We start from the raw sequence: 53243 nt of genomic DNA on the forward strand, positions 1-53243 counted from the left end.
GGGTGCAGGCGGCGGCGGAGCAGGCACGGGTGCCGGCGGCTCCGGCACCGACAGGCGCGGGGCGGCCTGCATCACCGTGGTGGACCACAGCTCGGCATCGACCGCGCCGTCGTCGGCTTCGCTGCGCCAGCGCACGCCCCAGGTGAGGGCGGCGATCAGCAACGCGTGGGCAATGAGGGCGAGCGCAACCGCGCGGGGCGTGCCGCGCTGCGGCGGCGGCGCGAACTCGGGGCGATCCAGGGCGAGCGACATGCCTTATTTGCCGCCCGTGGTCGTGACCGACAGCCCCACGCGCTCGATGCCGCTGCGCTTGAGCTGGTTCATCGCCTTCACGACGGTTTCGTACTTCACCGACTTGTCGGCGCTGATGACCACGGGGCGCTGGGCGTCGCCGCCTTGCGCGGCCTTGGCCGCCGAGCCGATCTGCGTCATGGGGATCGACGCGCCGCCGGTGCCGGTGGACGGGTCTTTCTTGATCTGCACTTCGTCGTCGCTCTTGATGACGATCTCGATGGGCTTGTCCGGCTGCTTGTTGGCCCGGTCGACCGTCGGCAGGTTGATCACGCTCGGCGTGATGAGCGGGGCCGTGACCATGAAGATGATCAGCAGCACCAGCATCACGTCGATGAACGGGACCATGTTGATCTCGTTGATCGTGCGGCGGCCGCGGCCCCGGGATGAAACGGCGGGCATGTCGTCGCGTCCTTTGTCTCTTGTGCGCGCCGCTCTTCAGCGGTTCGCGGCGGTGACCGAGGCGGCGGGCGTCACGGCGCCGGGGTTGGCCGAGAGGTTGCGCTGCAGGATGTTGGAGAACTCTTCGATGTAGGTCTCCAGGGCGATGGCGATCTTGTCGATCTCGCGCGCGAAGCGGTTGTAGCCGACCACCGCAGGGATGGCGGCGAACAGGCCGATGGCCGTGGCCACCAGCGCTTCGGCGATGCCGGGCGCTACGGTGGCCAGCGTCACCTGCGTGAGGGCGGCCAGGCCGGTGAAGGCATGCATGATCCCCCAGACCGTGCCGAAGAGGCCCACATAAGGCGACACCGAGCCGACGGTGGCCAGGAACGACAGGTTCTGCTCGGCCGCATCGAGTTCGCGCTGGAAGCTCGCGCGCATGGCGCGGCGGGCACCGTCGAGCAGCGTGGCCGCGTCGGTCACGTGGCGCTCACGCAGCTTCTGGTACTCGCGCATGCCGGAGGCAAAGATGCGCTCCATGGGGCCGGCGAACTTGGCGTTCTGCGCCGCCGAGGCGAACAGCTCGTTCAGGCTGGTGCCCGACCAGAACTCGCGCTCGAAGTCGTCGTTGAGCACGCGGATGCGCTTGAGGGCAAAGTACTTGCGGATGATGGCGGCCCAGCTGGCGACCGACACGATCACCAGCAGCAGCACGACCAGTTGCACCACGAAGCTGGCGTGGAGCAGGAGATTGATGATGGAGAGATCTTGGTTCATGGCTTGAAAGGTTGAGTCATGGAGCCGCTGGAGTGCTCGAGGGTTCCCGAAACTTGGGCCGGAATGCGCGCAGGGCGCAAGGTGGCGGCGTCCACCCAGCCGATGCGGATCGTGCCTTCGCACAGCAAGACCGGTGCCGCGGCCCCGGTGCGTTCTTGCTCTGTTTTTGATAGCACGCGCTGACCGATTATCAACGACGCGGTGCCCAGTTGCCGCAGCTCGGCTGTAACCAGCAGTTCTTCGTCCAGCCGCGAGGGCCGGTGGTATTTGAGCTGCGTTTCGCTCACCACGAACTGGCCGCCGGTGGCTTCCTTGAGCTTGCGCTGCTCGACGCCCAGAGAGCGCAGCCACTCGGTGCGACCGCGCTCCATGAACTTCAGGTAGTTGGCGTAGAACACGATGCCGCCGGCATCGGTGTCTTCCCAGTAGACGCGGATCGGAAACTCGAAAGTCACTTGCATGCCTCCGTGCTTCGCACTGCGGCGCGAGCTTGCTTGGGGCGGCCCGGCGCTACGCTCATTGGGCGATCATGGCCCGCAGGCGCTCGACCGATTCCTGCAGGTGCGCCATCGAACTGGCGGTGGAGAAGCGCACGAACTTCGCGGTTTCGGCCGTGCCGAAGTCGCGGCCCGGCGTCACGGCGAGGTGGGCGCGCTTCATGGTCTCGAAGGCGAAGTCCCAGCTGCCCGAGATGCCGAGCTTGTCGGCGACGCTCGTGCAGTCGGCCCAGGCGTAGAAGGCGCCGTCGGGCATCACGGGCACGTTCAGGCCCAGGGCGTTCAGTTGCGGAATGAACCAGTCGCGGCGCGCCTTGAACTCGGCGCGGCGGCGTTCGTACTCGGCGATGCTCTCGGCCTCGAAGCAGGCCAGTGCGGCGTACTGCGACACGGTGCTCGCGCAGATGAAGAGGTTCTGCGCCAGGCGCTCGACCACCGGCACCAGCACTTCGGGCACCACCAGCCAGCCCAGGCGCCAGCCGGTCATGTTGAAGTACTTGCTGAAGCTGTTGATGCTGATGACGTTGTCGTCGATGGCCAGTGCCGTCTGCCCGAACGCATCGTCGTACGACAGGCCCAGGTAGATCTCGTCGATCAGCGTGATGCCGCCGCGCTGCGACACCACCTCGTGGATGCGACGCAGTTCGTCGGGCGCGATCGAGGTGCCGGTCGGGTTCGAGGGCGAGGCCAGCAGCACGCCGCGGGTCTTGTCGGTCCAGGCGGCCTCGACCTTGGCGGCGGTGAGCTGGAAGCGCTCCTCGGCCGTGGTCGGTACCAGCACGGCCTTGCCGTCTGCCGCGCTCACGAAGTGGCGGTTGCAGGGGTAGCTCGGGTCGGGCATCAGGATCTCGTCGCCCGATTCGATCAGCGCGAGGCAGGCCAGCTGCAGCGCGGCCGAGGCACCGGCCGTGACGACGATGCGGCGGGCCGGCACGTCGACGTTGAAGCGCTGCTTGTACCAGCCGCTGATGCGTTCGCGCAGGTGGTCCAGGCCGGTGGCCTGCGTGTACTGCGTGGCGCCAGCGCGCACGGCGCGGGCGGCGGCTTCCTGCACCAGGGGCGGGGCGGTGAAGTCAGGCTCGCCGATGTTCAGGAAGATCATCGGACGGTCGGTGTGGGCCACTTCGCGGGCCAACACGCCGGCGGCTTTCGCCACCTCCATCACGTAAAACGGTTCGATGCGCTGCGCGCGCGTCGAGATCCTCATGGGCGCGCCTTGCCGGTGGCCCGGTCGGCTTCCACTTCGAGCGGACGCAGCTGCGGTGCCAGGCCGTTGAGCACGGCGTTCACGTACTTGTGGCCGTCGGTGCCGCCGAATTCCTTGGCGAGTTCGATGCACTCGTTGAGCACCACGCGCCACGGCACGTCGGGGCAGTTCTGGAACTCGTACACGCCGATCCACATCACGGCGTGCTCGATGGGCGAGATTTCGGCGAACTTGCGGTCCAGCAGCGGCAGGATCAGCGCGTCGAGCTGTTCGGCACCGTTGATCGAGCCGTGCAGCAGCGCGTCGTAGTGCGCCGCGTCGGCCTTGTGGAAGCCCGCGAGGTCGCGCGTGAAGTGGTCGATGTCGGTCGGGTCGTTGCGGCCCACCAGGTGCTGGTAGAGCGCCTGCAGCGCGAACTCGCGTGCGCGGCTGCGGTTCGACTTGGCCGCGGCCTTGCGTGCGCCCGTGCTGGTGAGGCCGGTGCGCGACTGGCGGGGCTTGGCGGACTTGGAGGTGTCTTCGGTCATGAAAGGGTGGCCAGCAGTTGTGCCATCTCGACCGCCACCTGGGCTGCGTCGCGGCCCTTGTCGGTCTGACGGGCGACGGCCTGTTCGAGGTTTTCGGTCGTGAGGATCGCGTTGGCGATGGGCAGGCGGTAGTCGAGCGCGACGCGGCTCACGCTCGCGCCCGATTCGTTGGCCACCAGTTCGAAGTGGTAGGTCTCGCCGCGGATGATGCAGCCCAGCGCCACGAGCGCGTGGTAGCCGCCGCGCTCGGCGAGCGCCTGCAGTGCCACGGGCACTTCGAGCGCGCCGGGCACCTGCACATGATGGATGTCGGACGCGGCCACGCCGAGCGCCTCGAGCTCCGACAGGCAGGCCGCGGCCAGCGCGTCGGTGATGTCGGCGTTGAAGCGCGCCTGCACGATGCCGATGCGCAGGCCTTTGCCGTTGAGCGTGATCTCGCCCTTGTTGGAACCTTGCATGGTCGTTCAGTCTTTCGTGAGGTAACCGGCGATTTCGAGGCCGAAGCCGGCGGCCATGCTCGGCATGCGACGCGGCGCGCCGAGCAGGTTCATCTTGTGCACGCCGCATTCGCGCAGGATCTGCGCGCCGATGCCGTAGTTGCGCAGGTCCATGCGACCGCGCTCGGGCGCTTGCGCGGGGCGCGCGGTGCCGTCGAACTGCGCGAGCAGCTCGGCCGCGGTTTCGCCGCAGTTCAGCAGCACAGCCACGCCCTTGCCTTCGTTCGCGATGTGCGAGAGGCTGGCGTCCAAGCTCCAGGAGTGCATCGGGCGGTTGACTTCGAGCGCGTCGAGCACCGACAGCGGCTCGTGCACGCGCACCGACACCGTCTCTTCAGGCGCCCACTGGCCGCGCACCAGCGCCAGGTGCACGCCGCGGCTGGGCTTGTCGACGAAGGCGTGGGCGGTGAAGGTGCCCCAGTTGGTCTGGATCTCGCGGCAGCCGACTTTTTCGACCAGCGATTCGACGCGGCTGCGGTGCTCGATGAGCGCGGCGATGGTGCCGATCTTGATACCGTGTTCGGCCGCGAAGATCTGCAGGTCGGGCAGGCGGGCCATCGTGCCGTCTTCGTTCATCACTTCGCAGATCACCGAGGCGGGCGAGCAGCCGGCCATGGCGGCCAGGTCGCAGCCGGCTTCGGTGTGGCCGGCGCGCATGAGCACGCCGCCGTCCACCGCCTGCAGCGGGAAGATGTGGCCGGGCTGCACCAGGTCGGCGGCCACGGCGTTGCGTGCCACGGCGGCCTGCACGGTGCGGGCGCGGTCGGCGGCCGAGATGCCGGTGGTTACGCCTTCGGCCGCCTCGATGGAGACGGTGAAGGCGGTGGAATGCTTGGCGCCGTTGCGCTGGACCATCGGCGGCAGCTGCAGCCGCTCGCACATCTCGCGCGAGAGCGTCAGGCAGATCAGGCCGCGCGCGTGGCGGGCCATGAAGTTGATGGATTCGGCGGTGATGTGGTCGGCGGCGATGACGATGTCGCCTTCGTTCTCGCGGTCTTCCTCGTCCACGAGGATGACCATGCGGCCGGCGGCCAGCTCGGCCACGATGTCTTCGACCGGGGAGATCGGTGCGGGTGCACGGTCGGCGCGCGGGGCGCCGATCGGCGTGACGGAGGCGTTCATTTCGAAGTGTCCTTGGGAGACGTGGAAGACGTCAGAGAGGGGGTGAGCATGCCGGCCTGAAGCATGCGCTCCACGTAGCGCGCCACGGTGTCGATTTCGAGGTTGACCTTCGAGCCGGCCTTCAGGCCGCCGAGGGAGGTGTTTTCCACGGTGTGCGGGATCAGGTTGATGCTGACCTCGGCGCCATCGGCGATATCGCTCACGCTGTTGACCGTGAGGCTCACGCCGTTGATGGTGATCGAGCCCTTGTAGGCCAGGAAGCGCGCCAGCGCAGGCGGTGCGACCACGCGCAGCTCCCAGCTTTCGCCGACCGGCGCGAAGAAGCTCACGTGGCCGATGCCGTCCACGTGGCCCGAGACGATGTGGCCGCCGAGGCGGTCGCTCGCGCGCAGGGCCTTCTCGAGGTTGATGCTGCTGCCTTCGTCGGTCAGGCCGGCCGTCTTGTCGAGGGACTCCGCGGAAATGTCGATGGTGAATTGGCCGCGTTCAGGTGCGAGCGTGGTGACCGTCATGCAGGCGCCGTTGAGCGCGATGCTGTCGCCGAGCCCGACGTCGTCGAGATAGCCGTCGGGCACCTCGATGCTGAGTCGCTTGCCGTAGGAGGAGGAGGTGCCGAGGTCGTGGATGGCGGCGATGCGCCCCACGCCGGTGATGATTCCGGTGAACATTTCCACATTTTCGCAGACATCGAGGGGTCTTCGGCCCGAAGGGCCGGTTTGCGGCTGCGAATGTGCCGCGCCGCGTGGGCGGCGGCTCAGAAGCGGTCGCGGCCGGCGACGCGCGCGACGATGCGCAGGTCGGGCCCCAGCATGTCTACCGACTTGAATTCGAGCGGCAGCGCGCCTGCGAGCGAGGTGAGTGGGCCTTCGGCATGCAGGTGGCTGGCGATGTCGAGTCCGCTGCCGATCAGCTTGGGCGCCAGGTACACCAGCAGCTCGTCCACGCAGCCTTCGCGCAGCAGCGAACCATTGAGCTTGTGGCCCGATTCGACGTGCAGCTCGTTGACGCCGCGCGCCGCGAGGTCCTGGAGCATCGCGGGCAGGTCGACCTTGCCGTGCAGGTTGGGCAGGCAGGTGATGGTGGCGCCGCGGGCTTCGAGCGCGGCCGCCTTTTCTTCGTTGTGCCGGCTGGCGGCGTAGATCCAGACGGCGCGGCCAGCTATGAAAATGTGAGCGTCGGGCGAGGTCTGGAGATGGCTGTCGACCACCACGAGGTGGGGCTGGCGCGGCGTGTCGACCAGGCGCACGTCCAGGCGCGGGTTGTCTTCGAGCAGCGTGCCGACGCCGGTCAGCACGGCGCCGGTGCGGGCCCGCCAGGCGTGGCCGTCGGCGCGCGCGGCCTCGCCGGTGATCCACTGGCTCACGCCGTTGTGCAGGCCGGTGCGGCCGTCGATCGAGGCGGCGATCTTCATTCGAACCCAAGGCTGCTTGCGGATCATGCGGCTGAAGAAGCCGATGTTGAGTTCTCGGGATTCGTCGGCGCCCGGGCCGACTTCGACCTCGAGGCCCGCCGCACGCAGGCGCTCGAAGCCCTGTCCGGCCACGAGCGGGTTCGGGTCGGCGAGCGAGGCCACGACGCGGCGCACGCCGGCGGCGATGAGGGCGTCACAGCAGGGGCCGGTGCGGCCGTGGTGCGAGCAGGGTTCGAGCGTGACGTAGGCGGTGGCGCCCGCGGTCGAATGGCCCTGGGCCTGCGCGTCGCGCAGCGCCATCACCTCGGCATGCGGGCCGCCGGCTTGTTGGGTGTGGCCCTGGCCGATCACGCGGCCGTCGGCGTCGCACAGCACGCAGCCGACGCGCGGGTTCGGGTCGGTCAGGCGGATCGCGGAGGCGGCGAGCCGCAGAGCGGTCGCGATGTGGGAGGCGTCGTGTCGGGAAGAGGACATGCCGGGTTCGTTCACGCCTTCTCGGGGGTCAGATGTCGCGCAGCAGCTGGCGGAACTCGTCCACGTCCTCGAAGCTGCGGTACACCGAGGCAAAGCGCACGTAGGCGACCTTGTCGAGCTTCTTGAGTTCGCGCATCACGAGTTCGCCGACTTTCGTCGAATCGATTTCGCGCAGGCCGCTGGCCAGCAGCTTCTGTTCGATGCGCAGCAGGGCGTTGTCGATCTGCTCGATGCTCACGGGGCGCTTGCGCAGCGCCAGCATCATCGAGGCGCGCACCTTGGTCGAGTCGAAGTCGGCGCGGCTGCCGTCCTTCTTGACCACGACGGGGAAGTTGACGTCGGGGCGCTCATACGTGGTGAAGCGCTTGTCGCAGGCGCTGCACTGGCGGCGCCTGCGGACGAAGTCGGCGTCTTCCGAAACGCGGGTCTCGACGACCTGCGTTTCGAGATGACCGCAAAAAGGGCATTTCATGCGGCCAGTGCTTCTCTTCTTCTGATTACGAAATCAACGGTAGACAGGGAAGCGGCTCGTCAAGGCGTGGACCTTGGCGCGCACCGCGTCGATGTTCGCCGCGTCGCGCGGGTTCTCGAGCACGTCGGCCACCAGGTTTGCCGTGATGCGGGCCTCTTCGTCCTTGAAGCCGCGCGTGGTCATGGCGGGGGTGCCGATGCGCACGCCGCTGGTGACCATCGGCTTTTCCGGGTCGTTGGGGATCGCGTTCTTGTTGATCGTCATGTGGGCGGCGCCCAGCACGGCTTCGGCTTCCTTGCCGGTGATGCCCTTGGAACGCAGGTCGACCAGCATCACGTGGCTTTCGGTGCGTCCGCTCACGATGCGCAGGCCGCGCGCGGTGAGGGTGTCGGCCACGATCTGGGCGTTCTTGACCACCTGCTGCTGGTAGGCCTTGAACTCGGGCGTCAGGGCTTCCTTGAACGCGACGGCCTTGGCGGCGATCACGTGCATCAGCGGGCCGCCTTGCAGGCCGGGGAAGATGGCGCTGTTGATCGCCTTCTCGTGCTGCGACTTCATCAGGATGATGCCGCCGCGCGGGCCGCGCAGGCTCTTGTGCGTGGTCGAGGTGACGATGTCGGCATGCGGCACCGGGTTGGGGTACACGCCCGCGGCCACGAGGCCGGCGTAGTGGGCGATGTCGACCATGAAGATCGCGCCGACGTCCTTGGCGACCTTGGCGAAACGCTCGAAGTCGATGTGCAGCGAGTAGGCCGAGGCGCCCGCGATGATCAGCTTGGGCATGTGCTCATGCGCCTTGCGTTCCATCGCGTCGTAGTCGATGGCTTCGTTGGCGTCCAGGCCGTAGCTCACGACGTTGAACCACTTGCCGCTCATGTTCAGCGGCATGCCGTGGGTCAGGTGGCCGCCTTCGGCCAGGCTCATGCCCATGATGGTGTCGCCGGGCTTCAGGAAGGCGAGCATCACGGCTTCGTTGGCCGAGGCGCCGCAGTGCGGCTGCACGTTGGCGGCGTCGGCGCCGAAGATCTGCTTGACGCGGTCGATGGCCAGTTGCTCGGCCACGTCGACGTGCTCGCAGCCGCCGTAGTAGCGCTTGCCCGGGTAGCCTTCGGCGTATTTATTAGTGAGCTGCGAGCCTTGGGCGGCCATGACGGCCGGCGAGGCGTAGTTCTCGCTGGCGATCAGCTCGATGTGATGTTCCTGGCGCGCGTTTTCGGCTTGAATGGCGGCCCAGATTTCGGGATCGGTCTGTTCGACCAGGATATTGCGTTGGTACATGGCAGTCCTTTGAAGACGAGGTCCTTGTTCAACCAAACAAGGGCTGCCCAGGCGAACGGCTGAACGCCTGTTATGGCCAGGCGGCACGCTTCCCAGTGGTATTCCACGTCAGCGCGTGGCACCTTTTTCAGGGTGCTGCGCCTATCGCCAGTCGCGTACAGGCCGAGTGTAGCGCAGGCCCGCACGCATCCGGGCCGGGAGGGCCGGCAAGGCCTCAGGAAACTGCGGAGAGCAGGGCGACCTTGGCCGGCTCGCTGCCGGTGGCGGGCTCTTCACCCGCGGGCTTGGCCGGTGCCACGACCGGAATCGGCTGTGCGCGCGCCGTGGTCGGCGGCGGCACGACCATCGTCGACGGCGCACGGCCGGCGGCAACCTGGCGCAGGCGCTCGTGTTCGGCCAGCACCTTGGCGGCATAGCCGCCGTCGTCGTCGAGGTTGGCGGCGCCCACGTAGTAGCGCAGGCCGCCTTCGAGCGAGCCGGCGCGGGCGATGCATTCCTGCAGCACCTTCACGCCGACGCGCATGTTGGTCACGGGGTCGAAGGCGGTGAGCGTGCCGCCCGCGCTTTCGTACTTGTCGCCGTGCACGCGCGTCATGACCTGCATCAGGCCTTGGGCGCCGACGTGGCTTTGCGCGAACGGGTTGAAGCTGGACTCGATGGCCATGATGGCCAGGATCAGCGTCGGGTCGAGCTTGGTGCGCTTGCCGATCTGGTAGGCCTCGGAGACCAGCACGCTCAGCGGCTCGGCCGCGACGCGGTACTTCTTGCTGAGCCAGTAGGCCACCGCCGCCTGCTGCTTGGGCAGCTCGTCAGGGCTTGCGGCCGTGGTGCGCTCGATGGCGGTCGGCTCGAGGTCGGTGGGTTCGGGCGCGGGCTTGCGCGACTGCAGCCAGCCCATCAGTTGTTCCTCGCCGGTCTTGCGCAGGTCGGGACGCGCCACGAGGGCGAGGGCCGCGAACACGATGGCCAGGCCGACCAGCGCAAACCCGTTGTGGGTGATTTCAAAAAAGCCGTCTGCCACATCGGACACGAAGGTCCGTAGCCCGCGGGCTGTGGCATCAAACGCCTTGCTCATCGCTTTTTTCCTTTCTGTGCGGCACCTGGCATGCAGCGCCTGAAAGGGCGGTGAATGAAGGCAGCGGCGCTTGGATTGGTATGTACGAATCAGGCTCCGCGCATGGAGGGGGTGTGGGGTAGGGAGCGCGGCGGCCTGATCACGCCGGTGGAATTCGGCAGCGGATTCAGGGAGGCCCTGCTGCGTCCGGCAGCAAGGGCAGGCGGGATTCTATCGTGGCTAAATACACGGTCAAGCATAAGGATTTGGTTTCATATGTTAATAAGTGCTTGAAGAATCCCCTCGTTCGAGGGGGCTCCAGGGGGCGCGGGCCTACGGGAAATCCCTTGGAAAAAGGGATTTGCAAAGGAAGGGTGAGACGCCTAATCTGGACGGGCCTGAGGTTTCAGGCGTTTTTCCGAAGTCAGGCAGTCCGAGGTGCAAGTCAAGGACTCGAACGATGGAGGACTCCACGGCGGCAATCTCTTGCTGCCAGCACGGCGGGAACCATTACTTCCGGTCGCGCGAATCGATGGCATGGGTTTTGAGCCCGCCATCAAGCCCGGTGACAAGACACTTCGTCGACTCACCGGGCTTTCTTGTTTGTGGGGCTCACACTTTCGGCCTACCGATCCTGTCGAGGGGCGCGCGGGCATCGCAATGCCTCGCCAAAAGGGAACGCATTCACGTTTCGGCAGACTTTGTTGGCATCTGTTTGCGGCACACTTCTGCGGATGGATGCTGCTTCGATCAAACAGAACAAATGGGTGCGGCGTGGGGTTGTCGCGTTGCTGGTGGTGTTGGCCCTGTGGGTCATCGCGTGGCTGGCGGTGCCGCCGATTGCCAAGAGCCAGCTCCAGAAGATCGCGAGCGAAAAGCTGGGCCGGCAGGTCACCGTCGGCAAGATCGACTTCAAGCCTTGGACGCTCGAGCTTGCACTGAATGACCTGCGCATCGCCACCGCCGACGGCAAGCAGCCGCAGGTGGCCATCAAGCGCATCTATGCCGACGCCGAGCTGCAATCGCTGTTCCGCCTGGCGCCCGTGATCGACGCGGTGACGGTCGAGGCGCCCGCGGTGCTGCTCACGCACCTGGCCGACGGCAAGTACGACATCGACGACATCCTGGCAAAGCTGGCTTCGGGCCCGCCGCCCGACCCGAAGGCCGAGCCTGCGCGCTTCGCGATCTACAACATCTCGATCAAGGACGGCGCGGTCGACTTCGACGACCAGACCGTCAAACGCCGGCACGAGCTGCGCGGCTTCATGCTGAACGTGCCGTTCCTGAGCAACCTCGCCTCCAAGCGCGAGATCACGACCGAGCCCAAGCTGGCCTTCGCGCTCAATGGCAGCCAGTTCGACTCCGCCGCCTTCACGACCCCGTTCGCGCAAAGCCGCAAGACCGACGCCCACGTGCAGTTCAAGGGGCTGGACCTCGTGCCCTACCTGGGCTACATCCCCGGCGGCCTGCCGGTGAAGCTGCAGGCCGGCAGCCTCGATGCCGACCTGAAGATCGATTTCCAGCAGACCAACACCATTGGCCTGAAGATCACCGGCACGGTCGAGGCCCATGGCGCCAAGCTGGGCGACGCGCGCGGTCGCGACCTGCTGGGCTTCGACTCGCTCAAGCTGGCACTGGCCGACGTGCGACCGCTGGAGTCGGTGTTTCACCTGAGCGAGGTCGCGCTGGCCAAGCCGCAGCTGGTGGTGGCGCGCGACGCCGCCGGCCAGCTCAACCTGATGGCCACCGACCCGGCGACCGGCGCGGCCGAAAAGGCGGCGCCGCTGCCCGCGCCCGCCGCCAGCGCCCCGGGCGGCAAGCCGGCCGTCGAGAAGCCCAAGCTCAAGGTGCAGGTCGACAAGATCGCGCTCGACGGCGGCCGTGTCGGCTGGCGCGACGAAACCGTCAAGCCCGCTGCAGCCATCGACCTCACCGACCTCGGCATCAACCTCACGGCCGTCACCTGGCCCATGGAAAAGCCTGCGCAGTTCGACGGCAGCACCGCCGTCGCGGGCGCCACGCTGAAGTTCAAGGGCAACGCCACCGACAAGGTCGCCGACGTGCAGACCGAGGTCGAGGCACTGCCGCTCTCGCTGGCCGCGCCGTACCTGGCGCAGAGCCTGGAGCCCACGCTCGACGGCAAGCTCAGCGGCCAGATCGACGTCTCCTGGGCCCAGCCCGACCTGAAGTTCAAGGCGCGCCGCCTGGCCGCCGACGGCCTGGCGCTGACCCAGGCCAAGACCGCGCTGGCCAGCGTCGGGCGCTTCGAGCTGCTCGATGCCGAGGTCGACATGACCAGGCACACCTTGAACATCGCGTCGTTCACCGCGACCAACCCCAAGGTGAGCGTCGAGCGCGACAACGAGAAGCGCTGGATGTTCGAGCGCTGGCTGAAGACCCCGGCCGGCGGCGCCAAGGTGGCGGCGCCCAAGCCGGCCGACGCCGGCGCAGCGCGTCCCAACAGCGCCAACACCAAGCCCTGGGCGCTGACGCTGGGCACGCTGGCGGTCGACAACGGCAGCCTGTCTTATGCGGACAAGGCCGGCTCGGCGCCGGTGGCGATCGAGGTCACGGCCTTCAAGCTGCTGGCCCAGAAGATCGCACCCGACACCAACACGGTCTCGCCGCTGCAGGTGTCGGGCCGCATCGGCGCCGGCCGCCGCGCGGACCCGGGGCGCTTCGACTACAAGGGCAACATCGTGCTCAAGCCGCTGGCGGCCGAGGGGCGGCTCGAGGTGGCGTCATTCCCGGCGCATGCCTTCAAGGCTTACTACGCCGACGCGCTCAATGTGGACATCCGCCGCGCCTTCGCGAACTACCGCGGCACGGTGCGCTACGCGAGCGCGCCGGCCGGCATGAGCCTGAAGCTGGCCGGCGACACCGCGCTGGACGACTTCCGTGCCAACAGCGTCTCGCTGACCCAGTCGCCGGGCTTCGACCGCAACAACAGCCAGCTGTTGAGCTGGAAGACCCTGAGCTTGCGCGGCCTGCAGGTCAGCCTCGCACCCAACGCGGCCCCGACGGTGGACGTGCGCGAAACCACGCTGACCGACTTCTTCGCCCGCGTGATCGTCGACCCCACCGGCCGCCTGAACCTGCTGAGCCTGACCAAGAAGGGCGAAGAAGCCTCGAAGGCCGCCGCGGCCGCCGCCACCGAAGCCAGCACCAGGAAGGGCCCGGGCGGCACGACCACCACGACCCGCGCGCCGACCGCCTCGGCGCCGCAGCGGGCTTCGGGCGGTGCACCGGTGTCGGCCGAAGCCATGGTCGGCGGCGCGCCCGAGCCTGCGCAGGCTGCGTCCGCACCCGTCGTGGCTGCCGCGCCTGCGGCCGACAGCGGCCCGGCGCCCGTCATCAACTTCGGTCCGATGAGCCTGGTCAACGGCAAGATCGACTTCACCGACCTGTTCGTCAAGCCCAACTACTCGGCCGACCTGAGCGAGCTGACCGGCAAGCTCAGTTCCTTCTCGTCGAACCCGCCGAACGGGCAGGGCGGTCGCCCGGCGCTGGCCGACCTCGAGCTGCGCGGCAAGGCGCAGCAGACCGCGGCGCTGGAAATCACCGGCAAGCTCAACCCGCTGGCCAAGCCGCTCGAACTCGACATCACGGCCAAGATGCGCGACCTCGACCTCGCGCCGCTGTCGCCGTACTCGGTGCGCTACGCGGGCCACGGCATCGAGCGCGGCAAGATGAGCATGGACGTCAACTACAAGATCGCGCCCGACGGCCAGCTCACCGCCACCAACAAGCTGGTGCTCAACCAGCTGAAGTTCGGCGACGAGGTGGCCGGTGCGCCCAACAGCCTGCCGGTGCGCCTGGCCGTGACCCTGCTGGCCGACCGCAACGGCGTGATCGACGTCGACCTGCCGCTGCGCGGCTCGCTCAACGACCCGCAGTTCAGCATCGGCCCGCTGATCTTCAAGGCGGTGGTCAACCTGATCGTCAAGGCCGTGACCGCGCCGTTCAGCCTGCTGACCGGTGGGCTCGGCGGTGGCGGCAGCGGCGATTCGAGCGCCATCACCTTCGAGCCTGGCAGTTCCACGCTCAGCAGCGGCGCCAAGGAAAGCCTGGACAAGGTCGTGAAGGCCCTGACCGAGCGGCCGACGCTGCAGATGACGGTGGTGGGTACTTCCAGCCTCGAGAAGGAGCGCGACGCCTACCAGCGCCAGCGCCTGCGCCAGCTGACCCAGGCCGAGAAGCGTCGTGTCGCGGTGCGCGGCGGCCAGACCGGCACCGAGGTGGCGCCGGTGACCGATGCCGAATACCCGGAGCTGCTCACCGCCGTCTACAAGCGCTCCGACATCACCAAGCCGCGCAACATGGTCGGCCTGGCCAAGGACCTGCCGGTGAAAGAAATGGAAAACCTGTTGCTGGCCAGCGTGCCGGTCGACGAGGAATCGATGCGCCAGCTCGCCGTCGAGCGCGGCGCCGTGGTGCGCGACTACCTGCTGGCGCAGAAGCTGCCGAGCGAGCGCCTGTTCCTGGGGGCCGTGCGCACCACGGCCAGCGGCAGCGACTGGAAGCCCGGCGCCGAGCTGAGCCTGACCATGAAATAGCCGGCGGGGCCTGGCTTTTCGCCTCGCCTTGCCATATATCTTGCGGGCCCTTTTCAGCCCGCTGAACGGTGCGCGCCGCAGTTCCGACACGGAATTCGGCGGGCTGTTCGCCAACTGGGTGAAAATGTCGATGTGCGCCGGCCTTTGCCGGCGCCTTCGCTTTCTCTACCAAGACAACGATTTCGCGCAGTGACCTCTACTTCTTCCAAGCCACACGACCTCCAGGCCCTCGACACGCTCACCGGCGGCGCCTTCACCGCGCCGACCTCGGGCGAGCGCGCCGCGCGCATCCGCGACTGGCTCGCGGGCAACCCTTCGTCCGAGCAGATGCAAGAGGTCTTCAAGGAGTTGAGCGGCCGCGACAAGGGCGCCGCGCGCCTGCTGCGCGAAAAGCTCGACGAAATCAAACGCGCCAAGGGCCAGGAAGCCATCGCCGCCGAATGGGCGCAGAAGGCCGAAACGCTGCTGGCGCAGTCCAAGCTCAACATCGCCGACGCACTGGCCTGGCAGCGTGACGCTGCCAAGGCCGGCGCGCCGCTGTCGCGCGAACCGCTGGCCGGGCTGAAGGCCCAGCTGGCCGAGCGCGTCAAGGGCATCGAAGACCTGCAGCACCGTGCGCAGGTCCACCGCGAAGCCGCCGTCCTGCTGGCGCAGCGCTTTGAAGTGCTGTCCACCAAGGGCTGGAAGGACGCCCAGGCCGCCGAGGAGTCGCTGCGTGCCGACGTGACCCACTGGCAGCAGCAGGCCGCCGACATCGTGGCCGATGCCAACTGGAACAGCCTCGACGCCAAGTTCGCCCCCCAGCTCGAAGCTTCCAAGTCGCAGCTGCTCGTGGTGTCCGACTCGTTCCACGGCGCGCTGGCGCAGGCCGTGGCCGCAGCCGCCGATGCCGCCGCGCCTTTGCCCCCGGTGCCCGTCTGGGCCGATGAACTGCGCGCCGCGCGCGGCGAAGTGGTGGCCCCCAAGCCCGCCGCGCCCGCCCGTCCCGCCGCACCCAAGGTCGACCCGGCCGTGCGCGCCGCGGCGCAAGACGCCGTGCAGGCCGCCCTCGCCAAGCTCGAACAGGAAACCGCCGAAGGCCACGGCAAGGCCAGCGCCGGCGCCGCCGCTGCGCTGCGCGCCGTGCTCAAGGAACACGGCAAGCTGGTCGACGCCCCGCTCGAAGCCCGCGTGCATGCCGCACTGGTCGCCGCCGGCGAACTCGAAGGCTGGCAGCGCTGGAGCGCCGACAAGGTGCGCGAAGACCTCGTCGCCAAGGCCGAAGGCCTGCTCAAGCGCCCCGAAGGCCAGGCCCTCGGCGGCCGCAAGATGCAGGAAACCCTGCGCGCCCTGCGCGATCAGTGGAAGCAGGCCGACCAGGGCGGCGTGCCGAACCACGCGCTGTGGAAGCGTTTCGACGAAGCCTGCAACGAAGCCCACAAGGTCGTCGAGGCCTGGCTCGAGAAGGTGCGCGCCGATGCCGCCGAACACCGCGCCCTGCGCGTCGCGCTGATCGAAGAGGTCAAGGCCTGGGCTGCCGCCCATGCCGGCGCCACCGACCTGAAGGCGCACAACCGCGCGCTGCACCAGTTCGCCGACCGCTGGCGCGATGCCGGCCACGTGGGCGAGAAGGTGTTCGCCGAGCTGCAACCGCTGTGGAATGAAGCCTTCGGCGCTGCCCGCGCCCCGTTCGAAACGGCGCAGAAGGCCAGCGTCGAACGCCGCCAGGCCATGATTGCCGAGGCCACCGAGCTGGGCGCCCAGCCGATGCTGCGCATCGACGCCGTCAAGGCGCTGCAGCAGCGCTGGCAGCACGAGGCGCAGAGCGTGCCGCTCGACCGCCGCCACGAACAGAAGCTGTGGGACGCGTTCCGCGCACCCATCGACGAAGCCTTCAACCGCAAGACGGTCGAGCGCGAAAAGGCATCGGCCGCCATGAGCGAGCACGACCGCCATGTGCTCGAAGCCTCCAAGGCGCTCGACGCGGCCAATGCCGGCGGCGACGCACAGAAGATCCGCGCCGCCATCGCCGGCCTCGAAGCCGCCCTGCGCGGTGAAGTGCCCGCACCGGCACCCGCCACCACGAGCGACGGCCCCTCGGTCGGCGCGACCGGTGTCGAAGCCCCCGGCCAGGCCGCTGCCGAGTTCGGCGAAAGCGCCGAGCAGACGCCAGGTTCGAGCGATGCCGAAGCCACGCCGTCCGCACCCGCGGCAGCAGTGGCCGACGCGCCCGACCTGGTCGCTCCCGCAGACGGCGCCGATGCTTCGGCCCGCAGCGACAGCGCCGCGCACGAAGCAGGTGAAGCCGCAAGCGTCGCACCGGCCGCGCCGCCGAAGCCTGCGCCCAAGCCCGTGGTCGCCATGCGTGGCGACGACCGGCCCAGCAGCAAGAAGGCCGAAGCAGCACCGGCCGCTCGCGGCACGGGCCGCTTCGGTGATCGCCGCGACGGCGGTCGCCCCGGAGCCGGCGGCCCCGGCCGTCCGAACGACCGTGGCGGCCCGCGTCCCGATGCCCGTGGTGGGGATCGCGGCGCGCCGGGCGGTGGCCGTTTCGGCGACCGTCCGCCGCGCGAAGACCGCGGTCCTCGCCTGGGCGATGCCGCCTTCCGCGCGCAGCGCGAGGCGCTGGAGCGTGCCGACATGGCGCTGCGCAAGCTGGCCGCGCAGGCCCACGGCGAAGCGCTCACGCAGGTGCTTGGCGCCTGGGAGCAGCGCGATGCCGCCCGCCTGCCGAGCGTGCAGGAACTGGGCCGTGCCGTGACGCCGGCCGTGCGCACCCAATGGTCGCAGGCCGTGGGCGCCGCACCGACGGCCGCCGCGAGCGATGCTGCCGAAGCGCTGTTGCGCCTGGAGATGGCCGCCGAAGTGCCGACGCCCGCCGAGCAACTCGATGCACGCCGCGCGCTGCAGCTCAAGCTGCTGACGAAGCGCGGCGATCCGACGCCGGCCCAGACCTGGGGTCAGGACGCCGGCAAGGTGCTGGCTGCTGCGCACGACGCCGCCACCGCGCGCCGTCTGCAGAACGCGCTGAAGGCCTTGCTGCGCAAGTAAGGCGCCCGCGCGCGTTCACGAGAAAGAAGCCCGCCGCGTGCGGGCTTTTTCATGCGTGTCGATCCGTCCCGGCTCAAGGCAGCCTGGCCAGGATCTTGTCCATTTCCCCGGCGGTATAGGCGCGCAGGGACCGCGTGCGCACATTGCCCTGCATGGCGATGGCCAGACTGAATGCACAAAGCGCCTGCTCGTCCTCGGACTCCAGCACGCAGACCACATCGCAGTCGCCCATGGTCCAGAAGATCTCGCGCATGTTGACGCCGAGTTTCTGGGCGGTTTCCTTGGCGGCGGCGGCGCGTTTCGTGGTTTCCTTGACGCTCTGGATGCCCTTGTCCGTGAAGCTCAGCATGCCGATATAGGTCACCATTTTCTGCTCCTGTGTTGTTATCCGCGGGGGCGAATCACATGAAGCAACGCCGCCCCCGATGGCGACGCTCCAGGTCATCGGGCGCGCAGCGACGCTGTGGAGGGCGATGGCCGCAGCGATGCTACGCCTGGGGCCTGCAAAGGCAAGGCGCCCCCGATCAGCGCCTACTCAGGACGAGGTATGCGGAACGCGATCGCGCGCGCAAGCAAGGAAACCAGATGTGAGGGGCGGTCAGGCCTGCGCAGGCCGAAAGAACGCATCGAAGAGAACCAGCACCGCCGGGAAGTCCCGCGCGAAGTTCGGGCGGTTCACGAAGTAGGCCTCGCAGGCCACCGCGAAGAACTCGCTGATCGAGGTCGCGCCGTAGTCGTCGAGCCAGGGCGGCTCGGCGCCGAAGCGCTCGGCGAGGATGGTCTTCTCGCGGAAGTCGTCGTAGGCCGGCTGCAGCACGGCCATCCAGGCCGCACGCGCCTCGCGTGCGCTGCGCCGGCCCATGAAGCCGGCCGGCAGCGGCGGGCAGCCGTCGGCGATGCCGTTGCGCATGTCGATCTTGTGGGCGAACTCGTGGATCACGACGTTGTAGCCGCCCTCGCTGCTGACGCTGCTCGCGAGCACATCCTGCCAGCTGAGCATCACGGGGCCCTGGTCCATCGCCTCGCCGGCGACGACCTCTTCGTACTCGTGCACGACCAGCGCGTCATCGACGACCTTGCGCGGCGCCACCACCTCGGACGGGTGCACCACGATGCCGACGAAATCGTCGTACCAGTCGAGCCCGTCCTTCAGGTGCAGCACCGGCAGCACGGCCTGCGCCGCGATGGCCAGCGCCACCTCGTCGGTGATGACGAAACCCTGCGTGCCGTGGAATTCCTTGTCCCGCAGGAACTCGGCCGCCAGCGTGCGCAGCTGTTGCTGCTGTGCGGACGGCAACGCGCCCAGGAAGGCGTAGCGCGTGAGCGTGGCGCGCCAGGCGGCGTCGGGAATCGGGGGCAGGGCGCGCAGCCGGCGCAGCCACTTGAACATCGGCGGGCGGTGCGCCTAGCGCAGGTCGACGCGCTGCGCGCCGGCGGCCGACAGGCACAGCAGTTGCGCGCGCGCCGGCTGGGCGGCGGCGTCCCAGTCGCTCAGCACGATGCGGCGCAGGCCGTGGCCCAGGTCGTGGACGGCGGGGCGGTGGGTGTGGCCGTGGATCAGCGCGCTGGCGCCCGCATGCTGCAGCCATTGGCGGGCAGCGTCGGCGTCCACGTCGGCCCAGAGGGTCGAGGGGTCGCGCTTGCGGTCTTCGCTCTGTGCGCGGATGGCGCGGGCAAGCGCGCGGCGCTCTTCCAGCGGGCGCGCGAGGAACGCGGCCTGCCATTCGGGCGTACGCACCTGGGCGCGAAACTGGAGGTAGTCGGTGTCTTCGAGGCAGAGCGCGTCGCCATGGCTCAGCAGCCAGCGTTCGCCGTGCAGCACCAGCACCGTGGGGTCGTCGAGCAAGGTCAGGCCGCATTGCGCGGCAAAGGCCTTGCCGACGAGGAAGTCGCGGTTGCCGTGCATGAAGAACACCGGCATGCGCTGCGCAGTGCGCTGCAGCAACTCGGCGCATTGCGCCTCGAAGCCGGGCTGGGCGGCGGCATCGTCGCCCACCCACACCTCGAACAGGTCGCCGAGGATGACCAGCGCATCGGCCGGTGTGGTCTGCAGGTAGCCCTGCCAGGCCTCGAAGGTGGCCAGCTCGCTGGCCTGCAGGTGCAGGTCGGAGATCAGGTCGACGGTGCGCCACGCGGGCGGCGCCACCAGCTCGGAGAAAGCCGGGTTCGCCACCGGGGTCATGCCGCTGCGCCGTGCCTGAGGTGCATCACTCGACAGTGACGACTGCCTTTTCGATCACGACGTCCTCGAGGGGCACGTCGTCATGGAAGCCCTTGCGGCCCGTCTTCACGGCCTTGATCTTGTCGACGACATCGGTGCCGCCCGTGACCTTGCCGAACACCGCGTAGCCCCAGCCCTGGGCCGAGGGGGCGGTGTGGTTCAGGAAGCCGTTGTCGGCCACGTTGATGAAGAACTGGGCGGTGGCCGAGTGCGGTGCGCTCGTGCGGGCCATGGCCACGGTGTAGTTGGCGTTCTTGAGGCCGTTGTTGGCTTCGTTCTCGATCTCGGCGCCGGTGGGCTTTTGCTTCATGCCGGGCTCGAAACCGCCGCCTTGCACCATGAAGCCGGGGATCACGCGGTGGAACACCGTGTTGTCGTAGTGGCCCTTCTTCACGTACTCGATGAAGTTGGCGGTCGACTTCGGTGCCTTCACGCCGTCGAGTTCGAGCGTGATGACGCCGTAGTTCTTGATGTGCAGTTCGACTTGGGGGTTGCTCATGAGTTAGCTCCTTCTTCGGAAACGGGATTACTTCGCCAGCGTGGCGGACTTGATGGTGAGGGTTTCGACGGGCACGTTCTGCATGCCGCCCTTGTTGCCGGTCTGCACGGCGCGGATCTTGTCGACCACGTCGGTGCCGGCGACAACCTTGCCGAACACGGTGTAGCCGTAGCCGTCGGGGTTGGGTGCGTTGAGCGAGTCGTTGTTCTTCACGTTGATGAAGAACTGCGAGGTGGCCGAATTGGGGTTGCCGGTGCGGGCCATCGCGATCGTGTACTTGTCGTTCTTCAGGCCGTTGTTGGCCTCGAGCGGGATCGGCGGGCGCGTGGGCTTTTGCTGCAGGTCGGCCGTGAAGCCGCCGCCCTGGATCATGAAGCCGTCGATGACGCGGTGGAACACCGTGCCGTCGTAGTGCTTGTCCTTGACGTACTGCAGGAAGTTTTCGACCGTCTTGGGGGCCTTGGCCGCATCGAGCTCGACCACGATGTCGCCCGCCGAGGTGGCGAGCTTGACGCGCGGCGCGGCCTGCTGGGCGTGCGCGCCGGCGGCGGCGCCGAAGGCCAGGGCCGCGGCCAGTGCGAGGGCGCCGCGGCGGCTGAAACGGGAAAGTGCAGAGGTCGTCAAATGAGGCTCCGTGTGCGGGTGGAGGGGAGGGCGGTGGGCCTGCGATGGCGCAGGTTGGGAGGCAACTGTGTGCGCACCGCCGGATTGCAAGAGGCTGTTACTTGGTCGTGCGGCCCACGGGCTTGCGCACTTCGGGCGGCGCGGCCGGCAGCACGGCCGCATCGGCCGCGGCCTTGGGCGTGAAGATCTGGCGGATCAGCGCGAGCTTGGGCGCGACGCTTGCGTTGGTGGTGGCGAACTGCTGGGCGCGCTGGTATTCCTGGGCCGCCAGGCGTGCGTACACGTCGCCGAGGTTCTCGTGCGCGGTGGCGTAGTTGGGGCTGAGCTTGAGCGCGGTTTCGAGCGCGGCGCGGGCCTGGTCGAACTTGCTCTGCGACGCGTACAGCGCCGCGAGGTTGTTGTAGGGCTCGGGCAGTTCCGGGAAGTCCTGCGTGAGCTGCGTGAACGCGGTGATCGCGTCGGCGGTCTTGTTCTGCTCGGTGAGGATCACGCCGCGCAGGAAGCGCATCTGCGGGTCGCGCGGCTTGCCGGCGATGTAGGTGTCGGCCTTGGCCAGCGCCTCGGCAGACTTGCCCTGGCGCAGCAGGAGGTTGACGTCGTCGTAGTCGTTGGCGTGCGCGGCGAAGCCCCACAGACCGAACAGCAGTGCAAAGGCGATGGGGAGTCTGGAGAACGCGGCGTGCTTCATGAAGCCTCGGCAGGATTGGGGGAGAGCGGGGGCCTGGAGAACACCCGGATGCTGCGCGGCGGCAGCCGTTTATACTGCGTCGCATTGTAGCCGAGGGGCCACGTCGAACCCCTCGTAGCCACACCCCCCGTCACCCCTGAAATACACCGTTGCTCGCCCGTACCGCACGTGCGCGAATCAACGCTTTCCGAGTCCCATGAGTCTGCGCATCTACAACACGCTGTCGCGTGAATTGGAGGATTTCTCCCCCCTGCAACCTGGACAGGTTCGCATGTACGTGTGCGGCATGACCGTCTATGACCTGTGCCACATCGGCCACGCCCGCATGATGATGGCGTTCGACGTGGTGCAGCGCTGGCTGCGTGCCAGCGGCTATGCCGTGACCTACGTGCGCAACATCACCGACATCGACGACAAGATCATCGCCCGCGCGGTCCAGCGCGGCATCACCATCCGCGCGCTGACCGACGAGGTGATCGCGGCCATGCACGAGGACATCGGTGCGCTGCGCATCGAGCCGCCCACCATCGAGCCGCGCGCCACCGAATACGTGCCGCAGATGCTCGGCATCATCGAGACGCTGGAGCGCAAGGGCCTGGCCTACCGCTCGGACAACGGCGACGTGAACTATGCCGTGCGCAAGTTCCCGGGCTACGGCAAGCTCTCGGGCAAGTCGCTCGACGAACTGCATGCCGGCGAACGCGTCGCGGTGCTCGACGGCAAGCAGGACCCGCTCGACTTCGTGCTCTGGAAATCCGCCAAGCCGACCGAGCCCGACGACGCCAAGTGGGACAGCCCCTTCGGCACCGGCCGTCCGGGCTGGCACATCGAGTGCTCGGCCATGAGCTGCGCCACGCTCGGCGAGACTTTCGACATCCATGGCGGCGGCGCCGACCTGCAGTTCCCGCACCACGAAAACGAGATCGCGCAAAGCGAAGGCGCCAACGGAAAGCCGCTGTCGCGCTTCTGGGTGCACAACGGCTTCGTGCGGGTGGACAACGAAAAGATGTCCAAGAGCCTGGGCAACTTCTTCACCATCCGCGAAGTGCTGCAGAAGTACGACGCCGAGAGCCTGCGTTTCTTCCTCGTGCGCACGCATTACCGCAGCGCGCTGAACTACAGCGACGCGCACCTCGACGACGCGCGCAACTCGCTCAAGCGCCTGTACACCGCACTCGACCTGGTGGCGCCCGCGCCCGTGGCCATCGACTGGACGCAGCCCCACGCGGCGCGTTTCAAGGCGGCGATGGACGAAGACTTCGGCACGCCCGAAGCCATCGCCGTGCTGTTCGAGCTGGCCGGCGAAGTCAATCGCACCAAGTCCGCGGACACCGCGGGCCTGCTCAAGGCGCTGGCCGGCACGCTGGGGTTGCTGCAGGGCGATCCGAAGGCGTTCCTGCAGGCGGGCACCACGCTCGACGAAGCCACCATCCAGGCGAAGATCGACGCACGCGCGGCGGCCAAGGCGGCGAAGAATTTCGCCGAGGCCGATCGCATTCGCCAGGAACTCCTCGAGCAGGGCATCGTGCTCAAGGATTCGCCCACGGGAACGACCTGGGCGGCTGCACAGTGAACGGAACGACGAACCCCGTACCCGCCACCCAGCAGACCAGCGTGCGCATCTACACGCCGGACTATTGGGAGGAGGCCTGCAAGCACCTGGCCAAGAAAGACCGCGTGATGAAGCGGCTCATTCCGAAGTTCGGCGAGGCCTGCCTCGAATCGCGCGGCGACGCCTTCACCACGCTGGCGCGCAGCATCGTGGGCCAGCAGATCTCGGTGAAGGCCGCGCAGTCGACCTGGGACAAGTTCGCGGCGCTGCCGCGCAAGCTGACGCCGGCCAACGTGCTCAAGCTCAAGGTCGACGACATGCGCGGCGCCGGGCTGTCGGCGCGCAAGATCGAATATCTGGTCGACCTGGCCCTGAATTTCGATTCGGGCACCGTGCACGTCGACCGCTGGAAAGACATGTCGGACGAGCTCATCATCGAGGAGCTCGTGGCCATCCGCGGCATCAGCCGCTGGACTGCCGAGATGTTCCTCATCTTCCACCTGATGCGCCCGAACGTGCTGCCGGTCGACGACCAGGGCCTGCTCAATGGCATCAGCGTGAACTATTTTTCGGGCGACCCGGTCAGCCGCAGCGATGCCCGCGATGTCGCCGTGGCCTGGGCGCCGTATTGCAGCGTGGCGACTTGGTATATTTGGCGATCGCTGGACCCCGTGCCGGTCGTTTACTAAGGATCACCCCCAGGCTTCGCGCACTTCGTGTCGCTTCGCCAACCCCCTTCGAGGGGGCAACACCGCAGGCCCGGCAAAGCCGGTTCCTCGGTGTTTCTGGAATAAATGCAAAAGAGCCGGATGGCCGGTCAATTGATGAAATAAACAGGAGAAGACGTTGGCGAAACGAACCTTCCTCGACTTCGAGCAGCCCATTGCTGAACTCGAAACAAAGATCGAAGAACTGCGTTATGTACAGACCGAATCGGCGGTCGACATCTCGGAAGAAATCGATCAGCTCGGCAAGAAAAGCCAGCAACTCACCAAAGACATCTACAGCGACCTGACGCCCTGGCAGATCACCAAGATCGCACGGCATCCGGAGCGCCCGTACACGCTCGACTACGTCAACGAAATCTTCACGGACTTCGTCGAGCTGCATGGCGACCGCCATTTCTCGGACGACCTGTCGATCGTCGGTGGTCTCGCGCGCTTCAATGGCGTGCCCTGCATGGTGCTCGGTCACCAGAAAGGCCGCGACACGAAGGAGCGCACCGCGCGCAACTTCGGCATGAGCAAGCCCGAGGGTTACCGCAAGGCGCTGCGTCTCATGAAGACGGCCGAGAAATTCAAGCTGCCGGTGTTCACCTTCGTCGATACGCCCGGCGCCTACCCCGGCATCGACGCCGAAGAGCGCGGCCAGTCGGAAGCTATCGGCCGCAACATCTTCGAGATGGCCCAGCTCGAGGTACCCATCATCGTCACCATCATCGGCGAAGGCGGTTCGGGCGGCGCGCTGGCCATTTCGGTCGGCGACCAGCTCGTGATGCTGCAGTACTCGATCTACTCGGTGATCAGCCCCGAAGGCTGCGCGTCCATTCTCTGGAAGACCAGCGACAAGGCGCAGGAAGCTGCAGATGCACTGGGCATCACGGCGCACCGCCTGAAGGCGCTGGGCCTGGTCGACAAGATCGTCAACGAACCCGTCGGCGGTGCGCACCGCGACCATCGCCAGATGGCTGCGTTTCTCAAGCGCGCGCTCAACGACGCCTTCCGTCAGGTCAGCGACCTGAAGACGAAGGAACTGCTGGACCGCCGCTACGAGCGCCTGCAGAGCTACGGCCGGTTCAACGACACCAAGGCCGACAACAGCCGCTGAGCGGCTTTCCCTTTTCCAGCATGAGCGAAGCCTTCGAACGCGCCATGGCCGCGTTCGAACCGGCGAGCCTGCCGCTGGCCGTCGGCTTCAGCGGCGGTGCGGATTCGACCGCCTTGCTCGCGGCCTGCGCGGCGCGATGGCCGGGGCAGGTGATCGCCTTCCATGTGCATCACGGGCTGCAGGCCGCGGCCGACGACTTCGAGCGGCAGTGCGCGCAGGTCTGCGAGCGGCTCGGTGTGCCGTTGGTGACGCACCGGGTCGATGCGCGGCATGCGTTGGGCGACAGTCCCGAGGATGCGGCGCGCCGTGCGCGCTACCAGGGGTATGCCGCCATGGCGCAGGCCGATGGCGCGCGGCCCGCGGTGTCGTCCATCGCACTGGGGCACCATGCCGATGACCAGGTAGAGACGCTGCTGCTGGCGCTGTCCCGCGGCGCCGGCCTGCCGGGCCTGGCCGCCATGCCCGCGCATGCCGTACGCGACGGATTGAACATCCACCGGCCGCTGCTCGCGGTGCCGGCGGCCGACATCCGCAGCTGGCTGGCGCAGCAGCAGTTGCCGTGGATCGAAGACCCGAGCAACGCCGACGCGCGCTACACCCGCAACCGCATCCGCGCCGTGCTGCTGCCGGCGCTGGCGGACACCTTCCCGCAGTTTCGTGCGACCTTCGCCCGCAGCATCGGCCACGCGGCGCAGGCCCAGCAGCTGCTGGGCGAACTGGCGGCGCAGGACCTGGCCGTGGTCGGTGAACCGCCGCAGCTGCGGCCGCTGCAGGCGCTGTCCCGCGCGCGCCAGGCCAACGTGCTGCGCCACTGGCTCATGCAGTCGCACGGCTGCGCACCGAGCGCGGCGCAGCTCGACCAGCTGCTGGACCAGGTCCGCGCCTGCGCCACACGCGGCCACCGCATCCACCTCAAGGTGGGCGCGGGCTTCGCCGAGCGCAGGGGAGAGCGGCTGCATTGGTACAATGCCCCGCCCTCGCTGAAGACTTCGCTCTGACGGCTTGCAGGGCGCCGCTTTCCAGGCGGCCCTTTATCTTTCTCTGATTTCATCCATGGCATTGATCGTTCACAAATACGGCGGCACGTCGATGGGCTCGACCGAGCGCATCCGCAATGTCGCCAAGCGCGTCGCCAAATGGGCGCGTGCGGGTCACCAGATGATCGTGGTGCCCAGCGCCATGAGCGGCGAAACCAACCGCCTGCTCGGTCTTGCCAAGGAGCTCTCCCCGGGCAAACCCGGCGTGGCCTATCACCGCGAACTCGACATGCTCGCCTCGACCGGCGAACAGGCGTCGTCGGCACTGCTGGCGATGGCGCTGCAGGCCGAGGGCGTGGAGTCGGTGAGCTACGCGGGCTGGCAGGTGTCGGTGCGCACCGACAACTCGTACACCAAGGCCCGCATCGAGAGCATCGACGACGCCAAGGTGCGCGCCGACCTCGCAGCCGGCCGCGTGGTGGTCATCACCGGCTTCCAGGGTGTGGACGACGAGGGCAACATCACCACGCTGGGCCGTGGCGGCAGCGACACCTCGGCCGTGGCCATCGCAGCGGCCATGAAGGCCAGCGAGTGCCTGATCTACACCGACGTCGACGGCGTCTACACCACCGACCCGCGCGTCGAGCCCGATGCGCGCCGCCTGACCACGGTGAGCTTCGAAGAGATGCTCGAAATGGCCAGCCTCGGCTCCAAGGTGCTGCAAATCCGCTCGGTGGAATTCGCCGGCAAGTACAAGGTGCCGCTGCGTGTACTCTCGAGCTTCACCGCATGGGACATCGACATCAATGAAGAGGCCAAGTCCGGCACGCTGATCACTTTCGAGGAAGACGAAAACATGGAACAAGCCGTCGTATCCGGCATCGCATTCAATCGCGACGAAGCCAAGATCTCGGTGCTCGGCGTGCCCGACAAGCCGGGCATCGCGTATCACATCCTCGGTGCCGTGGCAGACGCCAACATCGAAGTCGACGTGATCATCCAGAACCTCAGCAAGGACGGCAAGACCGACTTCAGCTTCACCGTGCATCGCAACGAGTTCGCGCGCACGGTCGAACTGCTGGAGTCGAAGGTGATGCCTTCGCTGGGCGCGACCGAAATCGTGGGTGACACCAAGATCTGCAAGGTCAGCATCGTGGGTATCGGCATGCGCAGCCACGTGGGTGTGGCGAGCAAGATGTTCCGTGTGTTGAGCGAAGAGGGCATCAACATCCAGATGATCTCGACCAGCGAAATCAAGACCTCGGTCGTGATCGACGAAAAATATATGGAATTGGCAGTGCGCGCACTGCATAAAGCGTTCGATCTGGACCAACCGAGCGCTTAAGTAATGGCATAATTGCGGTTGCTTTCAGGAACTGTGACCGAGTGGCCGAAGGTGCTCCCCTGCTAAGGGAGTATGGGGTGTAGAGCCTCATCGAGGGTTCGAATCCCTCCGGTTCCGCCAATTTGATTGGGCCCCGTTGATCTCACGATCGACGGGGCTTTTTTCATGCTCTTCTGGAAACGCTGCCAGCATGGCTCTGAAGCCATCGGCGGCTTTTTTTTCGTCTGTGTTGTCGGACTGTTCTAGGTCCTCGGCCATCGCAGCGATGAATGCCCTGGTCGGGTCTTCTCCCAGCACGGCGCGAAGCTTTCCGCGGACCCGCCAGTTACACGGGCGCTTTCCCTGTTTCATCTGTATCAGCGTTGGTGCGGTCGTGTCTAGCAGGGCGGCAAGCTTCACTTGGCTGCCTGCGACCTTGGCTGCGGCTTCAATGAGTTCGGCGACGGTAAGGGGTGTTGCAAGTTGCGACATGGTGGTGTAGGCTCGGGGTGTTGCAGTTTGCGATAGGTTGCAGATTGCTCATTTTAGGAGCCGCGCCCGAAAGGGCTACTGCCAGAAGCAGCGGCTCTCAACCGAGGCCCCTCCATGCGCGACCAAACAGACAGCCGCACCCTCCCGCTCCCCGAAGTGGCGAGCCTTCCCCTGACCATCGACAAGGGCCGCCTAGGCGACGTTTGGTTGCCGTCGTTTCGCCGTGAGGCCGCCTCGTTGGCGGTCATGGAAGCGGAATGCATGAAGCAGGCGCGTAAGCGGCCTATCGCGAAGGATGTTGTGCGTTGCGCTGCGCGGCACGACGCGCTGGCGGTTGCTTTTTTCGCCGTCGAACGGGAGCTTGGCCGGACGGTTGAGGCCGTTCGTGAGCGCGGCGGCCTGCTGCTGTGTGTGGTGCATGCCTAACTGGCTGAGTCGCCCGCTCGTTGCTCGCTTCGAACGCGAGCATCCGGCAGTCGATTTGGCTGTGTCTTCTCAAGGGCAATACACCATGCAATCCATCCTTCAAATCCTCGTCGTCAACACGAAAGAGGGCACCTCGAAGAAGTCCGGCCAGCCGTACAAGATTCCCGAGGCGCAGTGCGTGTTAATCAACGACGACGGCACCGTGGCGGCGGTCGGCGTGCTCGTCATTCCGAAGCAACTCGAAGAGTCCGCGAAGCCCGGCACCTACACCGGCTCGTTCGCCCTCGAGGCCGCGTCCTTCGGCGAGAACCAAGGCCGCATCGTCGCGAAGCTCGTGGGCCTCACGCCTCTGCCCCCGAAGCGTGGCGCGCAATCTGCCGCTGCGGGCACCTGATGTTCGCCACTGAGCACGTCATGGCTGCTGCGCTGCTGGGCTTGCTGATCGGGCTGGGCTTCTGCGCCTTCGCGTGGTGGTCATCCGAGCACGCTGAGCGCCGCATGCGCGTTGAACGCGCCCGCCGTCGTGATCACTCGCGGGTGCCGTGCATTCGTGGCTTGAGCCACTGACCAAGGGGACCGCCATGGCTGCAATCGATGTTTCCGCGCTGGGCAATGCCGTGCTTGAGCATGCGCAAGCGGTGTCGCTGGTGGGCGTTGCTTGCCTCGGAATTTGGGGAGCGATCAGTGCTTTCCGGGTGCTGCGCGACCTGCTCGAAGTTGGCCCGTCTGCGTCGGGCGGGGGTGCTGGTTCGTCGTCGGATCGGCTGGCAGATGCACGTGAGCGCGCGATGCAGATGCAGCTGACAGGTGAGGGCCAGTCTGATGCCTACGCGGCGCACGAGAACAAGTGATGCGCTGGCTCGTTCGCACCTTCGGTCGCAGCTTCGTATGGAAGCTCGGCGCGCTCGCTGCGGTTGCCTTGGTCGGCTCGCTCAAGGCCTGCTATGGCTGACCCCACCGTCATCGATTGCGCATCCGCGTGCACCGTCACCGTGGTGCACGAACTCTCTCTGCCTCCCTTGCAGCTAACGCTGGAAGAAGGCGCACAAATCGCGCTCGCCATCAGCGCGGTATGGGTGGTTGGTTGGGCCGTGCGAATGGTCCTGCGAACCCTCAACACTTCCGATGGAAATCAACCTGAGTAGGAAAACTGAAATGAACGCAAACGTGATTCGCGGCCTCGCTGCCGCTGGTGTCCTGACCCTCGCTGGTGGTGCGAACGCTGCTGCCGTGGACGTTGGCGCAGTCGTGACCGACATTGGCGCGCAGGCCGCGCCGGTGGGCCTGATCGGCGTGGCCGTGCTGCTGATCTACGGCGCTGTGAAGGCTTTCAAGTGGGTGCGTTCGGCCCTGAGCTGATCCCCCGCTGAGCGCACCCGGTGGACGCATCGGGTGCCTTGTTCAAAGCAGCCTGTTACTTCGACCTGGCTGCTTCGCACAAGGCAGGACCTCATGGGAATCTTCTCCATCATCGCGATCTGTGGGGCGCTATGGCTCATCTTTACCGCCTGATCGTTGCCTTCGCATTGCTCGGCCTGTCGCTGTCGGCAAGCGCTCTTATCCCGCAGGCCAGTGGGTATATGCCGGGGACCGCTTCTGATGGTGGTTTCATCGGTAGCACTGCTTATCCAACGGTCGATGGTGCCTGTTCAGCTTTTCAGAGTTTTTACAACACGCAGAGTGGTCCTTATTCAGCTGCGTATGTGAGTAATGCTCCGTTCGGCAGCAGCGGTAATTCTTGGCAGTGCTACGCAAACCTGACGAACAAGTCCACTGGTGCCGTTTTCACGAACAACGCCAATGGTTACGCGATCAAGGGTGGTTTGACTTGCCCGGCCAATAGCACGCAGGTTGCTGGTGGATGTCAGTGTGCAGCGTCTTATGTGGAGAACGCGGCACACACGGCGTGCGAGGCGCCTCCGGACCCATGCGCTGCTTTGAAGGGTGCCATCGTCGGGATGATCGAGTGGGCGTCAGTCACAAAGGGCAATAACTATTCGTGCTTCGGTCAGCCTGGTGCGCTCGAAACGTGTCAAACGGTTGCGGTATGCGACTTCACAGAGCAGGCTGCGGGGCAGGCGGGGTATACGTGCAAAGGCAATTCTTACTTCACTGGTGGTCGTGCGTCTTCGTGCGTAGGCACGGGAGAGAGTGGGGATAGTCCGGCGCCTCGTCCCATTCAGGACCCATTGAACCCGGACAAGCCACCGTCACCCGGTCAACCGGTGCCCGCGCGTTGCCCGGAGGGTCAGGCTCCTGGGGAGTTCAACGGCACGCGTATTTGCGCACCTACGGGTAGCGGGACACAGACCAGCACGCCCGCGCCGGGTAATGGCTCGACCACGGTGAACAACTCGGATGGCTCGTCTACCACTTCGACGCAGACAGGCAGGACCACATGCCAGCAAGGGCAGTGCACGACGACGACGAACACCACGAACGTGACAACAAATGCGCCGGGCAACAACACGTGCCCGAGTGGTCAAACCTCTGGCACCACGACAGTCGGCGGTCAGTCTCGGACGACGTGCACTGGCACTGGTAGCGGTTCGTCCACGCAGGCGCAGTCCGGCTTCTGTGAAAAGAACCCGAAGGACAAGCAGTGCGACGGTGATGGGGCTGATTCAAGCTTTGGTGGTTCGTGCGCTGGCGGTTTCAAGGCGGTGAGTGACGACCCCGTGTTGAACGCAATGGCGGAAGAACAGCACAAGCGCAATTGCGAGGTGTTGCGTACTGATGGCGAACCGTCCACGTGGCTCACTGCTGAGGGCCAGAAAGCTGACAACGTGATGGCCAATAGCCCCCACAACGCTGAGTTCACTATCGGCGCGGGTAGCTTCGATACGTCCGACGCGCTCGGTGGTGGCGGGTGTAGCTTGAACAAGACCGTCACCGTGCGCGGCTACAGCGTGGCCCTGCCATTCAACGTGCTCTGTGACCCGCTAGCGGTCTTCGGGCAAATCCTCGTGGCCGTCGCCTTCCTGTTGGCGGCCCGAATCGTCACTCGGGGGTAGTCATGCCGGCAATCGTTGCGTTGGTTCTTCGTGGTCTGCTGTGGGTGGCGGGGAGCGTTGCCGGGCAAGTGCTTCTGCGCCTCGGCATCGGTGTTGCCACGTACACCGGGATGAACGCGAGCCTTGGCTACCTCAAGGGGCAAGCGGTTGCTGCGTTGCAGGGGATGGGAGGCGATGTGGTCAGCCTGCTCTCGTATATGAAAGTCGGTGTGGCCATCAGCATCGTCACCAGCGCGATCATTGCGCGTGCGGTCGTGACTGGTGTCACGGGTGACAAGGTCAAGCGCTGGGTGATGAAGTAATGCTGTACCTGCGCACTGGGGCGAACGGCTCCTGCAAATCGCTCTTCACACTCAAGGACGTTCGCGAGAAGCAGCTCGCGGAGTTGCGCCCGGTGTGCGTCATCGTTGGCGACGCTGATGACCCCACGCGGCAATACGTGCGGATCAAGCCTGAGAAAGTGCGCGAGTTCGGTTGGACCACGTGCCAGTTCAAGGACTGGTGGGCGCAGCCTGATGGCACGATCTTTCTCGGTGATGAGTGTCACAACTATCTGCCGAAGCGGCCTAACGGATCTGTCGTGCCGCAGCCTGTCAGCCGACTCGCGGAGCATCGTGCGCGCGGCATGGACTTCTACTTGCTGACTCAACACCCCAGCAACATCGATAGCTTCGTCACCAAGCTCGTCGGCTCGCCGGGCTGGCACCAGCACTTGAAGCGTGCGTTCGGCGCGTCGAATCAGACCAGCGTGTTGCAGTGGTCGGCGGTCAACAACCAGTGCGAGAAAGACGGTTCGGGAAAGACCGCGCAAGTCACGATGCGTGGTCAGCCGAAGGAGGTCTATGACTGGTACGACAGTGCGGAGCTGCACACCGGTAAGCGCAAGATTCCGCGCCAGTTCTGGATGGTCGTGGTCGGTGTGCCCGTCGCGCTGTCGATGATGTTTTTCGCTGGCAAGCTGATGTGGGATCGCACTCACAAGAACCCTACGGCGGCTCTCACGGCCACGGGGCAGGTGCAGAGTGGGCCCGTCACGGGTGCGGGCGGCCAGCGCGATCACGTGATGACCGCTGCGGAGTACGCCTCGGCTTATCGCCCGCGCATTGCCGGCTTCATGCACACGGCGCCGGCCTACGATAAGCTGACCGAGCCGAAGCGTGTCCCCGTGGCTGCGGCTTGTGTTTCGATGCCTTCGAAGGGGTGCAAGTGCTTTACCCAGGACGCGACCCCGTACCCCATCGACAAGGCGATGTGCGAGGCACTCGTGAACCATGGCGCGTTCTACGCGTTTGCGGCTGAGGGTGAGCGCAAGGCCTTCGATCAGCCGCAGACCCCCCGCCATGCCCCGGAAACGGCCCTTCCTGCGCCTCCCGCTGTTGTCTTGATCGACAACGGGGGCAAGTCGTTGGGGACGGCTACGTCGCTCGCAGCCGCACCGGCCTCCGAGCCGCAGCCGCGCGTGCAACCGGGCTCGAAGTGGTCGTTCCAAACGGGTGGGCAGTGATGCAGTTACTCGAAGCTGGGGTGGCTGCGTTGTTCGTTCGTTCGGACTCTTGTTACTTCGACCTGGCTGGCGTCGATTGCTGGGATGCGAAGCGCGATGCCCGCAGTTACACCGAGCGATCGCCAGTTGTTGCGCACCCGCCGTGTCGTGGATGGGGTCGCTTGTCGCATCTCGCGAAGCCACGTCCTGATGAGAAGGCGTTGGCGCTGTTTGCAGTGGACACGGTGCGTCGTTGCGGTGGCGTGCTGGAGCATCCTGTGGGCTCGAAGCTCTGGGCTGCGAAGCAGTTACCCCGAGCTGCGCAAGGCTGCGATGGGTTCGGCGGCTTCACGCTCGTGGTTGATCAAGGCTGGTGGGGTCATCCCGCGCCGAAGCCGACCTATCTCTACATCGTCGGATGCACTCGTGCAGATGTTGGCGAGTTGCCTGTGCAGTTACACCGAGCGGCCGGGCGGACCATGCTTCTGTCGCCTGCGGATCGTGAGCGTACGCCGCCCCGATTTGCTGAGTTCCTCGTGAGCATCGCTCGCAAGTGCGCCGGCTCCGTGTTACTCCGACCTGGCTGCGCAGTTACGTCGAGCCAGGACCGCGACAGTTACGTCGACCTGGTTGCGGGTGCTGCTGCGAAACGTGCGGCTTTCAAGCGATGGGCGGCGTTGTGACGTGCCCCTGCGCCAGCTCTTGCGCTACTGCAAAGCAAAACCGCCGAAGCCCTTGTGGCGTAGGCGTCTCGTCTCTGGTGCTGTCTGCATCACGTGCCCCTGCCTTCTCTCTGGCCGGCCAAGCAAACGCCCGCGGCTGCGGGCTCCTGTCGTTGGTGTGTGGCTGTGGGTGCGATGAGGCACGCGCGGAGGAGGCCGCAGGGCCAGCACGGAGTGCGGACCAAGGCCGCGCGCAGCGCGGCCTTAATTTATTAAAAGAACACATTACGACCGGCACATGCAAACAGCAGGCGGTCGAGGTGCAAACGGTAGGTTGAGAGTCAGGCCCGAAGGGCCAAAAGAAAGTCCCGGCGTAGCTGGCAGGCCACCCGGGACAGATACCGCAACGATTCAAGGACTGCGATATGAACGCGATGGTAAAGCACAAGGGCTATTGGTGCGAGAAAGTTCGGGATGGCGTCAAGGTGCGCACCCAGCATTTCGCCAATGGCCAGCGCGAGACGCTGATTCAGCCTCGCTACCTCTACATCCCCACGGTCGACGTAGACGACCCTGATTGCTGGGTCGAGGAGGTCGACCAGTCGGGCACGCTCCTGGAACAGGAACGGCTCAAGGAACGGGCTGAGCGTGCGCGATGGAAGTCCGGCCAGCGGGCCAAACGCAATTGCCGCTGGAAGATCAAAGAAGCTGGGTTCAATGAAATGCTGACCCTCACGTACAGGGCGAACCAAGGTGACCTTGCCCTATGCCGGAAACACTTCGCGGCGTGGCTGCGCAAGATGCGCAAGGCCCTTCCGGGCTTCCGTGGGGTGTGGGGCTTCGAACGGCAGGAACGCGGCGCGTATCACGTCCACGTGGCCTGTGATCGCCTTCCCCGGCTCATGCAGTTTCGGGGCGCGAAGGTGCTGAGCTGGAAGGTGGGGACCGCGATGTGGCGTGACGTGGTGGGCGCGAACAACGGCATGTGCTATGTGGGCGGCAAGGGTGGCCGCTTCAACCGCTATCGCAGCCCTGCCAAGATCGCGGGCTATATCTCGAAGTACCTCACCAAGGACCACGAGAACGGCGAGTTCGGCTCGCGCATGTGGGACAGCACGCGGGGCCTGACACCTCCGCCTGCGATGACGATGGAGTTTCCCGGTGTCGGTCTAGCAGACGCAATCGCGATGGCGTGGGATCTACCAGAGGGGCATGTGGTAGTGCAACACACGTGCAATAAGCTCAACACGGTGTGGCTGCTTTACAGCGAACCTGACCCGGTGGTGAGGTGCTGATTGCTAGTTCGCTGGCGGGTAGTCGCATTCCGGATGGGGTGTTGCTCGTCGGGGAGCGCCCGGCTGAGGTGTTCCGCGGAGTTTTCGGTCAGCGGCCATCGCTCGCCACATGCACTCTGCTCGTTTCACGTGTTCTGTGAAATTTCGTGCTTCGCGCCCTCTGAAGGAGCCGGTGAGCTTGTCGTCCGGTGCGCATTCGTTCGGTGTCCAGTAGGCGAAGGTGTTGTCCGTTTGGCACCTATTGAGTTCGACGGGTTGGGCAAATGCGGCCGAAGAAGCGAAGGCGAGGGCTGTGAGTAGCTTCGTCATGTGTCGAAATGTACAGCGCCTAGGCGCGTGGGGGTTGGGCGTCTCTAATTTCGGAGGTCGCGCCCTTGATCCCGCCTCATGGGGCGATTTATGACGATGTACGGGTATGCGCGCGTGTCCACGCGCGAACAAGAAAACGACCTTCAGCTTGACGCGTTGAATAGGGCTAAGTGCGACGTCATCCTTCAGGAAAAGGCCAGTGGCGCGTCGCAAAAGGGCCGCCCTGAGCTGGCGCGCTGCTTGTCGTTGCTGTCTCGGGGGGATGTGCTGGTGGTCTACAAGATCGACCGCATCGCTCGAAGTCTCTTTGACCTGCTGGACATATTGCGGCGCCTGGAGCGGGTGGGGGCCACGATCAAGAGTGTGACTGAGCCGCTTGATACGACGAGCAGCATGGGGCTCTTTGTCGTTCAGATGCTGGGCGCTGTAGCGCAGCTGGAGCGGTCGATGATTCGGGAGCGATCTATTGCTGGGCAGATCGCGGCACGGGAGCGGGGCAGGGAGCCAGGGCGCGTGCGAAGTTTGGAGACGGGGGCTGAGGCTCGGGTGGTTGCTGAGTACCGGGCGGGTGGGGTGACCTACCGCGAATTAGCCAAACGCAACGGTGTTTCCGAGTCGGTTGTGAAGCGTGCTGTGTACCGCGTGACGAAGGGAGCGGATCACCTCAAGCGTGGCAAGGTGTAGGGGCGTAAACATCCGGTTCCGCCAGGATTGGCTTCCTGATCACCTTGCAGTGATCAAACAGCCCAAAAGAGCCCCGCCAGTCGGGGCTTTTTTGCGTCCGCGCGCGACGCGTGCGCGTGGCTGCCCCGCCGAAACGGCGAGGCGATGTCTTCAGGACGGCTGCGGTTCGAGCGCGGACAGCGTCGCGATCGGCGCTGTGCCCACATGCAGTTCGCAAGGATCGCAAGGCACCGCAATCTGCCGTCCGTCGAAGCGCACCCGCACATGCGGATAGGTCGCTCCGGTGATGGTGCCGAGCCGGCCTTCGCAGACGACGCGATCGCCGCGACGGAACGACCGGCCGAACCGGAGCTTGATTTTTTCAAAACTCATTTCAGTGTCTCCTGGGTGTGCATCCGATGCTCAGCGCACCGGGTCGGGTTCGAGCGGTGGCCGCACGAGGGTCGCGGCCGTGTCCTGGAGGATCAGCGCGTGATCCGGGTCGTGGCTGAGGTAGGGGCTGGTCAGCAGCTGGCCGATCAGCCGGTCGAAGTGGTATCGGACCTTGGCCGGCTCGGGGTGCGCGGCGTACAGCGCGCGCAGCATCGAGACGACGGCGCTGGTCTGCGTGGTCAGGACCTCCATGGAACCCAGGCGGCCCGCCGCTTCGAAAACTGCTTGTTGATCTGAGGGGGGCATCCGGGCCTCCTTTTTGGGGCGTTGGCATGTCCAACGCAAAAAGAGGCTGAAAGGCTTACTTCTAGGGGTGTGCTCCCCAAAATTGGTGATACCCCGCCTTTGATTTGTGACTTATTTCACGAATTTTGACTCACTGCCGCTGCGCAGGCGCAGACCCCAACACCTCGGCCAGTACCCGCAAGGCGTCGGTCGCCAAGTCAGAAAAGCACACCGAACAGGCGAGCATGAGGTTCAGCGGCAGCCCGAAATCCTCGATCAGCGTGCCCTCGGGGTCGCGCAAGCTGCCGTCCGGGTCGCGGCCAACGACGCCCGCCGTGGCGGCGCGCTGCGCATAGGTGCCTGGCGGAACGCCGTAGGCGGCCACCGGAAGGCCCAGGGCAATGGCCACGCCGACCTCGAACACCGTGCCCGAGTCGGGCTCCAGCCCGCGAAACGGCGCGAGGTTGGCAATGACGCCGTCCGCCGACCGCAGCAGCTTCATGTTTTCCTCGTAGATCCGGCGCGCGGGGTCGGGGCCGGCCGCCTTGCCGTCGAACGGCGGCACGGCCGTCATGCCGAGCGCGTCGCAGGCCAGGGCCAGCGCGGCAAAGTATTGCGCGGCGTCGGGCCGGAACACGTCGGGGCCGGCAAGGTAGACCCGTGGACGCGTGGAAGAGGAGGGCATCTGTCGAGTATGCGACCGCCCCCGGCCAACGCCAACGGGAAGGGCTGCGGCCCGGCTGGTTACTTCTTCATCGCCTTGACTTCGGCCATGCCCTTGCTTTCGTCGGCCTTGGCCTGCTTCACGCAGGTCGACTTGGCTTCGCCCTTCTGGTCGTCGCATTTTTCCTTGGCGATGCTGTAGGCCACTTCCACCTTGGCTTCGGCCACCTTGCGGGCGTTGCCGTCGCTGGGCTTCATCTTCTGGTCGAGCTCGGCCTTGGCGATCTTTTCCTTGCCCTTGGCTTCCTCGACGCAGACGTCCTTGGCGTTGTCCTTCATGGCATCGCAAGCGGCGCGGTCGGCCTTGTAGTCGGCCGAGATCTTGTCGCGGGCCGCCTTGTATTCGGCGACCGCCGGATCGACCGTGGCCGCGGGCGGCGGGTTCACCTGCGCTTGCGCCGAGACGGCCGTGAGACAGGACACGGCAACGGCGCACATCCACATGAGCTTTCTTTGCATGGTCATCTCCTTGAAGGCGCCGGCGGTTGCTTCACTGCGACAAGCGCAAGAGAACCGGCGCCCGAAAACCATCCTAGGAAGCGACGGCGCGAGAGCGGTAGGACGCCTCGCGAAGCCGCCGTCAGCGCATGCTGACGCTCAGTGGCCTTCCGTTGTAGTGCCGTGCGCGCGCATCTCGCTGCGCAGGGCGCGCTGTCCCGAGGCCAGGGCGAGCTCGTAGCTCTCGACCGGGTCGAAGGCGCAGCGAAGGACGGTGGGATGCGCACCGTCGGTGTCGGTTTCAAGCAGCCGCCAGACAAAGGATCCGGGAGCCGGCTCGTCGATGATGAGTTCGATCGGATGAGTCATGACCCCACCATGTCCGCTCGCATGGTGCCTGTCTGTAGGCGAAGGCCGACCGATGCCGCGCCACGCCGTCAGAACCCCCAGATCTGGTGATGGCCGCAGAGCCGCCGCAAGGGGACACTGCACCTTCGCGCGCGGAGCCTGGGTGATGATTCGGGCATGCTTGCCCCCTTGTCCGAACCGTCCTGATGCCCGCTTTCTCTCCCCACCCCGACGGCCCGGCGATGACGCCGCCGCCCAGCCCCGACCTGCCGGCGCCCGTGCTCATCGTCGAGGACGACGCGCTGATGCAGCGGCGCATCGTCGGCATCCTGAACCAGCTGGGCTACGGCAACGACGTGCTGGTGCTCGCGGCCACGCTGGCCGATGCGCGCATCGAACTCGCGCGCCAGCCCTTCGCGCTGGCGCTGGTCGACCTGGGCCTGCCCGACGGCAACGGCGTGGAGCTGATCGCGCAGATGAGCGCGCCGACCGGTGCGGCCATGAGCGCGGACGACGGCCCCGGCATCCTCGTGATCTCCGCCTGGAGCACCGACGACCTCATCCTCAACGCGCTGCGCGCCGGCGCCACCGGCTACGTGCTCAAGGAGCGCGACGACCTGGAGCTGCTGTTGTCGATCCGCAGCGTGCTGCGCGGCGGGGCACCGATTGATCCCTTCATCGCGCGGCGCATCCTCGATCTCACGCAGGCGCCGCCGGCCACGCCGGGGCGCGTCGGCGAAGATGTGCTGACCGCGCGCGAACTGCAGATCCTCCAGCTGGTTGCCGAAGGCCTGACCAACCGCGAGATAGCCGAGCAGATCTTCCTGTCGCGGCACACCGTCGAATGCCACATCAAGAACATCTACCGCAAGCTCACCGTTTCCTCGCGCACGCGCGCCGTTTTCGCAGCGCGTTCGCGTGGCTTGCTGGCCTGAGCCTGTGGTGGTTGTTCGCGCACGCGGCTGCGGCGGCCGGGGCGGCCGAGGCGTGCGCACCGCACATCGACAGCGTGCGGGCCGTGCGCGCCACCGCCGGCGCGGGGCCTGAAGCACCGCCGCCCATCGACGGCTGGCAGCCGGTGACGCTGCCCGACCACTGGGCCTCGCGCTGGCCCGGCTTCGAAGGCATCGTGTGGTACCGCATCGACTGGCAGCGCCCCTGCGCGGGCCGCGACGACGCGCCGCAGCTGGGCGTGGCCTTCGACTACCTGAGCATGGCCGGCGCGATCTCGCTGAACGACAACCTGCTCTGGCGCGACGCCAGCCTGGTCGAGCCACTGAGCCGCAGCTGGAACACGCCGCGCGTCTTCTTCCTGCCGGCTGCCGCGTTGAACCCCGGCACCAACACGCTGTGGGTGCAGGTGGTGGGCGGCAGCATGTACGGCTCGGGGCTGGGCCGTGTGGTGCTCGGCACGGCGGACGCGGCGGTGGCGTACCACGACGAGCGCCGCCTGTTCGCGCGCGTGCTGCCCGCGGTCAACCTCGTCATCTCGATCACGCTGGGTTGTTTCTTCCTCGTGCTGTGGCTCATGCGCCGGCAGGAGGTCGCCTACGGCTGGTACGCGCTCAGCGCCATCGCCTGGCTGGTGTTCGCGAGCAACACCGTGGTCAGTACCTTGCCGTGGCCGTTCGCCTCCACCGACGCCTGGTCGCGCTGGATCACGGCCTGGATGGTTCTGTACGTGAGCTGCTTCTGCATGTTCATGTGGCACTTTGGCGGCCAGCGCTTTCCGCGCCTGAGCCGCGCGCTGTGGTCGGTGGCGGCGCTGGCCGTGGCGGCGATCGCGCTGCTGCCGCAGCCTGCGCTGTCGGTCGCGACGCTGGCGGTGTTCATCGTGTATTCGCTGCTCTTCATGGCCGTGTGCGTGCAGTTCATCCTGCGCGCGCTCGACACGAAGAAAACCGAGCACCTGCTGCTGGCCCTGTGCGCCTTCGGCTTCCTGGTGGCCGCGGTGCACGACGCGCTGATGATCCTGCGCGTCATCGACGACCGCTTCGGCTACACCGTGGTCACGGCGCCGCTGATCATGATCGGCATGTCGCTGATCCTGGCGGGCGGCTTCACGCGCAGCCTGCGCCGCGTCGAGAGTTTCAACGACGAGCTGGCGCGCGAAGTGCGTGGGGCGCGCACCGAGCTGGCCGACACGCTCAGCCGCGAACACCGCCTGGAGCTCGACAACGTGCGGCTGCACGAGCGCCTGAGCGTGGCGCACGACCTGCACGACGGCCTGGGCAGTTCGCTGGTGCGCTCGATCGCGCTGGTGGAGCAGTCGGGCGAGGCGCTGCAGCGGCCGCAGTACCTGTCGATGTTCAAGTCGCTGCGCGACGACCTGCGCCAGATCATCGACACCCACAGCGGCGGCGCGGCCCCGGTGGCCGCCACGCCCACGCAATGGCTGGCGCCCATGCGCCACCGCTTCGGTCGCCTGTTCGAGGAGATGGGCGTGCGCAGCCACTGGCAGACCCCCGCGGCCTGGCCCTGTGCGCTGTCTGCGCGCCAGGTGCTGGGCCTCACGCGCCTGCTCGAGGAGGCGCTGGCCAACGTGGTGAAGCACAGCCGCGCGCGGACCCTGCGCGTGCAGCTGCTGGCCGACGGCGAAGCGGGCGTGCTGCTGAGCGTCGAGGACGACGGCGTGGGCTTCGACGCGGTGACAGTCGCCTCATCGATCGGCGGACTGGGCCTGCGCAGCATGCAGGCGCGCATGGCACGCATCGGCGGCACGCTGCAGATCGATGCGGACGATGGCGGCACGCGGCTGGCGGCGAGGGTGCAGGCGCCCGCGATGGGCGCTGGCAGCAGCTGAGTCCCGCTGCGCGCGTGATCAGCGCGCCTTGCGGAACGCGCGCACCTCGGGTGCCGGGTGGTCTTCGATGTGCTGCAGCAGGAAGTCGAGAAACTCCTGCGCCGACGGCGAGAGCCCCCGGTCCTTGTTGAGCCACACCTGGAACTTGCGGCTGAGCACGGGCGTGACGAGCGGGCGGAATTCGAGCTTCTGACGCTGGAGCAGCTCGCCCGCATAGGGCAGGCAGGTGGTCACGCCCAGGCCGTGCTCGACCATGCTCAGCGCCGTCGTCAGGAAGGCGACTTCATGCGTCGGGCTGAACTCCAGCCGGCCCGGCGATGCATACAGCTCGGCACTGAGCAGCTGCGTGTACTCGCCCTGCAGCGAGATCACGGGGTAGCGGACCAGGTCGCTCCAGGCGACCCTTTGCTTTTTGGTGAGCGGATGCCCCGGGGGCAGCACCGCGAGGAAGGGCAGGGTGAACAGCGTGCGCGCCACCACGTTGGCGGGCGCGTCGCGCTCGGGGCCGATGGCCAGGTCCACGTCGCCGTTGATGAGCCGGCCCAGCACGCTTTCGACCATCGAGTCCTGCAGGCGCACGCGGATGCCGGGGTACTTCCGGGCGAAGGCGGCCATGATTTCCGGCATGACGGTGCACGCCATCACCTGCGGCACTGCGATGCGCACGGTGCCGGTGCGCAGCTCGCGCAGGTCGGACACCGCATCGAGCGCCATGCCCAGGTCCTGCAGGATGCGCTCGGCCATCGGCAGGAACACCTCGCCCGCGCTGGAGAGCTGCAGCTTGCGCGTCGTGCGATGAAGCATCTGCACGCCCAGGTTCGATTCCAGGTCCTTGATGAGGCCGCTCAGCGCCGACTGCGTGATGTGCAGCCGCAGGGCGGCCTCGGTCACGCTGCCGGCGCGGGCCACCGCGATGAAGGCGCGCAGTTGGCGCAACGTGACATTCATCGGTTTGTCCGATAAGTGGGAAAGAAATATCTGATTGAACCATGAATGAAGCTCGCATCCAATCGCAGCGCCATCACAACAACCACTGCCAGGAGACATCGTTCATGCCCGTTTCTCATCGCCTTGCGCGCCGCGGTTTCCTTTCGCTCGCGGCCGCCGCGCTTGCTTTCGCGGGGGCTCCCGCGCAAGCGCAGGCGCAGGCCTTTCCGTCCAAGCCGATCAAGTGGATCGTCGGCTACCCCGCCGGTGGCGGCAGTGACTTCCTGGCCCGCACCATCGGCGCGCAGATGTCGGTCCAGGCCGGCCAGCCGGTGATCGTCGACAACCGCGCCGGTGCCGGCGCCATCATCGGCGCCGAGGTCACGGCCCGGTCGCCGGGCGACGGCTACACCGTGTTCACGGCCGACAACGGCGTGCTCGTGTACAACCCCGCGCTCTACAAGAAGCTGCCCTATGCCGTCGACCGCGACTTCGCGATGCTCGGCCTGATGGCGCGCACGCCGCTGGTCCTGGTGGCGGCGCCCTCGACGAACCTCAAGACCATCGGCGCCCTGATGGAGCAGCTCAAGAGCAAGCCGGGCACGCTGTCGTACGCCTCGCCGGGCAACGGCAGCCCGCACCACCTGGCGATGGAGCTGTTCCTGAGCCGCAGCGGCCTGTCGACGATGCATGTGCCGTACCGCGGCGCCGCGCCCGCGCTGCAGGACGTGATGGGCGGGCAGGTGCCGCTGATGGTGGTGGACACCTCGTCGGGGCTCAGCGCCATCCAGTCGGGCAAGGTCATTCCGCTGATGGCGTTCAGCGCCAAGCGCCTGCCGATCCTGCCCGCCGTGCCCACGGTGGGCGAGCAGGGCTTCAAGGATTCGGAGGCCTACGCATGGCAGGGGCTGGTGGTGCCGGCCAGCACGCCCGCCGCCATCCAGGAGCGTCTTTCCAAGGAGATGCAGGCCGCGCTGGCCAACGAGGGCGTGCGCAAGCGGCTGCAGGAAGGTGGCTGGGAGCCGGTGCCGAGCGACAGCGTGCTGATGAAGACCTATGCCTTCGCGGAGACCAAGAAGTGGCACGCACTGATCCGTGAGCGCGGCATCTCGCTGGACTGAAGACGCCGCCTCGTGAGGGGGCGGGCCGCGGCGCACCGGCGGTGTTGTAGCCTGTCGCCCCATGGATTCCCTCATCGCCGCCTCCGCGCGCGCGCTCGCTGCCGGCGACGCGCTGGGTGCTCTCAAGCGCGTGGCCCTGCGCGACGATCCGCCGGCGCTCGCGCTGCGCGGTATCGCGATGGCCCAACTCGGCGAGCACCCGCGCGCACGCGAGCTGCTGCGGCGTGCCGCGAGCGGCTTCGGGGCGCACGAAGAACTGGCGCGGGCACGTTGCGTCGTCGCCGAGGCCGAGGTGGCACTGGCGATGCGCGACCTGGGCGGCTCGCCGCGCGCGCTGACCGCGGCGGCGGCCACGCTCGAAGCACGCGACGACCTGGCCAATGCGCTGCAGGCGCGGCTCATCGCGGCACGCCGGTTGCTGTTGCTCGGCCGGCTCGACGAGGCCGCCGCCGCGCTGTCGCTGCTCGACGGACACAGCCTGCCGCCGTTGCTGTCGGCGGTGGCCGAGCTGGCGTCGGCGGAGCTGGCCTTGCGTTCGCTGCGCACCGCTGCGGCACGCGCGGCACTCGACCGCGCGCACGACGCGGCCTGGCGTGCGCGCGTGCCGGCGCTGCTGGCCGAGGTGGCGGAAGCGCGCGCCGCGCTCGAACGTCCCGCCGCACGGCGCATTGCGGCTGGCGGTGAACAGGCCTTGCGCCTCGATGAGGTCGAGGCGCTGCTCGCGTCCGATGCGCTCGTCGTCGATGCCTGCCGCCGCGGTGTGGGAGGTGGCGACACCTGGCGCTCGCTCGCACGCCGGCCGGTGCTGTTCTCGCTGGCGCGTGCGCTGGCCGCGGCCTGGCCCGGCGATGTCGACCGAGACACGCTGATCGCCGACGCCTTCCGCACCCGCGACCCCGACGAGACGCACCGCGCGCGGCTGCGTGTCGAGATCGGCCGGCTGCGCGCGCTCGTCAAGCCGATGGCGCGCATCGAGGCCACGCCGCAGGGCTTCATCCTCCAACCTCTGGATGCGCGTCCGGTGGTGGTGCTGGCACCGCCCATCGACGGCGAACAGGCTTCGCTGGTGGCGCTGCTGTCCGACGGCGCAGCCTGGTCGACCTCGGCGCTCGCACTGGCGCTGGGCGCGAGCCAGCGTACCGTGCAGCGCGCGCTGGCCGAGCTCGAGGCCGAACGGCGCGTGCGCGCCATCGGGCAGGCCAGGGCGCGCCGCTGGCTGGCCCCGCCGCTGGCGGGATTCACGACGATCTTGTTACTCCCCGCTGCGCTGCCGATTGAATAGAGTCGGGCTCATGCGCTACCCCCTGTGGCGCGCCTACAGGAGCCCACCATGAGCAGTAGCAGCAACAGCAGTCAGAGCAAGAAGGCAGGCAAGGACCGATTCGAAGGCGCCGTGCAGGCCGCGCAGATCGTGCGCGAGTACGGCCCGTTCGAAGGCGTGGAGCGCATCCACGGCGTGACGCACGACGGCCACCAGGTGTGGGCCGCCACCGGCGGGCAACTGGTCGCCTTCGACCCCGCGAGCGGCGAAGCCACGCGCCGCATCGACGTCGCCTGCGACGCCGGCACCGCCTTCGACGGCACCTGCTTCTATCAGATCGTCGAGGCGCGCATCGACAAGATCGACGCCGCCACCGGCAAGGTGCTGGCCTCGATTCCCGCGCCCGGCAACGGCTCCGACTCGGGCCTCACCTGGGCCGAAGGCAGCCTCTGGGTGGGCGAGTACCGCGACCGCAAGATCCACCAGATCGACCCGGCGACCGGTGCGATCCGCCGCACCATCGAATCGAACCGCTTCGTCACCGGCGTGACCTGGGTCGACGGCGAACTCTGGCACGGCACCTGGGAAGGCGACCAGAGCGACATCCGCCGCATCGACCCCGCCAGCGGCGACGTGATCGCGCGGCTGGAAATGCCCAGCGGCGTCGGCGTGAGCGGCCTGGAGTCCGACGGCGCAGGGCTCTTCTACGCCGGCGATGGCCGGGCCAGCAAGGTCCGCGCGGTGCGGCGCCCGAAGACCGCCACGGCGTGAACGACACGCAAGCCAAGGAGCACACCATGAACACCCCAGTGAATCACCCCGTCGTGACCCCCGAGCGCTGGATCGATGCGCGTAAATCATTGCTGGCGCGCGAGAAGGAACTGACCCAGCTGCGTGATCGGATCGCCGAGGAGCGCCGCGCGCTGCCGTGGACGCGCGTCGAGAAGGCCTATGTCTTCGACACGCCCCAGGGCCGCCGCCCGCTGGTCGACCTGTTCGAAGGCCGCCGCCAGCTGCTGGTGCAGCACTTCATGTTCGGCCCCGACTGGGAGCAGGGCTGCCAGAGCTGCTCGTTCATGGCCGACCATTCCGACGGCATGCGCGTGCACCTCGCGCACCGCGACGTCACGCTGGTGGCCGTCTCGCGCGCGCCGCTGGCCCGCATCGAGGCTTTCCGCCGTCGCATGGGCTGGCAGTTCGCCTGGGTCTCGTCGCACGACAACGACTTCAACCACGACTTCGGCGTGAGCTTCACGCCCGACGAAATGGCCAGCGGCGCCGTTGCCTACAACTACGTGAAGCAGCCGTTCCCGAGCGAGGAGGCGCCCGGCGTCAGCGTGTTCTTCAAGGACAACGCCGGCGATGTGTTCCACACCTACTCGACCTACGGTCGCGGCGTGGAAGTGATGATGGGCACCTACAACATGCTCGACCTCGTGCCCAAGGGCCGCGACGAGCACAACCCGTCCTACGCGATGGACTGGATCCGTCACCATGACCGCTACGAGCCCGCGCCCGTTGCGACGGCGGGTGGTTGCTGCCACGCGCAGTCCTAAAAAGCGCGCGACCTGGCGTGTCGATCGGTCCGCACCATGGCAAGCCTCTGGCCCTGGCTGGCGGTGGCGGGAATGGGCGTCCTGCACGGCCTGAACCCCACCACCGGCTGGATGTTCGCCGCCGCATGGGGCCTTCGTTCGCAAGACCGGGCGCAGGCGCTGCGGGCGCTGTGGCCGATCGGTGTCGGGCACGTCGCCTCGGTGGCGCTCGTGGTCATTGCGGTGGCCTTCGGCCTGTCGATGGACCGGGGCCTGCTGCAGTGGCTGGCTGGCGGGTTGTTCGCGGCGGTCGCGCTCGTTCACCTGTCGGGCCGTCTTCCCGCCATGGCGCGTGCGCCGGCGGGGCATGCGGGACTGGCGCTGTGGTCTTTCATGATGTCCACCGCGCACGGTGCCGGCCTGATGCTGGTGCCGGCACTGATCCCGCTGTGCATGGGCGATGCAGCGAAGGGCTCGATGAGTGGCTCGCTCGTGCCGGCGCTCGCGGCCGTCGCGCTCCACACGGCGGCGATGCTGGCCACCACCGGGCTGATGGCCGTCGGCGTCGGGGCGGGCGTGGGCTGGCTGCGGCGCTTCACACGGCGATCACCTGCGATGCCGCACTGAACGCCCGATGCGCGCAAAGCGCATAAGCAAACGCGAAAACCGGCGTTCCATTCGAGCGGCCTGCGGCGCAACACTCGAAGGCTCTCGACCCCACAGGCCTTCGGATGCCCGGTACCTTCACTTCCCCGCGCAAGCGGCTCGGCTTTTTCAGCCGGCTGCTCGACGATGCCCCTGCCGCCGAGCGCTACCGCCTCGTCACGGCGCAGATCGCCCACGCCGAGGCCTTCGGCTTCGATTCCGCGTGGGTGGCGCAGCACCATTTCCATGAGCACGAGGGCGGCCTGCCGTCGCCCTTCGTCTTCCTCGCGCACGTGGCCTCGCGCACGCGGCGCATCCGCCTGGGCACGGGCATCGTCACGCTGCCGCTGGAAAACGCGGTGCGAACGGCCGAAGACGCGATCGTGCTGGACTTGCTTTCGGGCGGTCGGCTCGAAGTGGGCGTCGGCACGGGCGGCACGCCGGCGTCCTTCGCGGCCTTCGGGCTGGACAGCGACGACCGCGCGGCGCTGTTCGAACGGCAGCTTGCCACGGTGCGCGAGGCCTGGGCCGGCCAGCCGCTGCCTGGCGGCGACACGCTGTACCCGGCGGGCGCGCAACTGCTCGGCCGGCTCTGGCAGGCCATGTTCTCGGTGAGCGGCGGCACGCGCGCGGGCACGGCCGGCGACGGGCTGATGCTTTCGCGCACCCAGCCGCGCACCGCGCAGGCGCCCGATGCATCGCTGGCCGACCTGCAGGACCCGATCATCGACGCCTACCTGGCCGCGTTGCCGCCGGGGCGCACGCCGCGCATCGTGGGCTCGCGCAGCGTGTTCGTGGCGGACACCCGCAAGGAGGCGCTGCGCCTGGCCGAGACCGGGCTGCGCCGCGCGGTGGTGCAAGCCGCCGCCACGGGGCAGATCGGACTGGCCGACCGTGTCCGCGCCGATGCGCCGCTCGAGCAGCTGATCGCCGCGTACGACGTGCATGTCGGCTCGCCCGACGACGTGATCGCCTCGCTGCGCGCCGACCGTACGCTCGCACGCGTGACCGACCTCGTGTGCCAGGTGCATTCGGTCGATCCGCCGCACGCGGCCATCCTGCGTTCCATCGAACTGACCGCCACGGTCGTCGCACCCGCCCTGGGCTGGGCGCGCGACACGGGCGTGCCGGACCTTCAATCGCTTGCGCTTCTCTAGGCTGTTTTTCTTCTATGAATGCCGTTGTTTCTTCTTCTCCCGTTCCCGAGGCTGTCGACGTGATCGACCGGCTGGTGGGCATCGCGCCCGGCAGCGCGCTCGACCGCCTGCGCGCGCAGCGCGAGCAGGCGCGCACGCAGGCGCAGCAGAGCTACCTGGCGCTGTTCGCGCCGGCCGAGCCCGTGGGCGGCCACTTCGAGATCGCAGACCGCTTCGCCATCGCGGCCTTCGTCGCCGGATTGCACGGGCAACCCGACGTGGCGCGCTTCTATGCCGAGGCCTTGGCGGGGCAGGGCGTGGCGAGGGCCATCGAGGCCGAGGTTGCACGCGGTGCCACGCAAGGGCCGTATGGCCGCTATCCGGAAGGTCCGCTCAGCGTGGAAGACGCGGCCGGCCCGGTCTACGCCGTCGATGCGGCGCAGCGCGCGGTGCTGGGCGAACGGCTGTCGGCTGGCCTTGCGCATGCGCACCTGCTGGTCCTCCACCCGCGCGACGCCAGTCCGGCCGCATTGCAGGCGCTGCTCGATGCGGGATGGCGCACCACGGAGATCGTCACGTTGTCGCAGCTGGTGGCGTTCCTTGCGTTCCAGATCCGCGTCGTCATCGGCCTGCGCGCGCTGGCCACCCCTTCTGCATGAGCGCCCCATGAGCACCGAATCGACCCTGACCCATCCCCACAACACGCACCCGCGCGCCTTCACGCAGGCGCAGCTCGAATGGCTGCCCTGGCTCGAACCGCTGCCCGAAGACGAGCTGACCGAGCGCCACTACGCGGGCCTCGTCGACGCCTCGCGCGCCAAGTCGCCGTACTTCCGCCTGCTGGCGCGCGACCCGGACATCCTCGGCGCGCGCACCCGCACCGACAAGGACATCTTCTACAACCCCGACGCCGGCCTGCCGCGCGCCGAGCGCGAGCTCTCGGCCGCCGCGGCCTCGCGCTTCAACGGCTGCATCTACTGCGCCTCGGTGCATGCGCGCTTCGCCTCGCATTTCTCGCAGCGCACGGACGACGTGCAGCGCCTGCTCGACGAGGGCGTGCAGGCTGAGCTGGGCGCGCGCTGGAATGCGATCGTGCAGGCCTCGGTCGCGCTGTCGGCCACGCCGTCGACCTTCGGGCCCGCGCACGTCGACGCCTTGCGCGCGCAGGGGCTGGACGACCTGGCGATTGCCGACGTCGTGCATGGCGCGGCCTTCTTCAACTGGGCCAACCGCCTGATGCTGTCGCTGGGCGAGCCGCAGGCGCCTGCTGCCACCTAGGCCTGCGTCGCCGCGCAGATTTGTTGCGGCGGCAAGTGAGCGGGATCACAGTCGGGCGCGCGGCGTGCCAGTGGGTCGGCACGATGACCCGCATGCACACCGACGCTCCTGGGTACGCAACGACACGCCACGGCCGCGCGCCCGGCCCGGCCTTCGGCAGTCCTTTCGTCCGCTGCCGATGCGGACTGGCCGGGCTGGAGCGCATCCACCGACGGTCGTGGATGAAGTTCCTGCCCGGCCTGCGCTTCTATCGCTGCAGCGGTTGCGGCAAACCGCAACTGGCGCCGAAGCGCGCGGTGCGCGACGCGGTCATTGCGCACAGGAGCGAGCAACAGAACCAGCGTTAGCTGGTGTGGTGTCCCGCAAATAACTGGGCATGAAATCGCGCTTTTCACGCCAGGGCGGCGTTGCAAATCCTCGCCAGGACGCTGCTGGCGCTCAGGCGTCGTCGTCCGACGTCTTCGCCTGCAACTGCTGCTGGCGTTCGGCAATCGCCATGTCGCGCGCCACGTCGTAGCCGAGCGTGCGCACCGAGAACGAGCGGCTCACGCTGCCCTTGCCCGCCGAGTAGGTGATCGCCACCCAGTACCCGGGATGGCCCGCGCGTGGCGTCTTGAACTGCACGCCGCTGACGCCGCTCGTGTTGTTGCGTCGCACGATCTCCGACTTCGAGCGCTTGGGCGGCAGCGCCGCTTCGTCGTCGGGCGGTGGGCGCCGGCGGATGGCTTCTTCGGCGGGGTGCAGCCGTGCGAGGCCGACCATGCGGCCGAGCTGGCGTTGCCGCTCGCCGATGGCATGCGCGCGGGCCGCGGGGCCCCAGTCGGCCAGGTCGAATTCGGCGCGCAGGATTTCCTCGTTGCCCAGGTAGGTCTTGGCCAGCCAGGCCACCGGCTTGCCTTGCGCGGACAAGCGGCTGAAGACGCCGGGCTCGCCCGTCTTGTTGTTGCTGCGCAGGGTCTGCGCGCGGTCCTTGCGCGCGACCGGCGGATGCTCCTTCACGATGGTGTCGCGCCAGGCCTGGGCGCGTCGCAGTGCCTGCTGGGGGCCGCCGTAGCTGGCGTGGCCGAAGAGGCGCGCGTAGCGCACGCCGTTTCGAACGAGCGACACCTCGAAGCCCCACGGGCGGGGCGAAATGCCATACATGTCGACGGGGTTCGGAATTCCTTTGGGCATCGTCGGTGCTGTCCTTGTTTCATTCAGGGCAGGTGAAGGCGGCGCGTCATGGCGCTTCGGGGCTGTCGCCGTTCCAGGCGCAGAGCTCGTCGGAGAGCTCGTGGGCGTCCGGCGGCAGGCTGCCGAAATCGGTCGAGGCGAAGGTCGGCGGCACGTGCACGCCCTGGTCGTCGCGGCGCACCAGCCCGCGGCTTTCCATGTCGCGCATGGTCTTGTTGACGACTTCGCGCGAGAGCCCCGAGTACGACGCGATCACCGCCTGGGTGATGCGCTTGTCGTAGCCGCCCGTGGCGGCCGGCGCCAGCTGCGTCAGCTCGTGCAGCACGCGGCTCACGAGGCTTTCGGACGACAGCGACGAGATGCGGCGCAACTGCCCGCGCACCATGGCGACGCGCTTCATCGCGATCTCCAGCAGGCCCATGGTCACCTCGGGGTACAGCGCGCACAGCCGGCGCACCGCGGCCACCGGCAGGTGGTAGACCGACGAGGGCAGGGCGGCCACCAGCGTCGAGGTGGCCTGGTAGCTGTTCTCGCCCAGCGAGGGGCCGAGGAAAAAATCGCCCCGGCGGATGAAGTCGGTCGTCACGTCCCTGTCGACCGCGCGCAGCAGGCCCGTGGCCACGCAGTAGATGCGGTCGGTGTGCGTGTCCGCCTGCAGCACGATCTCGTTGCGCCGGTAGGAATGCAGCGCGCTGCTGCGAATCAAGGCGGCGCGCTCGTCGGGCGGCACGCTGGCGATCAGGGGATGGAGATACATGGCCAAGGGGGTTGCGAGACCATCGGCGGTTCGTTCTCATGGGCGAATCCACGGGCGGCGGTCAAGGAACAGGACGGTGCGGCGCCCCCGGGGCGACTCGCCATCGGGCGCCCCTTCGCCGGGCCGGGCTGCGATGGGCTGAAGGCGGCAAGGCCATCTCAGCCGGGCTGGAGCTGCGCGAACAGCGTGTCGATCCGGGCCCGTTCCTCGGCACCTCGCAGACAGCGCTCGCGCAGCCACAGGGCATCTCCCTGCCGCGCAATGCGCAGGTCGTACACGTGCTCGATGTCGTCCACCACGACGTCGCTCGCAGGCCGCACCCTGGCCGTGGGCGCGGGATGCGGTTGTGCGGCCCACAGCGCCAGTTCGATCTCGGCCGGGCTCATCGGCCCGCTGTCGCGCAGGGCGATCCAGTCGGCATGCAGCTGCGGCTGGGCGGCGATGCCTTTCACGAGGATCGGCTCGCGCCCGAGCGCGGCCAGCAGGTCGTCCAGCCGCGCATGGCGGGTTCGCAGCAGAAAGCAGTCGTCGCGCAGACAGCTCAGGTCGGTGTCGCCCGACGGCGGGAAGGCCGCGAAGAGCCGGCGCCGGATCTCGCGGCTCACGCCTGTTGCCACCTCCGGGCCGTCGGAGTCGGCCAGTTGCGCCAGGTTGGCGATGAAGACCAGCGCACACACCCGGTCCGCCGGTGGGGGAGACGAAGGCCGCACCACTTCGGCGTCGCGGCGCAGCGCTGGCAGGCAGGACGCCAGCGCTGCGCGCCATCGCGTGCCGAAAGGTTCGAGTTCCGTGAAAAACAAGGCAGCCATTTCATCCCCAGTAGAGAGAGTTCCGGTTGACGTTCGATCCGAAGGAATGCTACGAATCGCGCCCTCTTTTGACATTCGCTTTCGCGGCGCGGATGTGTCGCGAGTCACATCCGGATGCAATTGCCCGCCGCGTGCGCCGGCTGAAGGCCGAAGCGGGCCCGGACCGGCATGCCGACCGGCGATCGGCAAGGCGTGGAACCGTGGCTTGCGCCGGTGGGCGCGGTGCGTCATCCCCCGAACACCCGGGCTGTTATCTCTGTTATCGTTTGTAAAAATTATCCGAGGTCCACGCGGACCTGTCAGGAAAAAATCGGGAGTTCCCGTTCGTGACCCGCGGCTTCTGGCGTGGCGCCGGCTGCATGGAGGAAGAGGGGCGTGCCGCATGTCCGACACCGACAGTCGCATCCAGCGCTTTCACACCGGCATGGTGTCGCGCAAAGACGGGTTCGCCTTCTGGGCCGACGAGATCGGCCCGCACGTGGGGCGGCTGGACAGCCCCGAGCGCAGCCACTTCCAGCAGGAACTCACCATCGTCGACACGGCCGGGATGGCCTTCATGCGCGTGCACGGCAGCGGCGCGACCATCGAGCGCACGGGCCCGAGCCAGCTCATGGGCGCCGAGGTCTATCCCTATCACCTGCTGATCAAGCTCGACGGCGGCCTGGCCATCAGCGAGCAGCGCCAGCGCATCGAACTGGCTGCGGGCGACATGGTCCTGATCGATTCCTGGCAGCCGCTGCGCCTGCGCTCGACCGAGGCCACCAATTCATGGACGCTGGGCCTGTCGGAAGCGGTGGTGAACCGCTGGCTGCCGCATGCGGACCAGTCCACCGACCTGCGGCTGGCCGGCGCCAAGGGCTGGGCCGGGATGCTGTCGGGCTACCTGCGGGCCCTGGACATCGAGCACCTGTGCAGCATCCAGAGCCCCGCGCAGCGCCAGCTGCTCTGTGAGCACCTGATGTCGATGCTGTCGTTCTCGCTGGAACAGAACGGGCTGAGGGCGCAGCCGGGCGCGCTGGGCGAGCGCGTGTCGCCGCGCGACGGCGACCTGCACGCCCGCATGCGGGCCTGGATTCGCGAGCACCACGCCGACACCGAGATCGACGCGCAGAAGCTGGCCGTCAGCTTCAACGTGTCGGTGCGCTACGTGCACAAGGTGTTCGCCAAGGCCGGCCGCGGCATGACCTTTCTCGAGACCCTGCAGAACGACCGGCTCGAGGCCGCGGCCCGCATGCTGCGCAGCCCCGAGGGCGCGCGCAGGTTCGTCGCCCAGGTCGCCTACGACTGCGGCTTTGCGGACCCGGCCTACTTCGGCCTCGTCTTCCGCAAGAAGTACGGCTGCACGCCGCGCACCTTCGCCCTGCAGCAGGGGCAGGCCGCGGCAGACGGCACGTTCCTCGTCAGCTGACCGGCGCGCCGCCGGCCCGGCCGCCCTGGCCGGTGGATGGGTGCATGGCGTGGCCGCCGTGCCCGATCCTCATATTTCTGTTCTCTTCATTCATACCTGTGAACTTTATTTGGGAATAGATTCACTTCCCAAGGAATTGCGCCGGCCGTAAATGCATTCGTAAAAAAATGCGTCTGCCTTCAACAATTCAGAGCAATTTATTCCTGAAGGGTTGAATGATGAAAGTCGATTTCCCCGCCAACGGGGCAAAAATAGAAGTTTGTGACGCCACGGTGTGCAAGGTAATTTTCAATGTTTGAGCAAAACTCCCCGCACATTGCAGTGTTGGACCCCTCTCCCCGAACGCGGTGGCACGCCAGTCGTGCCGTCAAGATGCTGGGTTATACGCCCGTCGCATTTGCGCATGTCGACGAATTGATTTCGCAGGTGGCGCCAAGCGGTAATTTCGAGGCGCTGCTGCTTTCAATTCCGTCGGCGCCCGACGACGTGCAAAAACTCGTGGGCCAGGTGCGTGAAACGCTGCGCTACCACACGCCATTGATCATGAGCGCGCGCAAGCGGCAGATCCGC

Annotated in this window: 60 protein-coding genes, 1 tRNA gene, 1 pseudogene and 1 riboswitch (1 of these 63 running past the window's edge); of the genes and pseudogenes, 33 read left to right on the top strand and 29 right to left on the bottom strand. The window is 67.3% G+C overall.

What is annotated here, in order from left to right; genetic code table 11:
* The 13 genes and pseudogenes from AC07Y4_RS05960 to AC07Y4_RS06020 form a co-directional block, all read right to left on the bottom strand.
* Positions 1-252: pseudogene (locus tag AC07Y4_RS05960) on the bottom strand (cell envelope integrity protein TolA); the annotation flags it as partial.
* Positions 253-255: 3 nt separating this feature from the next.
* The gene (locus AC07Y4_RS05965; protein ID WP_070060386.1) at positions 256-693 is read right to left on the bottom strand and encodes an ExbD/TolR family protein; all 438 of its coding nucleotides are present in this window, start codon (positions 691-693) and stop codon (positions 256-258) included.
* A 36-nt stretch (positions 694-729) separates the two neighbouring features.
* Positions 730-1452, bottom strand: a complete 723-nt coding sequence (tolQ, locus tag AC07Y4_RS05970; RefSeq protein WP_070060387.1) for a protein TolQ — start codon at positions 1450-1452, stop codon at positions 730-732.
* Positions 1449-1907 (bottom strand): YbgC/FadM family acyl-CoA thioesterase, encoded by a 459-nt coding sequence (locus AC07Y4_RS05975; protein ID WP_487847341.1) that lies wholly within the window; start codon positions 1905-1907, stop codon positions 1449-1451. The genes tolQ and AC07Y4_RS05975 overlap by 4 nt, the downstream gene beginning before the upstream one ends.
* Before the next feature lie 61 nt (positions 1908-1968).
* Positions 1969-3156: a pyridoxal phosphate-dependent aminotransferase gene (locus tag AC07Y4_RS05980; RefSeq protein WP_487847127.1), complete on the bottom strand. Its 1188-nt coding sequence runs from the start codon at positions 3154-3156 to the stop codon at positions 1969-1971.
* Positions 3153-3683 (bottom strand): transcription antitermination factor NusB, encoded by a 531-nt coding sequence (nusB, locus tag AC07Y4_RS05985; RefSeq protein ID WP_062481565.1) that lies wholly within the window; start codon positions 3681-3683, stop codon positions 3153-3155. Before nusB ends, AC07Y4_RS05980 begins: the two co-directional genes overlap by 4 nt.
* The gene (gene ribH, locus AC07Y4_RS05990) at positions 3680-4141 is read right to left on the bottom strand and encodes a 6,7-dimethyl-8-ribityllumazine synthase (protein WP_056582067.1); all 462 of its coding nucleotides are present in this window, start codon (positions 4139-4141) and stop codon (positions 3680-3682) included. The genes nusB and ribH overlap by 4 nt, the downstream gene beginning before the upstream one ends.
* Positions 4142-4147: 6 nt before the next feature.
* Positions 4148-5302: a bifunctional 3,4-dihydroxy-2-butanone-4-phosphate synthase/GTP cyclohydrolase II gene (ribBA, locus tag AC07Y4_RS05995; protein ID WP_062481560.1), complete on the bottom strand. Its 1155-nt coding sequence runs from the start codon at positions 5300-5302 to the stop codon at positions 4148-4150.
* Positions 5299-5970 carry a riboflavin synthase gene (locus AC07Y4_RS06000; RefSeq protein WP_487847126.1) on the bottom strand — a complete coding sequence of 224 codons (672 nt, stop codon included), beginning with the start codon at positions 5968-5970 and terminating at the stop codon, positions 5299-5301. Before AC07Y4_RS06000 ends, ribBA begins: the two co-directional genes overlap by 4 nt.
* A gap of 86 nt (positions 5971-6056) precedes the next feature.
* The gene (gene ribD, locus AC07Y4_RS06005; protein WP_487847125.1) at positions 6057-7187 is read right to left on the bottom strand and encodes a bifunctional diaminohydroxyphosphoribosylaminopyrimidine deaminase/5-amino-6-(5-phosphoribosylamino)uracil reductase RibD; all 1131 of its coding nucleotides are present in this window, start codon (positions 7185-7187) and stop codon (positions 6057-6059) included.
* Between the two features lie 28 nt (positions 7188-7215).
* Entirely contained in the window at positions 7216-7659 is a 444-nt protein-coding gene (gene nrdR, locus AC07Y4_RS06010) for a transcriptional regulator NrdR (protein WP_007836918.1), read from the bottom strand.
* A gap of 33 nt (positions 7660-7692) precedes the next feature.
* Complete coding sequence (glyA, locus tag AC07Y4_RS06015) at positions 7693-8937, bottom strand: serine hydroxymethyltransferase (protein WP_139705484.1); 1245 nt, start codon at positions 8935-8937, stop codon at positions 7693-7695.
* A 38-nt stretch (positions 8938-8975) separates the two neighbouring features.
* A riboswitch (ZMP/ZTP riboswitch) is annotated at positions 8976-9102 on the bottom strand.
* A 49-nt stretch (positions 9103-9151) separates the two neighbouring features.
* A complete protein-coding gene (locus AC07Y4_RS06020) occupies positions 9152-10012 on the bottom strand; it encodes a lytic transglycosylase domain-containing protein (protein WP_062481551.1) in 861 nt (286 codons plus the stop codon).
* A 713-nt stretch (positions 10013-10725) separates the two neighbouring features.
* Here AC07Y4_RS06020 and AC07Y4_RS06025 point away from each other — a divergent pair.
* Both AC07Y4_RS06025 and AC07Y4_RS06030 read left to right on the top strand, forming a co-directional pair.
* Positions 10726-14547 (top strand): DUF748 domain-containing protein, encoded by a 3822-nt coding sequence (locus AC07Y4_RS06025; protein ID WP_487847124.1) that lies wholly within the window; start codon positions 10726-10728, stop codon positions 14545-14547.
* Between the two features lie 189 nt (positions 14548-14736).
* The gene (locus AC07Y4_RS06030; protein WP_487847123.1) at positions 14737-17577 is read left to right on the top strand and encodes a DUF349 domain-containing protein; all 2841 of its coding nucleotides are present in this window, start codon (positions 14737-14739) and stop codon (positions 17575-17577) included.
* A 73-nt stretch (positions 17578-17650) separates the two neighbouring features.
* On the opposite strand, the gene AC07Y4_RS06035 is transcribed toward AC07Y4_RS06030, so the two are convergent.
* The 6 genes from AC07Y4_RS06035 to AC07Y4_RS06060 form a co-directional block, all read right to left on the bottom strand.
* Positions 17651-17944, bottom strand: a complete 294-nt coding sequence (locus AC07Y4_RS06035) for a GYD domain-containing protein (RefSeq protein WP_070060413.1) — start codon at positions 17942-17944, stop codon at positions 17651-17653.
* A gap of 231 nt (positions 17945-18175) precedes the next feature.
* Complete coding sequence (locus AC07Y4_RS06040; protein WP_487847122.1) at positions 18176-18967, bottom strand: M90 family metallopeptidase; 792 nt, start codon at positions 18965-18967, stop codon at positions 18176-18178.
* Positions 18968-18982: 15 nt separating this feature from the next.
* Positions 18983-19759, bottom strand: a complete 777-nt coding sequence (locus AC07Y4_RS06045) for a UDP-2,3-diacylglucosamine diphosphatase (RefSeq protein WP_487847121.1) — start codon at positions 19757-19759, stop codon at positions 18983-18985.
* Between the two features lie 25 nt (positions 19760-19784).
* Positions 19785-20297, bottom strand: a complete 513-nt coding sequence (locus AC07Y4_RS06050; RefSeq protein WP_070060416.1) for a peptidylprolyl isomerase — start codon at positions 20295-20297, stop codon at positions 19785-19787.
* A gap of 27 nt (positions 20298-20324) precedes the next feature.
* Entirely contained in the window at positions 20325-20921 is a 597-nt protein-coding gene (locus tag AC07Y4_RS06055) for a peptidylprolyl isomerase (RefSeq protein ID WP_082818298.1), read from the bottom strand.
* Positions 20922-21018: 97 nt separating this feature from the next.
* Positions 21019-21609 carry a tetratricopeptide repeat protein gene (locus AC07Y4_RS06060; protein ID WP_062480948.1) on the bottom strand — a complete coding sequence of 197 codons (591 nt, stop codon included), beginning with the start codon at positions 21607-21609 and terminating at the stop codon, positions 21019-21021.
* 196 nt (positions 21610-21805) lie between these two features.
* On the opposite strand from AC07Y4_RS06060, the gene cysS reads away from it, so the two are divergent.
* From cysS to AC07Y4_RS06090, 6 genes are all read left to right on the top strand, one after another.
* The gene (gene cysS / locus AC07Y4_RS06065; RefSeq protein ID WP_487847120.1) at positions 21806-23182 is read left to right on the top strand and encodes a cysteine--tRNA ligase; all 1377 of its coding nucleotides are present in this window, start codon (positions 21806-21808) and stop codon (positions 23180-23182) included.
* The gene (locus tag AC07Y4_RS06070; protein ID WP_095947831.1) at positions 23179-23850 is read left to right on the top strand and encodes a DNA-3-methyladenine glycosylase family protein; all 672 of its coding nucleotides are present in this window, start codon (positions 23179-23181) and stop codon (positions 23848-23850) included. The genes cysS and AC07Y4_RS06070 overlap by 4 nt, the downstream gene beginning before the upstream one ends.
* A gap of 157 nt (positions 23851-24007) precedes the next feature.
* Positions 24008-24988 (top strand): acetyl-CoA carboxylase carboxyltransferase subunit alpha, encoded by a 981-nt coding sequence (locus tag AC07Y4_RS06075; protein WP_056582036.1) that lies wholly within the window; start codon positions 24008-24010, stop codon positions 24986-24988.
* 20 nt (positions 24989-25008) lie between these two features.
* Positions 25009-25986 carry a tRNA lysidine(34) synthetase TilS gene (gene tilS, locus AC07Y4_RS06080; RefSeq protein WP_487847119.1) on the top strand — a complete coding sequence of 326 codons (978 nt, stop codon included), beginning with the start codon at positions 25009-25011 and terminating at the stop codon, positions 25984-25986.
* A 55-nt stretch (positions 25987-26041) separates the two neighbouring features.
* Positions 26042-27310, top strand: a complete 1269-nt coding sequence (locus tag AC07Y4_RS06085) for an aspartate kinase (RefSeq protein ID WP_062480939.1) — start codon at positions 26042-26044, stop codon at positions 27308-27310.
* A gap of 27 nt (positions 27311-27337) precedes the next feature.
* Positions 27338-27430: transfer RNA gene (locus AC07Y4_RS06090), tRNA-Ser, on the top strand.
* On the opposite strand, the gene AC07Y4_RS06095 is transcribed toward AC07Y4_RS06090, so the two are convergent.
* Positions 27398-27781, bottom strand: coding sequence for a helix-turn-helix domain-containing protein (locus AC07Y4_RS06095; protein ID WP_206167867.1), 384 nt, complete (start codon positions 27779-27781; stop codon positions 27398-27400). The genes AC07Y4_RS06090 and AC07Y4_RS06095 overlap by 33 nt on opposite strands.
* Before the next feature lie 114 nt (positions 27782-27895).
* On the opposite strand from AC07Y4_RS06095, the gene AC07Y4_RS06100 reads away from it, so the two are divergent.
* The 12 genes from AC07Y4_RS06100 (at position 27896) to AC07Y4_RS06155 (ending at position 35654) form a co-directional block, all read left to right on the top strand.
* Positions 27896-28207, top strand: a complete 312-nt coding sequence (locus AC07Y4_RS06100; RefSeq protein WP_495274299.1) for a hypothetical protein — start codon at positions 27896-27898, stop codon at positions 28205-28207.
* An 85-nt stretch (positions 28208-28292) separates the two neighbouring features.
* The gene (locus AC07Y4_RS06105; RefSeq protein WP_495274300.1) at positions 28293-28601 is read left to right on the top strand and encodes a cellulose synthase; all 309 of its coding nucleotides are present in this window, start codon (positions 28293-28295) and stop codon (positions 28599-28601) included.
* Positions 28601-28774, top strand: a complete 174-nt coding sequence (locus AC07Y4_RS06110; protein ID WP_495274301.1) for a hypothetical protein — start codon at positions 28601-28603, stop codon at positions 28772-28774. Before AC07Y4_RS06105 ends, AC07Y4_RS06110 begins: the two co-directional genes overlap by 1 nt.
* A 14-nt stretch (positions 28775-28788) precedes the next feature.
* Positions 28789-29058 (top strand): hypothetical protein, encoded by a 270-nt coding sequence (locus AC07Y4_RS06115; protein WP_495274302.1) that lies wholly within the window; start codon positions 28789-28791, stop codon positions 29056-29058.
* A gap of 93 nt (positions 29059-29151) precedes the next feature.
* Positions 29152-29352 (top strand): hypothetical protein, encoded by a 201-nt coding sequence (locus tag AC07Y4_RS06120; RefSeq protein WP_495274303.1) that lies wholly within the window; start codon positions 29152-29154, stop codon positions 29350-29352.
* Positions 29333-29566, top strand: a complete 234-nt coding sequence (locus AC07Y4_RS06125) for a major capsid protein (RefSeq protein WP_495274304.1) — start codon at positions 29333-29335, stop codon at positions 29564-29566. The genes AC07Y4_RS06120 and AC07Y4_RS06125 overlap by 20 nt, the downstream gene beginning before the upstream one ends.
* A gap of 20 nt (positions 29567-29586) precedes the next feature.
* A complete protein-coding gene (locus AC07Y4_RS06130) occupies positions 29587-31221 on the top strand; it encodes a hypothetical protein (protein WP_495274305.1) in 1635 nt (544 codons plus the stop codon).
* A 2-nt stretch (positions 31222-31223) separates the two neighbouring features.
* Positions 31224-31523: a DUF2523 domain-containing protein gene (locus AC07Y4_RS06135; RefSeq protein WP_495274306.1), complete on the top strand. Its 300-nt coding sequence runs from the start codon at positions 31224-31226 to the stop codon at positions 31521-31523.
* Positions 31523-32725: a zonular occludens toxin domain-containing protein gene (locus AC07Y4_RS06140; RefSeq protein WP_495274307.1), complete on the top strand. Its 1203-nt coding sequence runs from the start codon at positions 31523-31525 to the stop codon at positions 32723-32725. The genes AC07Y4_RS06135 and AC07Y4_RS06140 overlap by 1 nt, the downstream gene beginning before the upstream one ends.
* 161 nt (positions 32726-32886) lie before the next feature.
* Complete coding sequence (locus AC07Y4_RS06145) at positions 32887-33387, top strand: hypothetical protein (RefSeq protein WP_495274308.1); 501 nt, start codon at positions 32887-32889, stop codon at positions 33385-33387.
* A 404-nt stretch (positions 33388-33791) separates the two neighbouring features.
* Entirely contained in the window at positions 33792-34661 is an 870-nt protein-coding gene (locus tag AC07Y4_RS06150) for a rolling circle replication-associated protein (RefSeq protein ID WP_495274309.1), read from the top strand.
* Between the two features lie 399 nt (positions 34662-35060).
* A complete protein-coding gene (locus AC07Y4_RS06155; protein ID WP_495274310.1) occupies positions 35061-35654 on the top strand; it encodes a recombinase family protein in 594 nt (197 codons plus the stop codon).
* Positions 35655-35804: 150 nt separating this feature from the next.
* Here the strand turns inward: AC07Y4_RS06155 and AC07Y4_RS06160 are convergent, their stop codons facing one another.
* The 5 genes from AC07Y4_RS06160 to AC07Y4_RS06180 form a co-directional block, all read right to left on the bottom strand.
* On the bottom strand, positions 35805-36026 hold the full coding sequence (locus AC07Y4_RS06160; RefSeq protein WP_062480937.1) for a hypothetical protein: 222 nt from the start codon (positions 36024-36026) through the stop codon (positions 35805-35807).
* A gap of 30 nt (positions 36027-36056) precedes the next feature.
* On the bottom strand, positions 36057-36332 hold the full coding sequence (locus AC07Y4_RS06165; protein ID WP_070060422.1) for a hypothetical protein: 276 nt from the start codon (positions 36330-36332) through the stop codon (positions 36057-36059).
* A gap of 130 nt (positions 36333-36462) precedes the next feature.
* Positions 36463-36996 carry a nucleoside 2-deoxyribosyltransferase gene (locus tag AC07Y4_RS06170; RefSeq protein WP_487847118.1) on the bottom strand — a complete coding sequence of 178 codons (534 nt, stop codon included), beginning with the start codon at positions 36994-36996 and terminating at the stop codon, positions 36463-36465.
* A gap of 59 nt (positions 36997-37055) precedes the next feature.
* On the bottom strand, positions 37056-37493 hold the full coding sequence (locus tag AC07Y4_RS06175) for a hypothetical protein (RefSeq protein WP_487847117.1): 438 nt from the start codon (positions 37491-37493) through the stop codon (positions 37056-37058).
* A gap of 138 nt (positions 37494-37631) precedes the next feature.
* Positions 37632-37841 carry a hypothetical protein gene (locus tag AC07Y4_RS06180; RefSeq protein ID WP_139705507.1) on the bottom strand — a complete coding sequence of 70 codons (210 nt, stop codon included), beginning with the start codon at positions 37839-37841 and terminating at the stop codon, positions 37632-37634.
* A gap of 185 nt (positions 37842-38026) precedes the next feature.
* On the opposite strand from AC07Y4_RS06180, the gene AC07Y4_RS06185 reads away from it, so the two are divergent.
* Positions 38027-38755 carry a LuxR C-terminal-related transcriptional regulator gene (locus tag AC07Y4_RS06185; protein WP_487847116.1) on the top strand — a complete coding sequence of 243 codons (729 nt, stop codon included), beginning with the start codon at positions 38027-38029 and terminating at the stop codon, positions 38753-38755.
* An 11-nt stretch (positions 38756-38766) separates the two neighbouring features.
* A complete protein-coding gene (locus tag AC07Y4_RS06190) occupies positions 38767-40623 on the top strand; it encodes a sensor histidine kinase (RefSeq protein WP_487847115.1) in 1857 nt (618 codons plus the stop codon).
* An 18-nt stretch (positions 40624-40641) separates the two neighbouring features.
* Here AC07Y4_RS06190 and AC07Y4_RS06195 read toward each other — a convergent pair whose 3' ends face one another.
* Complete coding sequence (locus AC07Y4_RS06195; RefSeq protein WP_159272076.1) at positions 40642-41571, bottom strand: LysR family transcriptional regulator; 930 nt, start codon at positions 41569-41571, stop codon at positions 40642-40644.
* Positions 41572-41675: 104 nt separating this feature from the next.
* On the opposite strand from AC07Y4_RS06195, the gene AC07Y4_RS06200 reads away from it, so the two are divergent.
* From AC07Y4_RS06200 to AC07Y4_RS06240, 9 genes are all read left to right on the top strand, one after another.
* Positions 41676-42671 (top strand): Bug family tripartite tricarboxylate transporter substrate binding protein, encoded by a 996-nt coding sequence (locus tag AC07Y4_RS06200; protein ID WP_159277175.1) that lies wholly within the window; start codon positions 41676-41678, stop codon positions 42669-42671.
* A 61-nt stretch (positions 42672-42732) separates the two neighbouring features.
* A complete protein-coding gene (locus AC07Y4_RS06205; protein ID WP_095947824.1) occupies positions 42733-43953 on the top strand; it encodes a helix-turn-helix domain-containing protein in 1221 nt (406 codons plus the stop codon).
* A gap of 48 nt (positions 43954-44001) precedes the next feature.
* Positions 44002-44703 carry a Vgb family protein gene (locus tag AC07Y4_RS06210; RefSeq protein ID WP_082818306.1) on the top strand — a complete coding sequence of 234 codons (702 nt, stop codon included), beginning with the start codon at positions 44002-44004 and terminating at the stop codon, positions 44701-44703.
* A gap of 26 nt (positions 44704-44729) precedes the next feature.
* The gene (locus AC07Y4_RS06215; RefSeq protein ID WP_487847114.1) at positions 44730-45488 is read left to right on the top strand and encodes a DUF899 domain-containing protein; all 759 of its coding nucleotides are present in this window, start codon (positions 44730-44732) and stop codon (positions 45486-45488) included.
* Positions 45489-45524: 36 nt separating this feature from the next.
* Complete coding sequence (locus AC07Y4_RS06220; RefSeq protein ID WP_487847113.1) at positions 45525-46094, top strand: hypothetical protein; 570 nt, start codon at positions 45525-45527, stop codon at positions 46092-46094.
* Positions 46095-46198: 104 nt separating this feature from the next.
* Positions 46199-47269, top strand: a complete 1071-nt coding sequence (locus AC07Y4_RS06225) for a putative FMN-dependent luciferase-like monooxygenase (protein WP_495274311.1) — start codon at positions 46199-46201, stop codon at positions 47267-47269.
* A gap of 14 nt (positions 47270-47283) precedes the next feature.
* Entirely contained in the window at positions 47284-47907 is a 624-nt protein-coding gene (locus AC07Y4_RS06230) for a CMD domain protein (RefSeq protein WP_495274312.1), read from the top strand.
* Between the two features lie 7 nt (positions 47908-47914).
* Complete coding sequence (locus AC07Y4_RS06235) at positions 47915-48526, top strand: alkylhydroperoxidase domain protein (protein ID WP_487847110.1); 612 nt, start codon at positions 47915-47917, stop codon at positions 48524-48526.
* Between the two features lie 92 nt (positions 48527-48618).
* The gene (locus AC07Y4_RS06240) at positions 48619-48873 is read left to right on the top strand and encodes a hypothetical protein (RefSeq protein WP_487847109.1); all 255 of its coding nucleotides are present in this window, start codon (positions 48619-48621) and stop codon (positions 48871-48873) included.
* A 91-nt stretch (positions 48874-48964) separates the two neighbouring features.
* Here the strand turns inward: AC07Y4_RS06240 and AC07Y4_RS06245 are convergent, their stop codons facing one another.
* The 3 genes from AC07Y4_RS06245 to AC07Y4_RS06255 form a co-directional block, all read right to left on the bottom strand.
* Positions 48965-49699, bottom strand: coding sequence for an AP2 domain-containing protein (locus tag AC07Y4_RS06245; RefSeq protein WP_447787626.1), 735 nt, complete (start codon positions 49697-49699; stop codon positions 48965-48967).
* A 46-nt stretch (positions 49700-49745) separates the two neighbouring features.
* Positions 49746-50456: a Crp/Fnr family transcriptional regulator gene (locus tag AC07Y4_RS06250; RefSeq protein ID WP_095745057.1), complete on the bottom strand. Its 711-nt coding sequence runs from the start codon at positions 50454-50456 to the stop codon at positions 49746-49748.
* A gap of 158 nt (positions 50457-50614) precedes the next feature.
* Positions 50615-51265: a hypothetical protein gene (locus AC07Y4_RS06255; RefSeq protein ID WP_487847108.1), complete on the bottom strand. Its 651-nt coding sequence runs from the start codon at positions 51263-51265 to the stop codon at positions 50615-50617.
* 382 nt (positions 51266-51647) lie between these two features.
* Here AC07Y4_RS06255 and AC07Y4_RS06260 point away from each other — a divergent pair, with 382 nt between their 5' ends.
* Together AC07Y4_RS06260 and AC07Y4_RS06265 are read left to right on the top strand one after the other, a co-directional pair.
* A complete protein-coding gene (locus AC07Y4_RS06260; RefSeq protein WP_172438296.1) occupies positions 51648-52673 on the top strand; it encodes an AraC family transcriptional regulator in 1026 nt (341 codons plus the stop codon).
* Between the two features lie 426 nt (positions 52674-53099).
* A protein-coding gene (locus AC07Y4_RS06265) for a winged helix-turn-helix transcriptional regulator (RefSeq protein WP_307583417.1) crosses the window boundary here: on the top strand, positions 53100-53243 show its start. It continues 510 nt past the right edge of the window; 144 of the gene's 654 nt are visible here — the first part of the coding sequence; its start codon is at positions 53100-53102; the stop codon falls past the right edge of the window.

Source organism: Variovorax sp. GW460-12-1-14-LB1, assembly GCF_059423605.1.

What these genes read in the sequence shown, in the direction of transcription:
- AC07Y4_RS06185 (WP_487847116.1), top strand. Translation starts at nt 38,027, where the DNA reads ATGCCCGCTTTCTCTCCCCACCCCGACGGCCCGGCGATGACGCCGCCG.
- AC07Y4_RS06200 (WP_159277175.1), top strand. Translation starts at nt 41,676, where the DNA reads ATGCCCGTTTCTCATCGCCTTGCGCGCCGCGGTTTCCTTTCGCTCGCG.
- AC07Y4_RS06150 (WP_495274309.1), top strand. Translation starts at nt 33,792, where the DNA reads ATGAACGCGATGGTAAAGCACAAGGGCTATTGGTGCGAGAAAGTTCGG.
- AC07Y4_RS06215 (WP_487847114.1), top strand. Translation starts at nt 44,730, where the DNA reads ATGAACACCCCAGTGAATCACCCCGTCGTGACCCCCGAGCGCTGGATC.
- ribH (WP_056582067.1), bottom strand. Translation starts at nt 4,141, where the DNA reads ATGCAAGGTTCCAACAAGGGCGAGATCACGCTCAACGGCAAAGGCCTG.
- AC07Y4_RS06105 (WP_495274300.1), top strand. Translation starts at nt 28,293, where the DNA reads ATGCAATCCATCCTTCAAATCCTCGTCGTCAACACGAAAGAGGGCACC.
- nrdR (WP_007836918.1), bottom strand. Translation starts at nt 7,659, where the DNA reads ATGAAATGCCCTTTTTGCGGTCATCTCGAAACGCAGGTCGTCGAGACC.
- AC07Y4_RS06165 (WP_070060422.1), bottom strand. Translation starts at nt 36,332, where the DNA reads ATGCCCCCCTCAGATCAACAAGCAGTTTTCGAAGCGGCGGGCCGCCTG.
- AC07Y4_RS06175 (WP_487847117.1), bottom strand. Translation starts at nt 37,493, where the DNA reads ATGCAAAGAAAGCTCATGTGGATGTGCGCCGTTGCCGTGTCCTGTCTC.
- AC07Y4_RS06120 (WP_495274303.1), top strand. Translation starts at nt 29,152, where the DNA reads ATGGCTGACCCCACCGTCATCGATTGCGCATCCGCGTGCACCGTCACC.
- AC07Y4_RS06020 (WP_062481551.1), bottom strand. Translation starts at nt 10,012, where the DNA reads ATGAGCAAGGCGTTTGATGCCACAGCCCGCGGGCTACGGACCTTCGTG.
- AC07Y4_RS06000 (WP_487847126.1), bottom strand. Translation starts at nt 5,970, where the DNA reads ATGTTCACCGGAATCATCACCGGCGTGGGGCGCATCGCCGCCATCCAC.
- AC07Y4_RS06240 (WP_487847109.1), top strand. Translation starts at nt 48,619, where the DNA reads ATGCACACCGACGCTCCTGGGTACGCAACGACACGCCACGGCCGCGCG.
- AC07Y4_RS06050 (WP_070060416.1), bottom strand. Translation starts at nt 20,297, where the DNA reads ATGAGCAACCCCCAAGTCGAACTGCACATCAAGAACTACGGCGTCATC.
- AC07Y4_RS06110 (WP_495274301.1), top strand. Translation starts at nt 28,601, where the DNA reads ATGTTCGCCACTGAGCACGTCATGGCTGCTGCGCTGCTGGGCTTGCTG.
- AC07Y4_RS06140 (WP_495274307.1), top strand. Translation starts at nt 31,523, where the DNA reads ATGCTGTACCTGCGCACTGGGGCGAACGGCTCCTGCAAATCGCTCTTC.
- AC07Y4_RS06085 (WP_062480939.1), top strand. Translation starts at nt 26,042, where the DNA reads ATGGCATTGATCGTTCACAAATACGGCGGCACGTCGATGGGCTCGACC.
- AC07Y4_RS06060 (WP_062480948.1), bottom strand. Translation starts at nt 21,609, where the DNA reads ATGAAGCACGCCGCGTTCTCCAGACTCCCCATCGCCTTTGCACTGCTG.
- ribD (WP_487847125.1), bottom strand. Translation starts at nt 7,187, where the DNA reads ATGTCCTCTTCCCGACACGACGCCTCCCACATCGCGACCGCTCTGCGG.
- cysS (WP_487847120.1), top strand. Translation starts at nt 21,806, where the DNA reads ATGAGTCTGCGCATCTACAACACGCTGTCGCGTGAATTGGAGGATTTC.
- AC07Y4_RS06250 (WP_095745057.1), bottom strand. Translation starts at nt 50,456, where the DNA reads ATGTATCTCCATCCCCTGATCGCCAGCGTGCCGCCCGACGAGCGCGCC.
- AC07Y4_RS06220 (WP_487847113.1), top strand. Translation starts at nt 45,525, where the DNA reads ATGGCAAGCCTCTGGCCCTGGCTGGCGGTGGCGGGAATGGGCGTCCTG.
- AC07Y4_RS05965 (WP_070060386.1), bottom strand. Translation starts at nt 693, where the DNA reads ATGCCCGCCGTTTCATCCCGGGGCCGCGGCCGCCGCACGATCAACGAG.
- AC07Y4_RS06255 (WP_487847108.1), bottom strand. Translation starts at nt 51,265, where the DNA reads ATGGCTGCCTTGTTTTTCACGGAACTCGAACCTTTCGGCACGCGATGG.
- AC07Y4_RS06210 (WP_082818306.1), top strand. Translation starts at nt 44,002, where the DNA reads ATGAGCAGTAGCAGCAACAGCAGTCAGAGCAAGAAGGCAGGCAAGGAC.
- AC07Y4_RS06230 (WP_495274312.1), top strand. Translation starts at nt 47,284, where the DNA reads ATGAATGCCGTTGTTTCTTCTTCTCCCGTTCCCGAGGCTGTCGACGTG.
- AC07Y4_RS06115 (WP_495274302.1), top strand. Translation starts at nt 28,789, where the DNA reads ATGGCTGCAATCGATGTTTCCGCGCTGGGCAATGCCGTGCTTGAGCAT.
- AC07Y4_RS06170 (WP_487847118.1), bottom strand. Translation starts at nt 36,996, where the DNA reads ATGCCCTCCTCTTCCACGCGTCCACGGGTCTACCTTGCCGGCCCCGAC.
- AC07Y4_RS06195 (WP_159272076.1), bottom strand. Translation starts at nt 41,571, where the DNA reads ATGAATGTCACGTTGCGCCAACTGCGCGCCTTCATCGCGGTGGCCCGC.
- nusB (WP_062481565.1), bottom strand. Translation starts at nt 3,683, where the DNA reads ATGACCGAAGACACCTCCAAGTCCGCCAAGCCCCGCCAGTCGCGCACC.
- AC07Y4_RS06045 (WP_487847121.1), bottom strand. Translation starts at nt 19,759, where the DNA reads ATGACCCCGGTGGCGAACCCGGCTTTCTCCGAGCTGGTGGCGCCGCCC.
- AC07Y4_RS05980 (WP_487847127.1), bottom strand. Translation starts at nt 3,156, where the DNA reads ATGAGGATCTCGACGCGCGCGCAGCGCATCGAACCGTTTTACGTGATG.
- AC07Y4_RS06235 (WP_487847110.1), top strand. Translation starts at nt 47,915, where the DNA reads ATGAGCACCGAATCGACCCTGACCCATCCCCACAACACGCACCCGCGC.
- AC07Y4_RS06260 (WP_172438296.1), top strand. Translation starts at nt 51,648, where the DNA reads ATGTCCGACACCGACAGTCGCATCCAGCGCTTTCACACCGGCATGGTG.
- AC07Y4_RS06100 (WP_495274299.1), top strand. Translation starts at nt 27,896, where the DNA reads ATGCGCGACCAAACAGACAGCCGCACCCTCCCGCTCCCCGAAGTGGCG.
- AC07Y4_RS06225 (WP_495274311.1), top strand. Translation starts at nt 46,199, where the DNA reads ATGCCCGGTACCTTCACTTCCCCGCGCAAGCGGCTCGGCTTTTTCAGC.
- ribBA (WP_062481560.1), bottom strand. Translation starts at nt 5,302, where the DNA reads ATGAACGCCTCCGTCACGCCGATCGGCGCCCCGCGCGCCGACCGTGCA.
- AC07Y4_RS06125 (WP_495274304.1), top strand. Translation starts at nt 29,333, where the DNA reads ATGGAAATCAACCTGAGTAGGAAAACTGAAATGAACGCAAACGTGATT.
- AC07Y4_RS06160 (WP_062480937.1), bottom strand. Translation starts at nt 36,026, where the DNA reads ATGAGTTTTGAAAAAATCAAGCTCCGGTTCGGCCGGTCGTTCCGTCGC.
- AC07Y4_RS06040 (WP_487847122.1), bottom strand. Translation starts at nt 18,967, where the DNA reads ATGTTCAAGTGGCTGCGCCGGCTGCGCGCCCTGCCCCCGATTCCCGAC.
- AC07Y4_RS06155 (WP_495274310.1), top strand. Translation starts at nt 35,061, where the DNA reads ATGACGATGTACGGGTATGCGCGCGTGTCCACGCGCGAACAAGAAAAC.
- AC07Y4_RS06180 (WP_139705507.1), bottom strand. Translation starts at nt 37,841, where the DNA reads ATGACTCATCCGATCGAACTCATCATCGACGAGCCGGCTCCCGGATCC.
- AC07Y4_RS06245 (WP_447787626.1), bottom strand. Translation starts at nt 49,699, where the DNA reads ATGCCCAAAGGAATTCCGAACCCCGTCGACATGTATGGCATTTCGCCC.
- AC07Y4_RS06135 (WP_495274306.1), top strand. Translation starts at nt 31,224, where the DNA reads ATGCCGGCAATCGTTGCGTTGGTTCTTCGTGGTCTGCTGTGGGTGGCG.
- AC07Y4_RS06205 (WP_095947824.1), top strand. Translation starts at nt 42,733, where the DNA reads ATGGATTCCCTCATCGCCGCCTCCGCGCGCGCGCTCGCTGCCGGCGAC.
- AC07Y4_RS06035 (WP_070060413.1), bottom strand. Translation starts at nt 17,944, where the DNA reads ATGGTGACCTATATCGGCATGCTGAGCTTCACGGACAAGGGCATCCAG.
- glyA (WP_139705484.1), bottom strand. Translation starts at nt 8,937, where the DNA reads ATGTACCAACGCAATATCCTGGTCGAACAGACCGATCCCGAAATCTGG.
- tilS (WP_487847119.1), top strand. Translation starts at nt 25,009, where the DNA reads ATGAGCGAAGCCTTCGAACGCGCCATGGCCGCGTTCGAACCGGCGAGC.
- AC07Y4_RS06025 (WP_487847124.1), top strand. Translation starts at nt 10,726, where the DNA reads ATGGATGCTGCTTCGATCAAACAGAACAAATGGGTGCGGCGTGGGGTT.
- AC07Y4_RS06095 (WP_206167867.1), bottom strand. Translation starts at nt 27,781, where the DNA reads ATGTCGCAACTTGCAACACCCCTTACCGTCGCCGAACTCATTGAAGCC.
- tolQ (WP_070060387.1), bottom strand. Translation starts at nt 1,452, where the DNA reads ATGAACCAAGATCTCTCCATCATCAATCTCCTGCTCCACGCCAGCTTC.